The organism is Pseudomonas sp., assembly GCF_030147005.1.
GTDB lineage: Bacteria > Pseudomonadota > Gammaproteobacteria > Pseudomonadales > Pseudomonadaceae > Aquipseudomonas.
Genome location: NZ_JASLAW010000001.1, coordinates 1 through 44,873, shown reverse-complemented (window position 1 = coordinate 44,873; position 44,873 = coordinate 1). Strand labels below are relative to the sequence as shown.

Here is a 44,873-nt window from a genome sequence, read left to right as displayed (position 1 = left end):
TTCTTTTATCGTTTTTTTGTTTTGGTGGGTGCGGGTTGGCGGGGTTTTGTCATTTTTCTTTATATTTTTTTTGTGGATGTTCTCCCGGTTTCGCGCGCACCCCCGCTCCCACATTTTTTTGTGCCGGGTTAATTTCAAGGTCAAATTTCAGGCATAAAAAAACCCCGCTTTTAAGGGCGGGGTCTTTTCGACTAAGTCAGTACAAGTTAGATAACTTGAACTTCTTCAGCTTGCATGCCTTTCTGACCGCGGGTAGCGACGAAAGAAACCTGTTGGCCTTCTTTCAGGCTTTTGAAGCCGTCGGATTGGATAGCTTTGAAGTGAACGAACAGGTCGTCACCGGATTGTGGAGTGATGAAGCCGAAGCCTTTTTCATCGTTGAACCACTTAACGGTACCAGTTTGGCGATTAGACATGGTGTAACTCCTTGAACAAAGTTAACTGCGACTCAGGAAAAGCCCTGGCCGAGACTGAGTGCAAAGAGCAGGAAAAATTCTTGGAGATGGTTGGATCGAAATTCAACATATCGTGTAGAGATTCTCAGTGACACAAGCAACACAGTGACGCCACCTTAACCCTTTTTCCGGAACGTGCCAATGGTATTTCCGAAGGTTTCTCTATTTTCGTGACTGGCGGTGGTATTTATTGTCCCGAAGAACCGCGATAACAGCCCCGGCCCCGCTGGCTGCGGGTTACAGACAACAGTGTATTCGTCATTTAAAGCCCGGCGCCCTTTGAACCCCACCGCCGGCCCCGGTAAGATGCCCCTCAGAATTTTTCCACCTCGCTATTCAGGACACCGCCATGAGCATCAAATCGGACAAGTGGATTCGCCGCATGGCGCAGGAACACGGCATGATCGAACCGTTCGTTGAGCGTCAGATCCGTGGCGAAGGCAACGATCGTGTGATTTCGTACGGAGTTTCCAGCTATGGCTACGACGTGCGTTGCGCCGATGAATTCAAGGTGTTCACCAATATCAATTCGGCGATCGTCGACCCGAAGAACTTCGACGAAAAAAGCTTCGTCGACGTCAAGAGCGATGTGTGCATCATCCCGCCGAACTCCTTCGCCCTGGCCCGCACCGTGGAATTCTTCCGTATTCCACGTGACGTACTGACCATCTGCCTGGGTAAAAGCACTTATGCCCGTTGCGGCATCATCGTCAACGTGACCCCGCTGGAACCCGAGTGGGAAGGGCACGTGACCCTGGAGTTTTCCAACACCACCACCTTGCCGGCGAAAATCTACGCCAACGAAGGCGTGGCACAGATGCTGTTCCTGCAGTCCGACGAAGCGTGTGAAGTGTCCTATAAGGACCGTGCGGGCAAGTATCAAGGCCAGCGTGGCGTTACTCTCCCACGCGCTTGATCGAAAGCTCCTACGAGTTAAGGGAATTAGTCTGCAGAAAGTGACTCTATCTAGGTGTACTGCCTCGGCGCGTGTGAAGCGCGTCGAGCCACGCTTGAGGAGTGCCCTATGAAGATCAACCCGCGAATCAGCGCAGAACTTGCCCGGCTTGAACCCAACCAGATTGGTGTTCTGGCCTGGTCCCTGATGGCCGATCCTGCTTATGCGGGCGGCATCCCCGGCCAACCTGAGCCGGATTATCCGCAGCCTACCGAACCGGGTGAGCCGACCCTGCCGGATGAGCCGCCTCCCTCACCTGTCGCCTGACGCTGGGCCTTACTGAACCGGCCAGACCTCCTGATCGCCGATCACAAAGATTCGGTGCTCATCGTCCAGTTCCACGGCATAACCGCCGGTAAATGCGCCAAACGCCGGCAGCAGGCTGACGCGCTTGCCAATCTGGAAGCACGGCAGGCGTAAGCTCTGTCGGCCTTTGCCGCGCAAGCGGTAGACCGGGTGTACGTGCCCTGCCAGCACATGATGGCTGGGGTGGGCGTGCGGTTCGTGCTGCAAGGCAAAAGGCCCCACCAGTAAAGGCTCCGGCACGACCTCGATGTTCAGGTCTGCGGGCGGGTCGCCGGCGCGTTGATCGTGATTGCCGCGAATCAACGTGATCGGCAACTCGGCATGGCGCGCTCGCCAGCCCCTGAGCGCGCCAAGGGTGCCGCTGGCGTGGGAGCCGGGGCCGTGGAGGAAGTCTCCGAGAAAGATCACCTGAGCGCAGGGGAACGCCGACAGCAGCCGATCCAGGCGGCGCAGGTTTTCGCTCGTGGTGCCTTGGGGTACGGGTTGCCCGAGGCTGCGATAGGCTGATGCCTTGCCAAAGTGGGCGTCGGCGATCAACAGGCTTTGCCGCGCCGGCCAGTACACCGCTTTGTCCGCCAGCAACCACAATTGCTCCCCCTCAAGCGTTACCGAACACGCCATTAATCTTTCCCTCTATCCGCGACTTTTTCCAAATCTTTGACCATCCGCGCAATGCGCTCCGAGAGTTTTTCCGAACTCAGGCTTTCGCGCATCCGCTCTACCAGTAGCGGGAAGGCCAGTGGGGTAGGCCGTTGGATCACATGCAGGTCCAATTGCAGCGCCGAGAGGCGAAGCAACGTCTCTTCCAGCCGCTGAATGTCCAGCTCGTTGCGCAGGACTTCTTCCCCTGCCTGGGCCAGCAGCAGGTTCTGCGGGTCATATTGTTTGAATACTTCAAAGAACAGGCCACTGGAGGCCTGCACCTGGCGCGTGCTTTTCGGCGCACCGGGGTAACCGGCGAACACCAGCCCGGCAATGCGCGCGATTTCGCGAAAGCGGCGCAACGCCAGCTCCCCGGCGTTGAGGCTGGCCGCCACGTCTGTGAGCAGATCCTGCGGGCTGAGCAGGGCTTCGTTCAATATGTCGGGCCAGGACAGTTCGGTGGCACTCAGCAGCTCCAGCCCATAATCATTGACCGCAATGGAAAAGGTCACGGGTTGCTGCCGGCTGACCCGCCACGCCAGCAAACTCGCCAGGCCCAAATGCACCTGGCGCCCGGCGAAGGGGTAGAGAAACAGGTGCCAGCCTTCGCGCGACTTGAGAAACTCCGCCAGCAAGTGATTGCGAGTCGGCAGGCCGGACCAGCGCAATTGTGTGAGCAGCAACGGCTGCACCGCCTGCATCTCCGGGCCCTCGAACCGACCCTGTGCCGCCGCGTCGAAGCGCTCGATCACCGCCTGCGCCAGCTCATTGGAAAGCGGCATGCGCCCGCCATTCCAACGCGGCACGGCGGCTTTTTTCGCGGTACTGCGGCGTACATAGGCCGTCATGTTTTCCACGCGCACCAATTCAAGCAGGCGCCCGGCGAACAGAAAGCCATCCCCCGGCTTCAGCCGCGCAATGAAGCCTTCCTCGACACTGCCCAGGTTTTTGCCGCCACCGCCCTTGGTCCAGTACTTCAGATGAATACTCGCATCACTGACGATGGTGCCCACGCTCATGCGATGGCGGCGCGCCAATCGAGCATCGGGAACGCGCCAGATGCCGTGTTCGTCGGGTTCTACGCGGCGGTAATCCGGATAAGCGGTGAGCGACAGCCCGCCATGGCGCACAAAGGCCAGCGCCCAGGCCCAATCGGCTTCGGTCAGCTCGCGGTAGGCCCAGGCGCCGCGTACTTCGGCCAGCAGGGCATCGGGAGTGAACCCACCGCCCAGGGCCATGCTGACCAAATGTTGCACCAATACATCCAAGGGTTTGTGCGGGGATTCGCGGGCTTCGATGCGTCGCTGGGCAATCGCATCCTTTGCGGCGGCGGCTTCCACCAGCTCCAGGCTGTGGGTCGGCACCAATGTCACCCGCGATGGCCGCCCTGGTGCATGCCCTGAGCGGCCGGCGCGCTGCATCAGGCGCGCCACGCCTTTGGCCGAGCCAATCTGGAGCACCCGCTCCACCGGCAGGAAATCCACGCCCAGATCCAGGCTGGAGGTGCACACCACTGCCTTGAGTTGGCCGTCTTTGAGCGCACGTTCCACCCAGTCACGGGTTTCGCGCGACAGCGAACCGTGATGCAGCGCAATCAGGCCGGCCCAGTCGGGCCTGGCCTCCAGCAGCGCCTGGTACCAGATTTCCGACTGCGCCCGGGTATTGGTGAACACCAGGCAGCTGCTGCTGGCGTCCACTTGCGCCACGACTTGCGGCAGCATTTTCAAACCGATATGCCCGGCCCAGGGAAAGCGTTCGGCGGTGGGCGGCAACAGGGTGTCGACCTGTAGCTGCTTGGCCGTTTGCCCCTGCACATTCACCCCGCCACCCTGTGGGACTAATACATCCAGCGCGTGAGTCTGATTACCCAGGGTCGCGGAAATACCCCACACCAGCAATTCGGGATGCCAGCGCCGCAGCCGCGCCAGCGCCAATTGCAGTTGCACGCCGCGCTTATTGCCGATCAGTTCGTGCCATTCATCCACCACCACCATGCGCAGGTGCCCCAGGCTGACCTCACTGTCGGCGCGCGCCAGCATCAGCGTCAGGCTTTCCGGCGTGGTGATCAGCGTGGTGGGCTGGCGGCGGGTCTGGCGGGCGCGTTCGTTGCTGCTGGTGTCGCCCGTGCGCAGGCCAACGCTCCAGGGAATCTGCAATGCCGCCAGCGGCGCTTCAAGCGCACGCGCGGTGTCGGCGGCCAAAGCGCGCATCGGTGTGATCCACAACACGGTCAGGGGTTCGGCCGGCGCCTTGCGCTTGCCGGTGGCAGGTGGGCGGGTGATAGCGAAACGATTGAGGGCAGCGAACCACAGCGCGTAGGTTTTGCCCGCGCCGGTACTCGCATGCAGTAAGCCTGACTGGCCATCTTTGACGGCCTTCCACACCTCTTTCTGGAAGGCGAACGGGCGCCAGCCTCGGGTGGCAAACCATTGTTTTGCGAAGTCGACGGGTTTTGCCATGCGGCAGCGGACGCTCTGGAGGCTCTATTGCACAGACCCTCCAGGCGCCACAAAGGTTTACTTCAAGTTGCCGCTCAAAAACTGCTGCAGGCGTTCGCTCTTCGGATTGCCCAGCACGTCCGCCGGCGCACCTTGCTCTTCCACCCGGCCCTGGTGCAGGAACAGCACCTGGCTTGAAACCTTGCGCGCGAAGCTCATTTCATGGGTCACCATAATCATGGTGCGGCCTTCCTCGGCCAGGCCCTGGATCACTTTCAACACTTCGCCCACCAACTCAGGGTCCAATGCAGAAGTGGGTTCGTCGAACAGCATCACCTCGGGCTCCATCGCCAGCGCGCGGGCAATCGCGACGCGTTGCTGCTGGCCACCGGACAGGAACGCCGGGTATTGATCGGCCACCCGCGCCGGCAGGCCGACTTTATCCAGGTAGCGACGGGCGCGGTCTTCGGCGTCTTTCTTACTGCACCCCAGCACTCGGTGCGGGGCCATGGTGATGTTTTCCAGCACGCTCATGTGGCTCCACAGGTTGAAGTGCTGAAATACCATGGCCAGCCGCGTGCGCAAGCGTTGCAACTCGGCATCGTCGGCCACGCGCATGCCGTGGCGGTCGCTGACCATGCGGATCGCATGACCATCCAGGGTCATGGCACCGTCATCGGGCGTTTCCAGAAAGTTGATGCAGCGCAGGAAGGTGCTTTTGCCCGAGCCGCTGGCGCCGATCAGGCTGATCACATCACCGGTCCCGGCCTTGAGCGAGACACCTTTGAGCACTTCATTGTCGCCATAGCGTTTATGCAGGCCTTCAACGGTCAATTTGTACATGGGGGCGTGCATCCTCAAGGCGAAAGTAAGTAGCCGCTGCGGTAGGCCTCTGCGCCCGCGACATGGCTGATCACCATCCCGGCAGTGGCCATGCGTCGCAGTGAGCGGGCGTAAAGCAGGCCGGCATTCCGGCAGTGCACGGGCGTTACGCGGTCGGTGATGGGGTCGATGATTTCGGCGACCCGTTGCCCGGCTTCCAGGTACTCGCCCGGTAAGGCGCTGAATACCAGCAAGCCGCCCACGGGCGTGGTCACGGGTTCCACGCCCGCCAGTGGCGTGGCCGGGTAGGGCAGCGCGGGCAGTGGCGCGGCGTCGCCTTCAATGGCACCGAAGTGGATCAGGTAATCAATGATCGCCTGGCAGTCCAGGGCCGCCAGGCCGTGGTTGACGTCGCCTTGACCGCGCAACTCGACGGTTACGGAAAAACTGCCCAGGGGGATCGGGAAGCGCTCGCCGAAGCGTTGGTGCAACTGCCACCACACCAGGGTGAAACACTCATCAAAGGATTGCCCGCCGGAATCGGTCGCCAGCAGGTTGGCCTCCGAGCCCAGGTAACGCGCCAACGGCTCCACCTGTGGCCAGGCCTCAGGCGTGGTGTAGAGATGGGCCACGGCTTCGAAATCGCAATGCAGGTCCAGCACCATGTCGGCATCGCACGCCAGGCGTTGCAACACCAGGCGCTGGGATTGCAATTGAGTCGACGCGGTTTGCGCGGCCAGGGCCTCGGACAACGCCGTGCGGATCAACCGGGCGTTGCGTTGGGGGTCATTGCCCAGGAAGGCCTCAACCTGATCCCCGACCGCTTCGCTGAGGTCGACGAACAGGCGATTGAAATTCTGCCCGCTTTCCAGCTCGAAGCGGCCCAGGGGGATGTCCATCAACACCTGTTCCAGCCCCACGGGATTGGCGACCGGCACCAGTACGACCTCGCTGCGCAAGCGCCCGGCGGCCGCCAGCTGTGCCAGGCGCGCCTTCAAGTGCCAGGCCACCAGCATGCCCGGCAATTCATCGGCATGCAGTGACGATTGGATGTAGACCTTGCGTTCGGCCTGTTCCGGGCCGAAGTGGAAACTGTGAATCTGCCGCGCCGTGCCGGGCACCGGCGCTATCAGGTCATGTCGTTGATGACGCATGTAAGCTCCTTAGTGGCTTGGCCCGAGAAAGGCCAGCCAGCGGCGTTCGGCCAACCGAAACAGCCCGACCAGGGCGAAGGTCACCACCAGGTAGATCAAGGCTGCGATGCCGAATGATTGAAAGGTCATGAAGGTGGCCGAATTGGCATCCCTGGCGACTTTGAGGATGTCCGGGATAGTGGCGGTAAACGCCACGGTGGTCGAATGCAGCATCAGGATCACTTCGTTGCTGTAGTAGGGCAACGAGCGGCGCAGCGCCGACGGCATGATCACGTAGGCGTACAGCTTCCAACCGCTGAGGCCGTAGGCCTTGGCCGCTTCGACTTCGCCGTGGGCCATGCTGCGGATCGCCCCGGCGAAAATTTCCGTGGTGTAGGCGCAGGTGTTGAGGGCGAAGGCCAGGACCGTGCAGTTCATCGCATCGCGAAAGAACGCATCGAGCACCGGTTGCGCGCGCACGGCGGCGATGCTGTAGATACCGGTGTAGCAGATCAGCAGCTGGATATAGAGCGGCGTGCCTCGAAACAGGTAGGTGTAAAACTGCACCGGCCAGCGCACCAGGCGCCTGCGCGAGACACGCGCGATGGACAGCGGAATCGATACCAGAAAGCCAATGACCAATGCCGCGCTGAGCAGCCACAAGGTCATGGCCAGGCCGGTGATGTGCTGGCCGTCGCTGTAGAGGAACGGGCGCCAGTATTCCTGCAAAAGTTCGATCATCGCACCGCCTCCCGTGAGCCTGCGGCGTAGCGACGTTCAAGACGACGCAAGACAAAATTGGAAGCGCTGGTGATCAACAGGTAGATCAGCGCGGCGAGTACCAGGAAGTAGAACAGTTGATAGGTGCTCTTGCCGGCGTCCTGGGCCGCTTTCACCAGATCGGCCAGGCCGATGATCGACACCAGCGCGGTGGCCTTGAGCATCACCATCCAGTTATTGCCGATGCCCGGCAGGGCAAAGCGCATCATCTGCGGGAAGGTCACGTAGCGAAACCGTTGCCCGCGCTTGAGCCCGTAGGCGGTGGCGGCTTCCAGTTGACCACGGGGCACGGAGAGAATCGCGCCACGAAAGGTTTCGGTGAAATAAGCACCGTAGATAAAGCCCAGGGTGATGACCCCGGCGCTGAATGGGTCGATCTCGATGTATTCCCATTCCATAAAATCGGTCAGGCCGGTCAGCCAGGTTTGCAGGCTGTAGAAAATCAGCAGCATCAATACCAGGTCGGGCACGCCTCGGATCAAGGTGGTGTAGAGCTGGGCTGGGATACGCAGAAAGGGCAGGCTGGAGAGTTTTGCGCTGGCGCCGAGCAGGCCCAGCAACACGCTGACGGCCAGGGACAGCACCGACAATTTAACGGTCATCCAGGTGCCTTGCAGCAACAGCGGGCCGAAACCCTTCAAGCTGAACGCGCTCAGCCCGAGGGTTTGCAACAGATCTTCAAACATAAATCAGGACCTATGGCGATAAAAAAGCGCCCCTTCAAAAAAGGGGCGCCCCGGGCATTATTTGCCGCTGTACAGGTTCAGATCGCCAAAGTGTTTTTTCTGAATAGTGGCGTAGGTGCCATCATCGTGTAACGCTTTGATACCTTTATCCAAAAGGGCCTTCAGCTCAGTGTTACCTTTTTTGATACCGATCGCGGTTTTCGATGGCAGCAATGGATCGTCGATTGCAGCGCCGACTTCATAGCCAGCGCCAGCCGGGGACTTCAAAAAGCCCAGTTCAGCCTGCAGCATGTCCTGCACGGAGGCATCGAGACGGCCGGACGTCAGGTCCGCATACACCTGGTCCTGGTTGGCGTAGGCCTTGGTGGTCACGCCGGCCTTGTCCAGCACAGCCTTGGCGTAGGCTTCCTGGATAGTGCCCTGCTCATAGCCAACGGATTTGCCCTTGAGCGACTCAGGCGTCGAATACCCCGCGCCTTTCTTGAACACCAGCGAGGTTGGGCCCGAGAACAGCTCGTTGGAGAAGTCGATAGCCTTCTCGCGCGCTGGCGTCACGGTCATGGATGAAATCACACCGTCGAACTTGTTGGCTTTAAGGCCTGGAATCATGCCGTCGAAGTCGCTTTCAACCCACTTGCACTTGACCTTCAGCTCCGCACAGATGGCGTTGCCCAGGTCGATGTCGAAGCCCACCAGGCTGCCATCGGCGGCTTTGGATTCGAACGGGGCATAGGACGGATCGACACCGAAACGCAATTCCTTGTATTCCTTGGCGGTTGCAACACCTGCAGCCATGCACAGAGCGAGTGCAGAAAGGGTCAGCAATGCTTTTTTCATTATGTGTTCCCTGGAAACCAAGATAAGCGCTTGTGGCGCGTTTAGGACTGTTACTGAACGGTGTCAGACGAATCCCAGGTAGCAATTTCTGCACCATAGTTCCGAATGATCGTTTTAAAAGGTGGGATGAAGGAGTCTTGGGTGTAGTGGGTGCTCAAAAACGGGCATGGAAAATTCAATGCACCGTTTTGGGCGCCCACCGGAAGCTGGATCAGGCCAGTAGGTCTTGCAAGGTGGCCAAGCTGTCTGCTTCCTCTACGGACTTGTCCTGGCGCCAGCGCAACATCCGGGGGAATCGCACCGCAATTCCGCTCTTGTGGCGCTTGGACAGGGCGATGCCTTCGAACCCCAACTCAAACACCATGCTCGGCGTGACGCTGCTGACCGGGCCGAATTTTTCCACGGTGGTCTTGCGCACGATCGCGTCGACCTTGCGCATTTCTTCGTCGGTCAGCCCGGAATACGCCTTGGCGAACGGCACCAGGGTGCGCTCGCTGCCCGGCGGGCCGTCCCACACCGCGAAGGTGTAATCGCTGTACAGGCTGGCGCGCCGGCCGTGGCCGCGCTGGGCGTAAATCAGCACGGCGTCGATGCTGAACGGGTCGACCTTCCACTTCCACCACAGGCCCATATCTTTGGTGCGGCCCACGCCGTAGAGGCCTTCGCGGTCCTTGATCATCATGCCTTCGACACCGAGGCTGCGGGAGGCTTCGCGTTGCACGGCCAACGCTTCCCAGGTATGCCCCTCCAGCAGTGGCGAGGGCAATAACACGGGTTGGCTGCACTGCGCGATCACGCGTTCCAGCTGCGCACGGCGTTCAGCCAGGGGGCGGTTGCGCCAGTCGTCGCCCTGGTACTCCAGCAGGTCGTAGGCGAGCACCGCCACCGGCGCATCTTCAAGCACTTTTTTACTCAAGGTCTTGCGACCGATCCGCTGTTGCAGCAGGGCGAAGGGTTGTACGGCGTCCTTCCAGACCACGATTTCACCGTCGATCACCGTGCCGTCCGGCAAGCCACTGACCAGGCTGTGAAGCTCGGGGAAACGCTCGGTCACCAGTTCTTCACCGCGGGACCAGACCCACAGGCGGCCCTCGCGCTTGACCAGCTGCGCGCGAATGCCATCGAATTTCCATTCCACCTGCCAGTCGGCGGGGGCGCCGAGCAGGGCGTCAAACTGCTCCACCGGTTGCGCCAAGCCATGGGCAAGAAAAAACGGATACGGCTGACCGCCGCGTTGCGCATGTTCGTCGGACGATTCGGCGGCGATCAGCTTGAGGTAGCCCGCGGCCGTAGGGCGATTGGACAAGTCGGTGTAGCCCACCAGCCGTTGGGCCACGCGTTTGCTGTCAAGCCCGGCCATGGCGGCAAGCGCGCGAGTCACCAGCAGCTTGGACACGCCCACGCGAAAACTGCCGGTGATCAACTTGATGCACACCATCAGGCTCGGTTGGTCCAACTGCACCCACAACGCAGGCAGGCGTTCAGCCAGTTCAAGCGGCGCAAGGCCACGCAGCGGTAACAGCTTTTCTTCCAGCCACACCGCCAGGCCGTCTTCGGAGGTGTAGGTCGATTCGGGCAGCAGCAGGGAAATCGTCTCGGCCAGGTCGCCGACGGACTGGTAGCTTTCTTCGAACAACCACGGCTCGATGTTCGCCGCTTGCGTGGCCATATCCCTCAGCAGGCGGGTCGGTACCAATTGTCGAGGCCGCCCACCGGACAGGAAGTACACCGCCCATGCCGCATCCTCCGGCGGTGCCTGCTGAAAATAGTTTTGCAGTGCCGCGAGCTTGGCGTTGCTGGAAGTTGTTGCATCGAGGTTGGCGTACAGCTCGGCGAAGGCTTTCATGCGCTGGCCTCTTCTTCGTCATCGCCGTATTCGGTGCTGAAACCCTGGGCATCCAGGCCTTTCTCGCGCAGATGGCGCACCAGCACACCGACCGAGCCGTGGGTGACCATCACCCGTTCGGCGCCGGTCTGTTCGATGGCCCACAACAGTCCGGGCCAATCGGCGTGGTCCGACAGCACAAACCCACGGTCGACCCCGCGCCGCCGTCGAGTGCCGCGCAGGCGCATCCAGCCGCTGGCGAAAGCGTCGCTGTAGTCGCCGAAACGGCGTATCCAGGTGCTGCCACCGGTGGAGGGCGGGGCAATGATCAGGGCCTGGCGTAGCAGCGGGTCGTTTTTTTTGAAGTCGCCGGCGTATAGCGTTTCGGGAATGTAGATACCGGCTTCGCGGTACACCCGGTTCAACGGCTCAACGGCACCGTGGCTGAGGATCGGACCGATGCTCGCATCGATGCCATGGAGAATGCGCTGGGCTTTGCCGAAGGAATAACAGAACAGCACGCTGGCTTTGCCGACGGCGATATTGGCCTGCCACCAGTCATTAATCCCGGCAAAAATCTGTGCCTGCGGCTGCCAGCGGTAGATCGGCAGGCCAAACGTGGATTCGGTAATAAAGGTGTGGCAGCGCACCGGCTCGAACGGCTCGCAAGTGCCATCGGGCTCGACCTTGTAGTCGCCGGACGCGACCCAGACTTCGCCCTGGTATTCCAGGCGCACCTGGGCTGAGCCCAACACGTGCCCGGCCGGATGAAAGCTCAAGGTCACACCGTGATGCACCAACGGCTCGCCGTAGGCCAGGGTTTGCAGGTTGATGTCCTGGCCCAGGCGCGAACGCAGGATGCCTTCGCCGGGAGCGGCGGCCAGGTAATGTTGATTGCCGGTGCGGGCGTGGTCGCCGTGGGCGTGGGTGATGACGGAACGTTCCACCGGACGCCAGGGGTCGATGTAGAAATCCCCGGCTGGGCAATAGAGGCCTTCGGGTCGGGCGATGACAAGGTCCATGGGGTGACCGGGGAGGTGGGCTTGTTACTTATGAGGCGGGGCGTTGTGCAGAAGTTCTATCTGAATGCATGCGGGCAAATGTGGGAGCGGGCGTGCTCGCTCCCACATTGAGATCCGGTTATTTACCCGGTGTCAGGGTCAACCGCGCTTTCCCATACACCTTTTCAAAGTTCTGCGGTTGCATCGGGAAGCTCAGGTATTGCGCCTTGAGCGATGGGTCGATGCCGCTGGCATAGTGGGGGCTGGCCGGGTTGCCCGACTGGCCGGTGCCACCCTGGCCCATCATCGGTTCCGGCTGGCCGAAGTCGACAATCATGCGCAGCGCCGACGCCTGGGTCACGTTGAAATCCTGCCCCCAGTTGTACGCTGCCGGATTCAGTGTGTTGTGGTCGCCACCGCTGGCCAGGGGACCACGGATAACCTGACCGCTGGTGTTTTTCCAGGTGGTGGTGTGCAGCTTGCCCCATTGCCAGGCTTTGTGATCAGCGCCCAGCAGGCTGTCGCCGGTACTGATCGTGGCGGCCAGAGTGCGTGCGAGGATTGCCGGCTTGTCTTCTTTGCGTGGCGTGCGCGTGTCATCCCAGAACGGGCTGTCTTCACGGCCCAGCAAATGGTCTGCGGTGGCTGAGTAGGACAGGCTGGCATTGCTGACAAAAGCCTTCCAGCTGGCGCTGCCTTGCGGACCGAGTTTGTCGAGAAAGATCTCTTTGGCGCTTTCCTGCAGGAACAGCTCGTAGACCGCCGCGTCGGCGGAAGTTGATGCAAGTCGACCGTCAAAGGCCATCAAGCGGCTCAACGCTTCGCGCGCCTTGGCCTGTTCGGCGGCGGGCAGCGCATCGATTGCCTGTTTCAGCGGCTGGGCCATGCCCGGCGCCTGGAACATGCCCTTGAGTTTGGCGGCGAAGAGGGTGGTCTGGTCGTATTGCATGGCGATCAGGCTGCGGCTGTCATGCTTGCCGGCGTTGGCCAGTTGCGCCAGGCGCTCGCTGCGCTCCGGCGCATCCCAGGAGTTGGACAGCTGCATGCCGTAGCCACGCGGGGCGGTGCGCTGGTTGGCGGTGCCGACCCAGCCTTGGGCCGGGTCCTGGTCATAGGGGTGCAGCATGGCGTCGGCGTAACCGTCCCAGTCAAAGCGTGTATCCCAGCCCGGCGAAGGCAGCAGGCCTTCGCCTTCGCGGCGGTTGGGAAAGCGGCCGGTGACTTGCCAGCCGATGTTGCTGGCATCGGCGAAGATCATGTTCAACGCAATGGCGCGAATTTCGCGGGTGGCGTCCGAGGCCTTGCCGGCGTTTTGCGCGCGGGACAGGTCGAAGAACGCGTCCAGGCTCTTGTCTTCCTTCAAATCGGCGGTTTGCAGGGCCAGGCCGAACCCGCTGGTGAGGGCCTGGCTGCTGTTGAGCAAGGCGCCGTGGCGCGTTTCGTACACCACTTCGCGAATCGAGCGTTGGCCTTTGATGAAGAAGGTTTCGTTACGCACGCCGGCCGGTAGCCATTTGCCGTTGTTCTCGTAGTACAACGCGCTGCCCTGGCGTTTGACCTTCTCCAGGAACAGGTCCTGGGTGTCGCCCTTGACTGCGCTCATGCTCCACGCCACTTTGCCGTTGAAACCCGACAGCAGGGTCGGCAGGCCGGCGATCGACGCGCCGACCGCCTGATATTTCGGGGCGCGGATCTGCACATAGCTCCAGGGTGACGGTGCTTGCGGCTGGGCGGCGATATCGTTGGCCAGCAGGCTCTTGCCGCTGCGGCTGCGTTGCGGCCCGATGGCCCAGTTGCTGGACGTGGTAACGCCCAGGGCATTGAGGCTGTTGAGTTGCTGGCTGACCGTGTCCAACCCGGCGAGGCCGGTGATCTGGCTCAGGTTCACGCCCTTGAGTTTGTCGGCTTCGGCCAGCGGGATCGCTTCGTCCGGCGCGCTTGGGATAAGCCAGGCGAGCTTGTCGGCTCCGACTTTTTGCGCCAGTACCAGCGACGAAATCTCTTCCTGCAGGTTGCTCGACTCGCTGAAATTCAGCAGGCAGAACAACAGCGCCGAATCTTCCGGTTTCCAGTACTCGGGGGTGTAGCCGGTCTGGGCCAGGTCGCTCGGCAGCTTGTCGCGGTAGCGGAACAGGTAGGCATTGACGCCCCGCGCATAGACTTCAAAGAAGCGCTTGAGCCGTGGCGACGAGGCGTTGTACAGCTCGCCGGCGCTCTTTTTAAGGTTGACCGCGCGCATGAACCGGTCGACGTCGAGTAACTCGGGGCCGGACATTTCCGCCAGACGGCCCTGGGCCAGCAGGCGCAAGGTGACCATCTGGGTGATCCGGTCGCTGGCGTGCACATAGCCGAGGCTGAACAGCGCGTCGTGGAAAGTGTTGCTTTCAATCAGCGGCATGCCTTGGGCATTGCGGCGTATCGACACGTTTTGCGCGAGGCCTTTGAGCGGCTGTACGCCGGCTGCGGGGGGCAGGGTGTCCTGGGTGTTCTGGAGCTGGCAACCGGACAGGCTCAACGCACTGACCACTGCCGCGGCAACGCCGAACCGGGGAAGAAAATGTGTAAGGGCTGGCGAGGCCATGGCAAAGCTCCTGCGGGGGTAGCGTCATTAAAGGCGCTACGTTAGTGAGCGCGGCGAAACGACGCAAGCGGGAGTTGTGTGATTCATGACTACTAATGTTGAAGGAGCAAGCCCTCATGCCGGTCATTCACGCACTAGAGCGGACAACCTGTGACCTGTGACCTGTGAGCTGTGGCCTGTGACCTGTGGCCTGTGGCGAGGGAGCTTGCTCCCGCTGGGTCGCGAAGCGGCCCCTGAAACGGGACTGCTACGCAGTCCAACGGGAGCGAGCTCCCTCGCCACCATACGGCGCTCCCTCTTAACTGACTGGCGTCAGGGTGGGCCTTCTCCCACATTCGGATCTTGAGTGAGGCTTAAGCGCCGTGGCACTTCTTGAATTTTTTATCGCTGCCGCACGGGCAGGGATCGTTGCGACCAACGTCTTTCAACGCGTTGCGCACCGGCTCCTGGTGAGCATGGCCGCAGTTCGGGCCGTGGACATGGCCGTGGTCGTGATCGTGGTGATCGTGATCGTGGTTGCAGTCGGGACCATGGACATGGGGTTGCTGAGTCATCGATGTCGCTCCGGAATAAAATCGCCGGGGATTATCTCGCCATTGTGGGCCACCTGCACGTCATTACCGATGAATAATCCGGTTTTCAGCTCGCCTTCGAGACGATAAGGCACGGGGCGCTCGGGATCTTTCAGCATTTGCACCACATCGCGTATTCGCGGCCACAGGTTGGTGCGTACCGACACCCTGAAGTATTTATGGCTGCGCGGCGGCACGGTCAGCCATTCGTTGGACTCACCTTCGGTCAGCACCAGGTCGCCGAGGGTGACCTTGTAAATCAGGCCGCGCACGGTGAGGTCGGCGTCGTCGCGGTTGTCCACGCGAAAGTAGAGCTTGAACTTCTGCTCCAACAGCTTGGCCCGCACCACTTCGACGTTCACCAGTGATACGTGGGGCGGCGGCGAATCGTCCTCGAACCAGGAAGCGCAGCCGGTCAGGCCCAGGGTTAACGCCAGCATCAAGCTGAAGGTGCGAAGCATTGGCGTCATCCCTGTCAGGTAATTAAAAGTAGCTCGAACAGCACTTCTTGAATTTTTGTCCGCTGCCACACAAACATACATCATTACGCCCGGCCTTCACCTGAACCGTCGGATCGATGAAGTACCAGCGCCCTTCGTTCTGTACGAAAGAAGACCGTTCACGGTGGCTATGTTCACCAGTGCTGTCATGCCAGCGCGCCGTGAAGGTCACGAAGGCGTGTTCCGGCTGGCCACCGAACACCTCTGAGCTCTCCACCTCAAGGCCGAGCCACGTGCTTTGTGCGCTCCAGGCGGCAATGGCGTCACGGTCGAGACCATCTCGCTGCGCCGGCAGGGTGGTGCTCACCAGATAGTCCACCAGGCCCAGCACGTAGGCGCTGTAACGCGAACGCATCAACGCCGTGGCGCAGGGCGCCGGGTGGCCGGCGTGATAATGGCCGCAGCAGGCGTCCAGCAGATTGCCACTGCCGCAGGGGCAAATGGTTGTACTCATCGTGTTACCACCAATACTTTCCAAAATTTTCCGGGTTGGCCCAGAAACGCGCGTTGAGCCAGTCAGGGACTTGTTTATAGTCAAGCAGATCATAGGTAAAAAGCGTCAGCACCTGCTCATCACGCTGGAAACGCTCGCCGGCTTGCAGGGCCAGGGAGAAAAAGTCGGTGTCCTTCCAGTCGCAGGCGCCCAGGTCTACCAGCACCGCGATGCGGCTGGCATTGAGGTTTCGAATACCCCCCAACAACGTCAGACCCTGGGCTTTGGGCAGGTGTTCCAGGCAATCGACCACCAGTGCCAGGTCAAAACGCTGCGCCGCCAGTTCGGCAGGCAGCGGGCCAGGTTGGGCGACGCTGACGCGCACATCGGGATGCGCCGTTTTAAACGCATCCAGCGCGGGGAACTGGCTGGCGCCCAATAACAGCAGGCGTTTGGGAGCGTGCAGGTCCAGCAGCGCAGCCAACGCTTGCTGGGGAGTACGGGAAGAAATTCCAGCGGTCATCGCAGATCCTCACATCAGGACGGTAGAGACTAGCGCGGCTGGGCGTGCGGGCCTAGAGCATTACGGTCAATACCGCTGGCGCTTGAGCCATGGCTTCTGAAGTTTTTTGATCCTTCACTGGCAAATCGCCTGTAGAAGTCGTTACTGTGCGTCCAAAGAAAAATTTGAAAACACTCGGGAGCCCCATGATGCGTAAGGTTTTTCTGCTGGCCCTGTTGGTCAGCCCCGTTGTCCTGGCCCAGAGCGTCAGTGTCGAAACCCACTCGCTGATGCGCCTGCCCAGCAGCACCAGCGTGCTGCAACTCGAGCGCCTGGATGTGGCGGACTACGGCACCCTGCTGATTCCGGCCACCATCAGCCAGATCTCGGTGGATGAACTGCATCTGGGGCGTGAAGCACGCATTGCCATTGTCCCCGGCACTACCTCGCTGCAGTTGCAGGTGCGCCAGGCGCAACTGGAGCAGGGCAGCCAGATCACCTCCCGCGGTGCGCCCGGCACCCATGAAAAGCCCGCCAAAGCCGGGCGTGACTTGACCTTGCGCATTAATTCACTGACTGCTGAAGAATTGTCGGTGGATGCCCGTGGTGGCGCCGGAGCCCAAGGGTATGCGGGCCTGGATGGAGCCAATGGCGTCGACCCAGGTTGCACTTGGGGTTCGGCCGGGCGCGGTTTCAATGGCGATAACGGCGGCGATGGGTTGCCGGGTGCGTCGGGTGCGCAAGTACGTGTCGAGTTGCCCCAGGATTTTGCGGCTGAACAGATTAAAGTCTGGGTGGATGGCGGGCCTGGCGGCTTGGCGGGGGTTGCGGGTAAACCGGGCAAAGGCGGGCAGTCCAAGGGATGCCTGGTGTACCGCGCCGATGGCGGCGAAAAAGGCCGGCCAGGGCTGGAAGGGCAACCGGGGCCGGCCGGGCCTGCGGGTTCTGTGACCATTCAAAGGCTTTGAGTTGTTTGGTTGACGCCGTCGCGGGCTGACCGGTATGACCCACCTATATGGGTTACCAATCCGTTCACGCGCACAGGTAACAGGTATTTGCGTACCTATGCCGCGACAGCGTCAGGGGGATAACTCAGAACATCGGCCGCGCCGAAGCAATCGCCACCACCACCAACCCCACAATCAAGTTAATGCCGACCAATTTGCGGATCTGCCCCAGTGCCGCAGCACCCGCGGGCCAGTCCTCAGCTGCCACCGCCGCCTTCAGCGCCGGAAATTTCAACGCCTGGATGCGGATGAACAGCGCCGTCATTACCAGATACAAGCCCATCATCACCTGCACATAGCGCGGTGCGGTCTCAAAACCGTTGAAGCGAAGGTGCAGCAAGCCGACGCCGCTGATCGGCAAAATCAGCACCGCCACCCACACCCATACAAAAAAACGTTGAAACACATTTGCCCACAGCTTTAGCCGGGCAGGGCCCTCAAGGGCCGCCACGGCGGCGGGACGCAGGATCATCCAGGCGAAAAACATGCCGCCGACCCAGATCAAGGCGGCCAATACATGCAGGGTGTAAGCGAGGCTAAACGCGGTCATTGTGGTACTCCGTTCTGCGCGGGATTAATTAGCGGGGTATGATAGCGGCCGATCCGAACCACTGAAAATTTATCCAGCGTTTTTTGCGCCCGACTATTCATGATCAGCACTGAACTCAAAACCACGATCCAGGGCGCCTATTCGCGTTTTCTCGAAGCCAAGAGCTTGAAACCGCGCTACGGCCAACGCCTGATGATCGCCGAAGTGGCCAAGGTCCTCGGGGATATCGACACCGATGACGAAGGGCGGCGCAGCGGTGACCCTGCAATCGTGGCCGTCGAAGCCGGCACCGGTACCGGCAAGACCGTGGCCTACAGCCTGGCCGCGATCCCGACCGCCAAGGCTGCCGGCAAACGCCTGGTGATCGCCACGGCTACCGTCGCCCTGCAGGAGCAGATTGTCTACAAAGACTTGCCTGACCTGATGCGCAACAGCGGGCTGAACTTCACGTTCGCCTTGGCCAAGGGCCGTGGCCGTTACATGTGCCTGTCCAAGCTCGACGTGCTGCTGCAGGAAGGCCACGCGCAGACCGCCACGGCCTCGCTGTTCGAGGAGGAAGGCTTCAAGATCGAAGTCGACGAAGTCAGCCAGAAACTGTTTACCAGCATGATCGAAAAGCTCGCCGGCAATAAATGGGACGGCGATCGCGACAGCTGGCCCACTGCCCTGGAAGATTCCGACTGGGCGCGCCTGACCACCGACCACAGTCAATGCACCAACCGCCATTGCCCCAACTTCGGTCAGTGCGCCTTCTACAAGGCCCGCGAAGGCATGGGCAAGGTCGACGTGATCGTCACCAACCACGACATGGTGCTGGCCGACCTGGCCCTGGGCGGCGGCGCCGTATTGCCGGACCCGCGCGACACCCTGTATGTGTTCGACGAAGGCCATCACCTGCCGGACAAAGCCATCGGCCACTTCGCCCATTACACGCGCCTGCGCTCCACCGCCGACTGGCTGGAAACCACCGCCAAGAACCTCACCAAGCTGCTGGCCCAGCATCCGCTGCCCGGTGACCTGGGCAAGCTGATCGAACAGGTGCCTGAGCTGGCGCGGGAGATCAAGACCCAGCAGCAGTTCATGTTCAGTGCCTGCGAGCAGGTGGCCGACTTCAAACCCGGTGAAGACGTGGAAGGCCGTGAGCGGCCGCGTCACCGTTTTGTGGGCGGAATGATCCCCGAGCATATGCGCGAAATGGGCATTGAACTGAAGAAGGGCTTTTCACGCCTGACCGACCTGTTCACCCGACTCACGGACTTGCTCAAGGAAGGCATGGATGGCGAGGTCAATATCGGCATCGCCAGTAACCAGGCCGAAGAATGGTATCCGCTATTCGGTAGCCTGCTCTCCCGCTCCCAAGGCAACTGGGAGTTGTGGACGGCCTTCACCGTCGAAGACCCTGAAGACAACCCGCCCATGGCGCGTTGGCTGACCTTGGCGGAAAGCGGTGCGCTGTTCGATATCGAGGTCAATGCCAGCCCGATCCTCGCCGCCGAGATGCTGCGCCGCAACCTGTGGAACGTAGCCTATGGCTGCCTGGTGACCTCGGCCACGCTGACCGCCCTTGGCACTTTCGACCGTTTCCGCATGCGCGCCGGCCTGCCGAAGAAGGCCGTCACTGCGGTGGTGCCCAGCCCCTTCCATCACGCCGATGCCGGCGTATTGCGGGTGCCCGACCTCAAGGCCGACCCACGGGACGCGGCGGCGCACACCGCAGCGATCATCCGTGACTTGCCCGAGTTGGTGGAAGGTTCGCGGGGCACCCTGGTGCTGTTTTCGTCGCGCAAACAGATGCAGGACGTGTTTGACGGCCTTGACCGCGACTGGCGTAAACAGGTGTTTATCCAGGGCAACCTGTCCAAGCAGGAAACCTTGAACAAACACAAGGCGCGCGTCGATGGCGGTGATTCCAGCGTGTTGTTCGGCCTGGCGAGCTTCGCCGAGGGCGTGGACTTGCCCGGCGCCTACTGCGAGCACGTGGTGATCGCCAAGATCCCGTTCTCGGTGCCGGATGATCCGGTCGAAGCGGCGCTGGCCGAATGGATCGAAGCCCGCGGCGGCAACCCGTTCATGGAAATCTCGGTGCCCGATGCTTCGCTGAAGCTGGTGCAGGCCTGCGGGCGTTTGCTGCGCACCGAGGAAGACCGGGGCACCATCACTTTGCTCGATCGCCGCCTGGTCACCCAGCGCTACGGCAAGGCGATCCTGAACGCTTTGCCGCCGTTCAGGCGCGAAATTTCTTAAGCCACTGTGGGCGAGCTCGCCCACTTCGTGGTCTATCTCATGTATGTCACCAGGCCATTCACCGGCCGTCTGGGAGAACCTTGTTCGTATGATTCGCACGCTGCCCGCTCTTTTTGCACTGCTGGTCGCCGCGCCGTTGATGGCCGCGCCTGCCGGGCAACAAACGCTGTTCAACTTCGTCCGTCCGGCCGATGTGGTCAAGGTGGCGACCCAGGACGCCAGCCTGCCGCAATACAACGCCGAACAAACCCCCGAAGGCGAGGTGCTGCGTCGCATCACCTTCAACCCGGCGGCCGAGCCGAGCCTGGTGCTCAGCCCGCAAACCGGCGTATGGGACTGGTCGCAATCGGGCGCCATGAGCCTGCGAATCCAGAGCGCCATGAATTGGGCGTTGACCCTCTACGTAAAAGTACAAAGCGCCGACGGCAAGACCCTGGTCAGCCGCATCGACCTGCCGGCCGGCCCGGCCCAGACCTTGCTGGTGCCACTGCAAGCCAACTCGCCGCTGAGCCAGGGCATGAAGGCCGGCCCGCCGATGCCGATGACCGTGGACGGCCAACGTGTCTTGTTGGCCGCCAGTGCCGGCGAAATCGACCGCAGCCAAGTGGTGTCGGTGACGCTGTCGATGATCAAGCCGAATGCCGCCCAAAGCATTTTGCTGGAGCGCTTTGGCGTGCAGGACAGCGAGCCGGTGATGAAGGCCGCTTACAGCGAACTGGTGGACGCTTACGGCCAGTCCACCCGCGCGCGCTGGCCGGAAAAAGTCAGCAGCGACGAGCAGCTCAAGGCTGCGGCGACCAAGGAGCAACGACAGTTGAAGGTGTGGCTTGCCGAGCGTGATAAATCCTCCCTGGATCAGTTCGGCGGCTGGAACAAAGGCCCGGCGTTCGACGCCAGCGGCTTCTTCCGCACTGAAAAGCGTGACGGTCGCTGGTATCTGGTCACCCCGCAAGGCCATCCGTTCTACTCGCTGGGCGTCAATACCGTGACCCCGGACAACAGCCAAACCTACGTGGCAGGGCGTGAGTGGATGTTTGCGGCGCTGCCCAAGGCCGGTGAGCCTTTCGACAAGTATTACGGCAGCGGCGATAACCGTACCGGCAACGGCGCGGGCGAAGGGCGCGGTTTTGGCTCGGGGCGTTGGTATGATTTCTACCGCGCCAACCTGCAGCGCACCTATGACAGTGAAGGCTTCGATCAGAAGCGTTGGGTGGCCCACACCCTCGACCGCTTGCAAGCCTGGGGCTTCAACACCGTGGGTAACTGGAGCGATCCGGACCTGGCCACGGCCGACCGCGTGCCTTACACCTTGCCGCTGTCGATTGTGGGTGACTACGCCAGCATCAGCACCGGCACCGACTGGTGGGGCGGCATGCCCGATCCGTTCGACCCACGCTTCGCCATGGCCACTGAACGCGCCGTGGCCATCGCCGCTCGCGATCATCGCGACGACCCATGGCTGATCGGTTTTTTTGCCGACAACGAACTGGCCTGGGCCGGGCCTGGCGACGATGCAAAATCCCGTTACGCCCTGGCCTACGGCACCCTGCGCATGACCACCGACGTACCGGCCAAGCGCGCCTTCCTCAAGCAACTGCGTGACAAGTACCGTAATGAAGAAGGGTTGTCGAAAGCCTGGGGCATCCACCTGGCCGGCTGGGAACTGATGGAAGACCCCGGCTTCGAGCCGCCGGTGCCCAACCCGGAACATCCTGAAATCGAGGCCGACTTCAAGTATTTCCAACAGACCTTCGCCGACGCCTACTTCAAGACCATCTCCGACTCGCTGAAATGGCACGCGCCCAATCAGTTGCTGCTGGGCGGGCGTTATGCGGTGAGCACCCCTGAAGCCGTGGCGTCCTGTGCACAGTATTGCGATGTACTGAGCTTCAACATGTACACCCTCAAACCCCAGGACGGTTATGACTTCGCCGCCCTGCGCGCACTCAACAAACCGGTACTGATCACCGAATTCAATTTTGGCTCGACCGACCGTGGCCCTTTCTGGGGCGGTGTGACACAGTTGGCCGGGGAGCAAGAGCGCGGCGCGGCGTACGCGGCCTTCCTCAAGCAAGCCATGGCGGAGCCGTCGATTGTCGGCGTGCACTGGTTCCAGTACCTGGACCAGCCGGTGACCGGACGCTTGCTGGACGGTGAAAACGGCCACTTCGGTCTCGTCGGCATTACTGATGTGCCATTTCAGGGCTTCGTCGACAATGTGCGCAAGAGCAATCTCGCGGCGGTCGACCAGTTGGGCAAGGAGGCCGAAAAAGCCAGGGCCGCCGGTGCGGCGCGTGAGAGCGAAGGCGGCCGGTCAGGCGAGGCAGGCAAAGGCGCGGGCCAGGGCACCGGGCACGCCGGCGGGCACTCCGCAAATGGTCATTGATTCATCGTTGACGGGTTCACAAACCCAATAATGACTGGAACAATATCGACCACTTTTTCATGATGTTTTCTTGAGGTCGCTCCCGGTGCAGATTCAGGGTCATTACGAACTTCAGTTCGAAGCGGTACGTGAAGCATTTGCCGCGTTGTTCGATGACCCTCAGGAGCGAGGTGCCGGGCTTTGCATCCAGATCGGCGGCGAGACGGTTGTCGACCTGTGGGCCGGCACCGCCGATAAAGACGGCACCGAAGCCTGGCACAGCGACACGATCGTCAATCTGTTCTCCTGCACCAAGACCTTCACTGCGGTCACCGCCCTGCAATTGGTGGCCGAAGGTAAGCTGAAGCTGGACGCGCCCGTGGCCGATTACTGGCCGCAATTCGCGGCGGCGGGTAAAGAGTCCATTACCCTGCGCCAGGTGCTTTGCCATCAGGCCGGGTTGCCGGCAATCCGCGAGATGCTGCCCACCGAAGCCTTGTACGACTGGCAATTGATGGTCGATACCCTGGCGGCCGAGGCGCCGTGGTGGACACCCGGCCAGGGCCATGGCTATGAGGCGATCACCTATGGCTGGCTGGTCGGTGAACTGTTGCGCCGTGCCGACGGGCGCGGGCCTGGGGAATCCATTGTGGCGCGGGTGGCGCGGCCATTGGGGTTGGATTTCCATGTGGGCCTGGCGGATGAAGAGTTTTATCGGGTCGCCCATATAGCCCGCAGCAAAGGCAATATGGGCGATGCAGCGGCACAACGGTTACTCCAAGTAATGATGCGCGAACCCACGGCGATGACTACGCGCGCATTTGCCAACCCGCCGTCTATTCTGACCAGCACTAATAAACCCGAATGGCGGCGTATGCAGCAGCCGGCGGCAAATGGTCACGGTAACGCGCGGAGCCTGGCTGGATTTTATAGCGGTTTATTGGATGGTAGTTTGCTGGAAAGCGACATGCTCGAACAATTGACCCGTGAACACAGTAAAGGGCCGGATAAAACCTTATTGACCCAAACGCGTTTCGGCCTGGGTTGCATGTTGGATCAACCTGAGTTGCCCAACGCGACCTTCGGCCTTGGCCCACGCGCATTTGGGCATCCCGGGGCAGGGGGCTCGGTAGGGTTTGCCGACCCTGAGCACGATGTAGCCTTCGGTTTTGTGACTAATACCTTGGGGCCCTATGTACTTATGGACCCACGTGCGCAGAAGTTGGTCGGAATATTGGCCGGTTGTCTATAAACCCCTTGCTGTTTCACAATTTTTTGTTACAAAGACACGTATAAGAGACGCTGAACGCAATGATGTAACTTCAATGTTCTTTAAGCGTCGGTTTAACGGGGCATTCGGCCCCTCTGGTTTTTTTCTCATTTTGTGGATATCTCATGTTATCGAACAAGTCCTTGGCACTGGCGCTGTGCCTCACTATTACCGGCTGTGCACAAACTCCACAGAATGATGCCGAAGGTGGGCATTGGTGGTCATTTGGGTCCGATAAGGCTGCTACCAAGGACGCAGTGACCCAAACCGACGCTAAACCGGATGCCAAGCCCGCTGCCGACGCCAAGCCTGCTGCGCCTGCCGACGCCAAGCCTGCCGCGCCTGTCGCCGCCGCGCCTGCGCCTGCTCCGGCAGCCAAGGCCGACACGGGCTTCAACTGGTGGCCATTCTCCACCAAGAGCGCCGACCAAAAAGCCGCCGACGCCAAGGCCGACCTGAACGCCGACCTCAAGGCCGCAACTCCGGCTCCTGTCTCGGCCAAGACCGACACCGAAGCCCGCTGGTGGTGGCCGTTCGATACTAAGCCAAAGCCACTGGCCAAGGTCGATGTGAGCAACGTGCAGATGCCTGATCCGAAAGTCACCCAGGCCTGGCTGGACGATTACGAGCCGCGCCTGCGTGCCGCCATCAAGGACAGCAACCTGCAACTGGAACGTCGTGACAATGTACTGGTGGTGATCGCCCCGGTGGACGGCTCCTACAACCCGAAACGCCCAGCGATGCTGCTGCCGGTGACCCTGGGCCCTTTCACTCGCGTTGCCAAAGCCGTTGAAGCAGATCCAAAGACTGCGGTACTGGTGCTGGGCCATGTGGACGCCACCGGTAGTGCGCCAGCCAGCCAGGCGCTGAGCAAGGAACGCGCGCAGTCGATTGCCTCGATTTTCAGCCTCAGCGGTTTGAAGCAGGATCGCCTGATGTTGCGTGGCATGGGCGACCTGATGCCGCGTGCCGCCAACGACAGCACCCAGGGCCGTGCGCTGAATCGTCGCATGGAAATCATGTTCACTCAGCGTACAACTATGTTGGCGCTGCTGAACAACTACAACTCGGGCAAGACCCCGCCTGTGGCTGAAATGGTTGCCGTGCAGAATGTGCCCGCACCTGCCCCGGCGGCAAAAGCCGCTGCGAAGAGCGCTCCAGCCAAGAAAGCCCCGGCCAAGAAAGCCGCCGCCAAGCCAGCCGCTAAAAAGGCCCCGGCCAAACCGGCTGCAAAGAAACCGGCTCCGGCCAAAGCCAAGGCTGCTACACCGGCGAGTCCCGACCAGGCGAAAAACTGATCCGTTGAACCAGAAGGATAAAGCCGCATGACCCAGGCACTGGCCGATATGCGCCGTGACTACACACGGGACGGTTTGAGCGAGGCCCAGGCCCCGGACGAGCCGTTTGCCTTGTTCCACCAATGGTTCGCCGATGCGGTGAAAACCGAGCAGGCACCGGTGGAGGCCAATGCCATGACCCTGGCCACGGTCGACCAGGACGGTCGGCCGCACTGTCGCATCCTGTTGCTCAAGGGCCTGGATGCACAGGGTTTTACCTTCTTTACCAACTATCAGAGCGCCAAAGGTGAACAACTGGCGGCGCGGCCGTTCGCGGCAATGACTTTTTTCTGGCCGACCCTTGAGCGCCAGGTGCGCATTGAAGGGCGCGTGGTCAAGGTCACGCCTGAAGAGTCGGATGCTTACTATCAGGTGCGTCCTCTGGGCAGTCGCCTGGGTGCCTGGGCATCGCCGCAGAGCAAGGTCATTCGTGATCGCGAAGAACTGCAGGCGCTGCTTGTGGCGACTGAACAGCGTTTCAGTGACACCCAGCCCGATTGCCCCGAGCATTGGGGGGGCTATCGTTTGTTGCCCGAGCGCATCGAGTTCTGGCAAGGCCGCGCCAGCCGCCTGCATGATCGTCTCAATTATCGGCTGCAAGCAGGCCAATGGACGCGCGAGCGCCTCGCGCCCTGAGCGTTCCCTTTCGTCATCTCATCTGAGTCATGCCCTTCGCGCCGGAGTCTTTATGCAAGAGACTTCGGCGTTTTCGGCTGTATGGCTACACTGATTAATCACGCTATGGCATGTTTCGATTTGCCTACCGTTCGTCGAGTGTTGTGGTGCCGATAGCCTGTACTCAGGCTGAATGAATGCACTTTTCTGCCTGGCGTGCCGTGACAGCCGCCACGCTGCGGCGTTTAATGAATACCTGTCCTTTGGAGTTGATGCTATGCGTAAGTCCGTTTTACTAGTTGCCTGCTTTACCACCCTGTCATTGCTGTTGGGTGGCTGCGCCTCGAGTCTGACCGGCGACTCGTACTCCCGTGACGAGGCGCGTCGTGTACAGACCGTTCGCATGGGCACCATCGAATCCCTGCGTCCGGTAAAAATCGAAGGCACCAAGACGCCAATCGGTGGTGCTGCGGGTGCAGTCATCGGCGGCGTGGGTGGCAGCGCCATCGGCGGCGGCCGTGGCAGCATCGTCACCGCTGTGATCGGCGCAGTGGCCGGTGGCCTGCTGGGCTCGGCTACCGAAGAAGGTCTGACCCGCACCCAGGGCGTGGAAATCACCGTTCGCGAAGACGACGGCAGCATGCGCGCCTACGTACAAGCCGTGCAGGAAAATGAAATCTTCCGCATTGGCGACCGTGTACGCATCATGACGGTTGACGGCACCAGTCGCGTTACCCGCTAAGCGGTAAGCAACCGGCAAAGAAAAACCCCAACCGGGTGACCGGTTGGGGTTTTTTTGTGCGATTTTTTCAGGGGTCAGGCTTTCTTGCGACTCGCCATCGCCGTCACTGCATAACCGATACACGCCGCCAATATCGACCCGGTCAGAATCCCCATGCGGTCCTCGCCTGCGAACTCACTCACGCCCGGCACAAATGCCAGGGAGCCGACAAACAGGCTCATGGTGAAGCCGATACCACACAGGATCGCCACGCCCAGCACCTGGCCCCAGTTCGCGCCACCGGGCAGCGAGGCGATGCCGGTCTTGATGGCCAGCCAGGTAAAGCCGAACACACCGATGGTCTTGCCGATCAACAGGCCGGCGGCAATGCCCATGGGCACGTGATGGGTAAAACTCTCGAGGCTGACGCCGGTGAGGGACACCCCGGCGTTGGCAAACGCGAACAGTGGCAGGATGGCATAAGCCACCCACGGATGCAGGGCATGCTCCAGGGTCAGCAGGGGCGAGGTTTCGGCATTTTTGGTGCGCAATGGAATGCAGAACGCCAGGGTCACCCCGGCCAGGGTGGCGTGGACGCCGCTCTTGAGCACGCACACCCACAGGATCAGGCCGATGATCATGTAGGGCCCGAGCTTGACCACACCCAGGCGGTTCATCGCTATCAAGGCGATCAAGCACGCCGCTGCACCCGCCAGGGAGGCGCCGGACAGGTCGGCGGAATAGAACAGCGCAATGACGATGATGGCGCCCAGGTCGTCAATGATTGCCAAGGTCATCAGGAACAGCTTCAGCGACACCGGCACGCGCTTGCCCAGCAGCGCCAGTACGCCCAGCGCAAAGGCGATATCCGTGGCCATCGGGATCGCCCAACCGGCGAGGGCGGCCGGGTTATCCTTGTTCAACGCCCAGTAGATGAGCGCGGGCACGACCATGCCGCCGATAGCCGCTGCGCCGGGGAGGACCACCTGCGACGGTTTGGACAGGTGGCCATCGAGCAGCTCGCGTTTGACTTCAAGACCGATCAGCAGGAAGAACAAGGCCATCAGGCCGTCGTTGATCCACAGCAAGGCGGGCTTGGCGATTTGTAGCGCGCCAACCTGTGCCACCACGGGCGTGTCCAGAAAGGCGCCGTACAGGTGCGACAAAGGTGAGTTGTTGATAATCAGCGCCAAGGCGGCAGCGGCAATCAATAACAGGCCGCTGGCAGCTTCCAGCTGGAAGAAACGGGTGAAAGTGCTACGCAGAGGCAAGGGATGCTCTCCATTCAGGTTCAATAGGTGGGTACCCTAACCCGTACCGTTAGTTGTTAAAACAAAAGTTATATTCTTATTTGTTATATGCGTTACGCAGTGCTGGCGTTGCGTTTGAGCCTAGCAATTGTGTGTCCAATTGAGTCGTTACTGTATCTGTGTGCAGTGTAGGAAAGTCCCTAAAATCAGGCTGGAATTCTTAGAGAAGCCTCCTCATGAGCGACCACCGTCCCTGGGCCCGCGAAGCCATTCGTATCATTGAAGCGGATTTCCAGCGCAGCGCCGACACCCATCTGATCCCTTTGCCACTGCCCGGTTTTCCGGGTATCGAGTTGTACTTCAAGGATGAATCCAGCCACCCGACCGGCAGCCTGAAACATCGGCTGGCGCGCTCCCTGTTCCTGTACGCGTTGTGCAATGGCTGGCTGAAGCCGGACGCACCGGTGATCGAAGCCTCCAGCGGTTCGACGGCGATCTCCGAAGCCTACTTCGCGCGCATGCTTGGCCTGCCGTTTATTGCCGTGATGCCCGCCACCACTTCCCAGGAGAAAATCGCCCAAATTGCCTTTTACGGCGGCAAGAGCCATCTGGTGCAGGATCCCACGCAGATCTACGCCGAATCCGAACGTTTGGCACAGGAAAGCGGCGGTCACTTCATGGACCAGTTCACTTACGCCGAGCGCGCCACCGATTGGCGCTCGAACAACAACATCGCCGAGTCGATCTTCCAGCAGTTGCGCTTCGAACAACACCCGGAGCCGAGCTGGCTGATTTCCAGCCCCGGAACCGGCGGTACTACCGCGACCCTGGGGCGCTACGTGCGCTATCGCCAGCATTGCACCCGCGTGTTGTGTGCCGATGCCGAACGTTCGGTGTTTTTCGATTATTACCTGAGCGGCGATGCCAGCCTGCGGCTGGACTGTGGCTCACGGATTGAAGGGATTGGCCGGCCACGGGTCGAAGCATCTTTTTTGCCAGCTGTGATCGATGCGATGGCCAAGGTGCCGGATGCGCTGTCCCTGGCGGCCATGCATTATCTGGCCGAGCGATTGGGGCGGCGAGTGGGCGGTTCCAGCGGGACGAACCTGGTCGGTGCCTTGGTGGCAGCGCAACAGATGAAAGCGGCGGGGGAGTCGGGGTCGATCGTGGCGATTTTGTGTGATGGGGGCGAGCGCTATGCCACCACTTACTATGATCAGGCATGGCTGGCGGGGCAAGGCTATGAGTTGAAAGCGTTGATCGCGGCAGTGGCCGCGACTGTCGAGCGCGGTGAGGCGCTGCCCGACACTGTCCTGCGTGCCAATATCTGAGAAGCAGCGGCAAGTTGTAAGCTTCAAGCGACAAAAAAAGCAGATTACACATCTTATTTTTTGCGTGTGGCTTGAAGCTTACAATTCGAAACTTCAGCCTTGGCTGCCCAGCATATCCCGCGCCAACGCCTCGGCAATTCGAATTCCGTCAACGCCTGCCGACAGAATGCCCCCGGCATAACCCGCGCCTTCACCGGCCGGGAACAAGCCTTTCACGTTCAAGCTCTGCATCGAATCATTGCGGGTAATCCGCAGCGGCGAAGAGGTGCGCGTCTCGATACCGGTCAAGACCGCATCGTGCAGCGAGTAGCCTTTGATCTGCTTTTCGAACGCCGGCAAGGCTTCGCGAATGGCTTCGATAGCGAAGTCGGGCAGGGCCAGGGCCAAGTCACCCAGGGATACGCCCGGCTTATAGGACGGTTCCACGCTGCCGATGGCCGTGGATGGTTTGCCTGCGATGAAATCGCCGACCAACTGGGCCGGGGCCTCGTAGTTACTGCCTCCGAGCACGTAGGCGTGAGACTCCAGGCGCTCCTGCAGTTCGATACCGGCGAGCGGGCCGCCCGGGTAATCCACCTCGGGCGTGATGCCCACCACGATGCCTGAGTTGGCGTTGCGCTCATTACGCGAATATTGGCTCATGCCGTTGGTCACGACACGATTGAGCTCGGAAGTGGCTGCCACCACGGTGCCGCCAGGGCACATGCAGAAGCTGTACACCGAGCGACCGTTCTTGGCGTGGTGCACCAACTTGTAATCGGCCGCGCCGAGTTTCGGGTGTCCGGCGTATTTGCCCAGGCGCGCGGCGTCGATCAGCGACTGTGGGTGCTCGATACGAAAGCCCACCGAGAACGGCTTGGCTTCCATGTACACACCACGGCCGTGAAGCATGCGGAAGGTGTCGCGGGCGCTGTGGCCCAGGGCGAGGATCACGTGCCTGGAGAGGATTTGCTCGCCGCCGTCGATGACCACGCCATGCAGCTGGCCATCTTCGATCAGTACGTCGGTAACCCGCTGTTCGAAGCGCACTTCACCGCCCAGGGCAATGATCTGCTGGCGCATGTTTTCCACCACGCCGGTCAGACGGAACGTACCGATATGCGGCTTGCTGACGTAGAGGATCTCTTCCGGCGCGCCGGCCTTGACGAACTCATGCAGTACCTTGCGCCCGTGGAATTTCGGGTCTTTGATCTGGCTGTACAGCTTGCCGTCGGAGAAGGTCCCGGCGCCGCCTTCGCCAAACTGCACGTTGGACTCGGGGTTGAGCACGCTTTTGCGCCACAGGCCCCAGGTGTCCTTGGTGCGTTGGCGTACTTCCTTGCCACGTTCGAGGATGATCGGCTTGAAGCCCATCTGTGCCAGCAGCAGCCCGGCGAAGATTCCGCAGGGGCCAAAACCGACCACGACCGGCCGTTCGACCAAGCCTTCGGGGGCCTTGCCCACTACGTGGTAGCTGACATCCGGTGCCGGATTGACGTTGCGATCATCGGCAAATTTGAGCAGCAGGGCAGCTTCGTCCGTCACATTCAGGTCGACGGTGTAGATGAAGCACAGCTCCGAAGACTTCTTGCGGGCATCGTAGCTGCGCTTGAACAGGGTGAAATCGAGCAGGTCATCACTGGCGATGCCCAGGCGCTGCACGATGGCAGGCCGCAGGTCTTCTTCGGGATGGTCAATGGGCAGCTTGAGTTCGGTGATTCGTAACATGACAGGATCCGGTAGGCGGCGGGCGAGGAGGCCGGCTGTTTTGCAAACCGGCGATTATAAGCCCCAATGGCGCTTTTCCGTCAGGTTAAAACGCACACGGCGCAATCAGTCGTCCCGCGAGCCACCAAATGCTGCGCAACCACGCTGTACCTGGCCGTTAACACGCAATTCGGCGGTCATGTGTTGCAGGCTGCCGCTCACGCTGTCGACGCATCGCTGCGGGGCGACCCACAATTCGACGTGCAGGTTATTGGCGTCGGTCATCAGGTTGAAGCGCCCATCACCCAGCTGTTCTTCCACATAAGGCACCGCCAGGGGCGGTTGGCCTTCGCGTTCCAGCACCATGCCCTTGGCCGTTACGCTCATCGCCCAGGCTGGCTTATGGCCGTTTGCCCGCAGGATCATGCGCTTGAAATCCGGGTCGCCACAGGCCGAGGTCGAGCGCTCGACGCGGTAAAGCTGTTGCAGGTCCACCGAACCTTGGGTGCCGCTGGCGACACCGGAAAACTTGCCACGCAAGTCTGCAAACAATGCGCCTTGCTGGCCGGCCAGGGAGGCGGCTTCCTGCAGGATGCTGGTGCCACCGGTGTCGTTGACCACGTAGTTACGCTCGTCGTTGCAAGGCTTGAACAGCAGCTTGCCGTCAACCGCCGTCAATTCACCCTGCATGCGGGTCAGTCCGACGGTAGACACCTTGGCAGGCTCGCTGTCGAACATCTGGCAAGCGGCGAACAGGGGGAACAGGGCTAGCAATGTAAGGGTCGAGGCGGCACGCATTTTCGGTCTCCAGACAAGTGCCGTCACGTTACGCAGGCTCGCGCCGCATCACAAGCCCGCAGCCCAGCTTCAGGCGATTCTTACAACCCTGGCACTCAGCCTACGATAAAGGTTTGGCCGGTCTGCAAGCCTTCGACGCTTTTTGCGTAGGCCAAAGCCACTTCGGCGCCCGCAACCGGTTTAAACCCACGGAAATACGGTGCGTAACCGCCCATGGCTTCCAACAGCACCGTAGGGCTCACGGAGTTGATGCGCAGGCCCCGTGGCAGTTCGATCGCCGCTGCCTTGACGAATGCATCCAGTGCGCCGTTGACCAGTGCCGCCGAGGCACCGGTGCGAATAGGATCACGGTTCACAATCCCGCTGGTGAAGGTAAACGACGCGCCGTCATTGGCGAACTCACGGCCGATCAACAGCAGGTTGACCTGGCCCATCAGCTTGTCACGCAAGCCCAGTTCGAAGTCGGTTTCGCTCATGTCGCCCAGCGCCACGAAGTTCACGCTGCCTGCCGCGCAGATCAGCGCGTCGAACGTGCCGGTCTGTTCGAACAGCTTGCGTATCGAGGCGCTGTTGCTGATATCGACCTGAAAGTCGCCGCTGTTGCGGCCGATGGCAATCACGTCGTGACGCTGCGCCAGTTCCGCCTTTACCGCTGAACCGATCGTGCCGTTGGCGCCAATCAAAAGGATTTTCATTGTGCTGTTCCTCCAAGTCAGGTGTAGGTTAAGTCTAGTGTGGCTTTTACGCTGGATAAACGCGCTAATAGGCAACCTTTGGTTTTCAATTGGAAACAATCGATGAGCGAAATGGATGACCTGGCGGCCTTCGCCGTGTTGATCGAAGCGGGCAGTTTCACCTTGGCGTCGGAGCAACTGGGTTGCAGCAAGGGGCAATTGTCCAAGCGGATCAGCCAACTGGAAGCGCAGTTCGCCGTGGTGCTGCTGCATCGCACCACGCGCAAGCTGAGCCTGACCGCCGCAGGTGCGGCGTTACTGCCACAGGCACAAGCGCTGGTGATGCAAGTGGAACGTGCGCGTCAGGCCTTGGCGCGGCTCAAAGATGATGTGGCCGGGCCGGTGCGTATGACGGTTCCGGTTTCATTAGGAGAAACCTTCTTCGATGGCCTGTTGCTGGAGTTTTCCAGGCAGCACCCACAGGTGCAGATCGAACTGGAGCTCAACAACAACTATCGGGATCTGGCGCGGGACGGGTTCGACCTGGGCGTACGCTCGGGGGCCATCGAGCATGAGCGGCTGGTGGTCAAGCCATTGCTGGCCTGGCACGAGATGACCTGCGCCAGCCCGGCCTATCTGGAACAGCACGGTGAACCGCTGCGCCCGGCGGATCTGGCCAGCCATAGCTGTTTGCTCAACAGTCACTACAGCGGCCGCGAGGAGTGGCTGTATCACCAGCAGCACGAGCTGTTGCGTGTGCGGGTGAGCGGCACCTTCGCTTCCAACCACTACAACCTTTTGAAAAAAGCCGCATTGGTGGGCGCCGGTATCGCTCGCCTGCCGTCCTACCTGCTGCCGGCGGAATTGGCTGATGGTCGATTACGCTGGCTGCTGCGCGACTATCAAACGCGAAGCCTGCCGATGTACCTGGTTCACCCCTATCAAGCTGGTCTGCCGCGTCGCACCCAGGTACTGGCCGATTACCTGGTGGATTGGTTCAAGCGCAGCGGCGCGACGCTGGACCGTCTTCAGCGGCAGTGACGGGCGACCCAATGGTCGATAGATAAGCGACCCGGACCCTTGGCCACCAGCAGCAATAACAGCGCAATCCAGGTGCCATGAGTCGGGTAGGCGTCCGGATAGACAAACAGCTGAATGGTCAGGCTCATGCCGATCAACGCAAGTGCCGAGAACCGCGTGGCCAATCCCAGCAGGATCAACACCGGGAAAAAGTGCTCGGCAAACGTTGCCAGGTGCGCGGCCACTTCGGGTGACAACAGCGGAACGTGGTATTCGCTGCGAAACAACGGCAAGGTCGAGGCGGCAAGTTTGGGCTCGCCAAGCTGGAAGGTGCCGCTGATCAGATCGATGGCAAAACCTTCGACCTTGGTTTGGCCGGACTTCCAGAACACCGCCGCGATAGAAAAGCGCGCCATAAAGGCGACCAGGCTGTACGGGATTTTTTCGAAAAGTGCGATGGCCTGGTTCAGCAGGTTGGCTGCGGGATTATTCATGGCGATACCTTTTGTGTCATGTGTACGTGAGTAATGGCGTCGTGGCTGATCAACAGCGTCAGGCACCGATGCAGGTTGAACTCGGGCGAGGCCTGCAAGGCATGCTCCACAGCCATTTCCAGGCCCCTGCCTTGGTTCAGGCAGTTGATAAAGGCCGCCGAGCCGCTGTCGATGGCGAAGACCTTGACCGCCAACCCTTGGCGCAAGACCAACGCGCTTTGGGCAGGCCATGGGTTCAGGTCAGCGAGGCCGCCGTCAGTCTGGTGCGCTGCCCAGACCGCCACGACCGCGTACGCAGAGCTCAGCGTGGCGAGTGATGGATGCAGTTGCAGGCTTAACTGCCCTACGTCCGCTTGACCTTGCACGTGTTGAAGAATGTGTTGCTGGCACAGCGCCGGGGTATCGGCCGCGTGATAAGCGCGCACCCGCAGGCGCTCGAGCCGTGCGACATCCGCAAGGTAGGGCACGCTGGCTGCCGGTTCGAATGCCTGGATAAAGTCGGCCAACCCGATGCCGTACTCGTTGATCAGCGGGCTGGTGGGCGGGTTGGCCTGGACGAAAAGGCTGGCCATGGCGCGGAAGAATTCATCGCCCACCAGCTGTAGCGTCACGGGATAACTGGCCGCCAAGGCGTTGATCAACGAGCTGTGGACGTTATTGCGATACACCGCAAAGCGGCTGGCGGGGTCGGCACCGTTGCTGCTGAACAGGCCATCCGGGCAGGTGTCGTCCACCGCGAGCAGGGCGTTGGCAAATGCGTTCTGAAGGCTCATGGCTTCACCCGCGACAGATGCCATTCGGCCTGCCGGGCCTCGGCCTGCAACACGCTGAAGGCCGGCACCCGGTTATCGCGCTCGATCAGCGTGGCGACCGGCCCCGTGCGTGTGAGCAGCTGTTGGTAGAGCTGCCACACCGCATCGTCGATCGGCGCACCATGATCATCGATGAGCAATCTGTCGCCCAGGCTGTCGGTGTCTTCGGCAAAGCCGGCCAGATGTATCTCGCCGACTGCATGCAAAGGTAATGCGTCGATGTAGGCCAGCGGATCACGCTGGTGATTGATGCAAGAGACGTAGACGTTGTTCACGTCCAGCAGCAAACCGCAGCCGGTGCGCCGCACGATTTCGCTGATGAAGTCCGTTTCGTCCAGGGTGGAGCGTCGGAACTGCACATAGGTCGACGGGTTTTCCAGCAGCATCGGCCGCTTGAGCGTGCTTTGCAGCTGATCTATGTGCTCGCATACCCGAGCCAGGGTGTGCGCATCGTAGGCCAGGGGCAGCAGGTCATTGAGAAAAAACGGGCCGTGGCTGGACCACGCCAGGTGTTCGGAAAATGAGTGGGGTTGGTAGCGTTCGATCAGCCTGGCCAACCGCGCCAGATGCTCGGGGTTGAGTGGACTTTCGCCGCCAATGGAGAGCCCCACGCCGTGCAACGACAGTGGGTACCGTTCGCGGATCAATTCCAGGTGATGGAGAAAAGGGCCGCCGGCCACCATGTAGTTTTCGGCATGCACTTCAAAAAAACCGATGTCGGGGTAGGTCTCAAGCACTTCGTTGATGTGCTCGGTCTTCAGTCCCAGCCCGGCCCTGTGAGGAAGGCCGGGCACCTGAGCTGGCGAGACGGTGGTCTGGGGTGAAGGCGTCATCATCAGGCCTCAGGTTTGCAGGGGGTCAGGATTTGGCGGTGAAGGCTGCTTCCTGACCGAAACCGGTCGGCGAGGTGGTGCTTGGCGTTTTAGTGCAAGTGCCGGCGGGTACCAGTTTCCAGGCGTTGGCCTGGTCTTTGGTTTTGGACGACCCGGCGCAGGACGTGCCGGCGCCGGCGGCGCAGTCGTTCTTGCCGGCTTCGGCGACGCCGAAGCATTTCTGCATGTCGTCGGCAGCATGGGCGGTGGTGGTCAGGGCAGACAGGCTCAGGGCCGAGCCGAGGGCCAGGGCGAGGGTGGCGGCGGACAGTTTGGTCGTCATGGTGTATCTCCAGCAGTGGGTTGAGTTGGCAGGCTCGATTGCCTGCTTGCACCACTAGAGAAAGGGGAAGTGACTTCGTTACAAAGGAATCGAAAATAATTTGAGATTTTTCAATTCACAAAAAAAGTGGGAGAGGGCACGCCCACTCCCACATTTAGAGCCGGGTTTAGCCGCCCAGGTACGCCTCCCGCACCTTCGGATCCGTCAGCAACTGCTCGCCGGTGCCCTGCATCACCACGCGGCCGTTTTCCAGCACATAGGCCCGGTCGGCGATTTTCAGTGCCTGGTTGGCGTTCTGTTCCACCAGAAACACCGTCACGCCGTCCTTGCGCAGCTGTTCGATGATGTCAAAGATCTGCTGGATGATGATAGGTGCCAGGCCCAGGGACGGTTCGTCGAGCAGCAACAGCTTGGGCTTGCTCATCAGCGCGCGGCCGATGGCGAGCATTTGCTGCTCACCGCCGGACATGGTGCCGCCGCGCTGGCTGAAGCGTTCCTTGAGCCGAGGGAACAGGTGCAGCACCTTGTCCATCTGTTCCTGATAGTCGCCCTTGTCGGTAAAGAACCCACCCATGGCCAGGTTCTCTTCCACGGTCAGGCGTGAAAACACGCGACGGCCTTCCGGCACCACCGCAATGCTCTTACGCATGATTTCGGCGGAGTGCTTGCCCACCAGTTCTTCACCCATGTAGCGGATGCTGCCGGTGTGTGCCTGGGGCGAACCGCACAGGGTCATCAGCAACGTCGATTTACCGGCGCCGTTGGCGCCGATCAGGGTCACGATTTCACCCTGGCGCACTTCCACATTCACGCTGTGCAGGGCCTGGATCTTGCCGTAGAAAGTGGAAACGTTTTCGAATTGCAGCATTTTACGCTTCCCCCAGATAGGCTTTGATCACTTCGGGATTGTCGCGGATCTGCTCCGGCGTCCCGTCGGCCAGCGGCGTGCCCTGGTTGATCACCACGATATGGTCAGAGATGCTCATGACCAGTTTCATGTCGTGTTCGATCAACAGCACGGTGGCGTTGTTTTCCTCACGCAACACGCCGATCAGCGCCTTGAGGTCTTCGGTTTCCTTGGGGTTCAGGCCGGCGGCCGGTTCGTCGAGCATCAGGATCCGCGGGCGGGTCATCATGCAGCGGGCGATTTCCAGGCGGCGTTGCTGACCATAGGCCAGGGTGCCGGCCGGACGGTTGGCAAACTCGGTGAGGTTGACCTTGTCCAGCCAGTACTCGGCGTACTCCATGGCCTCGCGCTCGCTTTTGCGGAACGCCGGGGTCTTGAACAGGCCGGCAAAGAAGTTGGTGTTCAGGTGACGGTGCTGGGCGATCAACAGGTTTTCGACCGCCGTCATGTCCTTGAACAACCGCACGTTCTGGAAGGTGCGCACCACGCCCTTGCGGGCGATCTCGTGACCGGCCAGGCCCTGGATCGGCTGGCCATCGAGCAGGATGTTGCCGCCGCTCGGCTTGTAGAAGCCGGTGAGGCAGTTGAACACCGTGGTCTTGCCGGCGCCGTTGGGGCCGATCAGCGCCACCACTTGTTTTTCTTTGACGGTCAGGGCTACGCCGTTGACCGCCAGCAGGCCGCCGAAGCGCATGCTCAGATTTTCGACTTTCAGGATCTCGCGGCTCATTTGCGCAGCTCCATGTGTGGACGTTGCATGGGCAGCAGGCCCTGAGGGCGCCAGATCATCATCAGCACCATCATGGCGCCGAACATCAACATGCGGTATTCGCTGAACTCACGCATCATTTCCGGCAGCAGTATCATCACGATCGCAGCCAGGATCACGCCCAACTGAGAGCCCATGCCACCGAGTACCACGATGGCGAGGATGATCGCCGACTCGATAAAGGTGAACGACTCCGGGGTCACCAGGCCTTGGCGAGCGGCGAAGAAGCTGCCGGCGAACCCGGCGAACGCGGCACCCAGGGTAAACGCGGAGAGCTTGATGATGGTCGGGTTCAGGCCCAGCGCGCGGCAGGCGATCTCATCTTCGCGCAGCGCTTCCCACGCACGCCCGATCGGCATGCGCAACAAGCGGTTGATCACGAACAGCGCGGCCAGCGCCAGCAGCAGTGCCACCAGGTACAGGAACACCACCTTGCTCACCGGGTTGTAGGCAATCCCGAAGTACTCGTGGAAGGTCTGCATGCCTTCGGCGGCGCTGCGGTCGAACGACAGCCCGAAGAAGGTAGGCTTGGGAATGCTGCTGATACCGTTGGGGCCACCGGTAATGTCGGTGAGGTTACGCAGGAACAGGCGGATGATTTCCCCGAAACCCAGGGTCACGATCGCCAGGTAGTCACCGCGCAGGCGCAATACCGGGAAGCCCAGCAGAAAGCCGAACGTGGCCGCCGCCATCCCCGCCAGCGGCAGGCAGATCCAAAAGCTCCAACCCAGGTAATGCGAGAGAAGCGCGTAGGTGTAGGCGCCCACGGCGTAGAAACCCACATAGCCCAGGTCGAGCAGGCCGGCCAGGCCCACCACGATGTTCAGGCCCAGGCCCAGCAACACGTAGATGAGGATCAGGGTGGCGATGTCGACGGCGCCGCGTGAGCCGAAGAACGGCCAGATCAGCGCGGCGATGATCAGAGCGATGATGATGTAGCGCTGAGTGCGCGGCAGGGTCAGGAATTGGCTGACCTTGGGCGACACCAACGGGCCACGGTTGCCCTTGAACAAGGCACCGACCTGCTGGGTGAACAGCACGCGCAGGAACATCAGTACCGAGCACAGGGCAATGATGGTCAGGGTCACGGGCCCGGTGCCATGCACTTCCAGGTTGATGCCGACAATGCTCAGCTTGAGGCCGAGTACCGGAAAGGCCACGGCCCATACCAGCAATGCGCTGAAAAACGCCGATTTAAGATATCTGCTCATACTTTCTCAACCTCCGGACGGCCCAGGATGCCGGTCGGACGGAACAACAACACCAGAACCAACAAGCCGAACGCGACCACGTCCTTGTACTGGTCACCGAAAATATCGGCGCCAAACGCTTCGGCCACACCCAGCACCAGCCCGCCGAGCATGGCGCCCGGAATGCTGCCGATGCCGCCCAGCACCGCCGCGGTAAAGGCCTTGAGGCCTACCAGGAAACCGGCGTTGGGGTTGATCACGCCGTACTGCATGCTCAGCAACACGGCAGCGACCGCCGCCAGTGCGGCACCGATCACGAAGGTCAGGGCAATGATGTTGTTGGTGTTGATGCCCAGCAGGTTGGCCATCTTGATGTCTTCGGCGCAGGCCCGGCAGGCGCGCCCCAGACGAGAGCGGGAAATGAACAGCGTGAGGCCGAGCATCGCCACCAGGGTGACGATGAAGACCAAAATCTGCATGTAGGAAATCAGCACTTCTTCCGCGCCACCGGGGCCGAAGGAGATGCTTCCCGGAATCAGGTTGGGAATGGACTTGTCCTTGGAGTCCTGGGACAGCAATACGGTGTTCTGCAGGAAAATCGACATGCCGATGGCGGAAATCAGCGGGATCAACCGGTTGCTGCCGCGCAAGGGCCGGTAGGCAACACGCTCGATACTGTAGCCGTAGGCACTGGTCACGATGATCGATGCAAGGAACGCAGCGGTCATCAACAGCGGCAGGGAGTGGATTCCCATCATGGCCAGCCCGGCAAGGGCGATGAAGGCCACGTAGGAACCAATCATGTACACCTCGCCATGGGCGAAGTTAATCATTCCAATGATGCCGTAAACCATGGTGTAGCCAATGGCTATCAAGGCATAGGTGCTGCCAATGGTCAGGCCATTAACCAGCTGTTGGAAAAAATGATAGATCTCAGGCATTACAGCGCTCCTAAAAACCCGATACGCATTTCACTGGTGGAGTCATGTTCCGGCCCTGCGCTGTGTTCTTCGAGCACATTTGCACAAAGCGTTTGCCAGCGAACCGCTGGTGACGGTTTTAAGATTTTCAGGTGAACCAGCGCCCGGATCGCGGATGCATGGCCCATAAACCTCGTAAAACAAAGCCCACTGCTCTCACAGTGGGCTTGTTGACCAGTAACGCCTGGCTTACTGAGGGGAAACTTCGGTTTTTGGTTTGCCGAAGTGCCATTCGTAGACCACGAACTTGAAGTCCTTCAGGTCGCCCTTGGCGTCGAAGCTGAGGTCGCCGGTAGGAGTCTTGAAGGTACCCGCGTGGATGGCCTCGGCCACCTTGGCGGTGTCTTCGCTCTTGGCAGCCTTGATGCCGCCGGCGATGACTTCAATGGCCGAGTAAGCCGGGAACACGAACGGACCGGTTGGGTCCTGCTTGTTCTTGGCGAACTCTTCAACGATGGCTTTGTTGGCAGGGTCGGTGTCGAAGGATTTCGGCAGGGTTACCAGCAGGCCTTCGGAAGCGCCCTGGGCGATTTGCGAGATGGAGTCGTTGCCGACGCCCTCTGGGCCCATGAACTTGGCGTTCAGGCCTTTTTCCTTGGCCTGGCGCAGGATCAGGCCCAGCTCAGGGTGGTAGCCGCCGTAGTAGACGAAGTCGACGTTGGCTTGCTTGAGTTTCTGGATGATCGAGGAGAAGTCTTTGTCGCCGGCGTTCAAACCTTCGAAGACGGCAACTTTGACGCCTTTTTCTTCAAGGGTTTTCTTCACGGCGCTGGCGATGCCTTCACCGTATTGCTGCTTGTCGTGCAGCACGGCAACGATCTTCGGTTTTACGTGGTCGGCGATGTAGTTACCGGCCGCCGGGCCTTGAGCGCTGTCCAGGCCGATGGTGCGGAAGATCAGCTTGTAGCCGCGGGAAGTGATTTCAGGGCTGGTGGCGGCGGGGGTAATCATGATGACGCCTTCGTCTTCATAAATATCCGACGCTGGCTGAGTGGAGCTGGAGCACAGGTGACCGACCACGAACTTGACGCCGTCATTGACCACTTTGTTGGCCACGGCAACGGCTTGTTTCGGATCGCAAGCGTCGTCGTATTCCTTGGCCTCAAGCATCTTGCCATCCACGCCGCCCTTGGCGTTGATGTCGGCGATGGCCTGCTTGGCGCCCATGAACTGCATGTCGCCGTATTGCGTTACAGGCCCGGTCTTGGGACCGGCGATGCCGATCTTGATGGTGTCAGCTGCGAACGAATGGCCGGCAACCCCAGCCAGGACCATAGCGGCAAACAGTTTGGAAATCTGCTTAGTAGCCTTATTCATAGTGCTCCACTCTTACTGTTGTATTTTTTATAGTTCTAGCGGCCTTGTGAGCTGCAGAACCGGATCAGATATCTCGGATATCCCCCGGCGATGCCCTGGCAACTGTACCGGTACAGTGTAGAGCGCCGGTTGATCGCTTGAAAAGCTGGCTGCTGGGGGCAAAACCGGGTCGTGTCGCTTAAATGAAAGAAAAAGACAGAATTGCGGCGGGGTAATGCCAGCCCATCAAGCATTCCTTGGCCCTTCCGACACATTCAATCGCTACTTCATTTGCTACTGGGTTTTTCTGGCTGAGCTGCGACGCTATGATTGCGCCGATTTTTTACTCAGGTGAACTCCCATGACGCAAGAACCTAGCACCCTCTATGCCAAGCTGCTCGGTGAAACTGCCGAAATTTCCTGGAAGGAGCTTGAACCGTTCTTTGCCAAGGGTGCCCTATTGTGGGTCGAGGCTGGCCTGGATTTGATCGAAGCGGCCGAGGCAATGGCGCAGGACAATCGCGATAAAGTCGCTGCCTGGCTGGCTGCGGGCAGCCTTGGCGAGGTGTCTGCGACGCGGGCGCTGGACCTGGTCGAGCGTGATCCAGGCTTGTGGGCGGTAGTGGTCTCGCCTTGGATTTTGATCCAGGAAAGGGCGTCGGAATAACCCGCTGATCCAAAATGGTGCGCCGTTCAGGCCTCGATGAGTGTGTAGCGGAGTAACCGCTTTGCCCGTGATGGCATCTTGCCGTAGAGAAAGGTCACAGGTGACGGTGACGTTAACGTCACGGGAACAGTTAGAGCGCTGGCGTGAATGCCGGGCAATTGTTTCAAGGTGTTAAACCGGGGCCACATCAGCGAATGGGCCTGACGGTAGACGGCGGGCTGATGCGCGCCGGGGCAGGTTCCTTCGGTGTCGGTGCGTCCTTATTGCCGCCTGTGCTGAGTGCGTGGAGCGGGTTGCGTATCTGCATGCCCTGCATCACGCCGATGACCTCGCTGAACGCCACCGCCGGGCTCAGCAGATAGCCCTGAATGAAATCGCAGCCATGCTTGAGCAACAGCTCGAATTGCGCTTGGGTTTCCACCCCTTCGGTCACCACTTCCAAGTGCAGGGTATGCGCCATGCCAATCACAGCCTGGACGATTTCGCTGTCGGCGGTGGACCTGGGAATGTCCTGAATAAACGAACGGTCGATCTTCAAAGTATTGAGCGGCAAGCGCTTGAGGTAGGCCAGCGATGAATAGCCGGTGCCGAAGTCGTCGATCGCCAGGGATACACCCAAGGCGCGGATCTGCCTTAACAAGGCCAGGGTGCTGCTGATATTGCCCATCAACGCGTTTTCGGTGACTTCCAGCTCAAGGCGATTGGCGCTAATGCCGGCAAAACGCAGGGCGGCTTCGATTTCATCCGCCAGTTCATCACGGGCCAGGTTCAGGGCCGAGCAGTTCACAGCCATGGTCAGCTCGGTGTAGCCGCGATCAGACAGCTGGCTCAGATCGTGACAGGCCTGGCGCAATACCCAGTGGTCCAGTTCGGCAATCAGGCCGTTAGTCTCGGCAATCCCGATAAACCGGTCCGGAGCCAGTAACCCGTGTTGCGGGTGCTGCCAGCGCACCAGGGCCTCCAGACGCGTGACCTTGCCGAGCTTCATGTCGAAGATCGGCTGATAGAACAGCACCAGTTCGTTGCGCGTGCGGAGGGCGGCGCGCAGTTCTTCTTCCAGTTGCAGCTCAAGGAAGGCGCGGGTTTTCAGGTTGGAACTGAAGAAATGCAGGCTGTTGCGCCCAGCGTCCTTGGATTGGTAAAGCGCCAGGTCGGCGGTTTTCAGCAGTTCTTCACAGGTTTGCCCATCGTCGGGAAACAGGCTGATACCGATGCTGGTGGTCATAACCATGCGCCGGCCCGCCAGCTCGATGGGGTCTTGCATTTTTTGCATGATGCGCTGGGCCATGTGCCGGGCTTCGTCGCGATGATGAATATTGATCAGAATGCAGAACTCATCCCCGCCAAAGCGCGCGACCACGTCGGCATGGCTACGCACCGAGCTTTTGATATGGCCTGCCAGCACGGTGAGCAATTGATCGCCGGCATCGTGCCCGAGGCTGTCGTTGATACGCTTGAAATGGTCAATGTCGAGGAATATCACCGCCATCATGCCGTTGGTTGCACTTTTCTCCGCGATTTTTTCGGCAAAGATCTGATTGAAGCCCCGCCGATTGAGCAAGCTGGTCAGCGCGTCGTAATGGGCCACCTGTTGCAGTGAGGCACGGGCCTGGTCCAGTTCGCTGAGCAGCGCGTTGACCCGGCGTAAATCGCGTTCCTTGTGTTGCAACTTTTTGTCCGCCAGGGCCGCGCTGACACTGCTGCCTATAACCAGCAAGGTAATCACCGCCACCGACAAGCCCAGTTGAAGCGGATTGTTACCGGTTGGCGGGGACATATCTGCACCGTTTGGCACCAGCATTTGCATGGCGGCCATGCCGGTGAAGTGCATGCTCAGGATGCCGGCGCCCAGCACCAGGCTGGCGGCATATTTAAGCAATTGATGAAACACGCCGGCACCGTTGCGCAGGTAGCTCGACAGCAATAACGCCGCCAGGCTTGCGCCGATGGCAATCGCGACCGAGCCTATGAACAGCCCGGAGTCGAAATACACCTGGGCCTGGGAACGCATGGCCGACATGCCGACGTAGTGCATCAGCGCGATACCGAGTCCCATCCACACCGAGGCGACCAGGTACTGGTGCAACCGCAGGTGCGCATGACTGAGGGTTTGCATGGCGAACAGCGAAGCGATCAGGGCAATGACCAGCGAGGCGAAGGTCACGGGCAATTCGAAATGAATGGCGATGGGAGCCTGGAATGCCAGCATGCTGATGAAATGGGTCGACCAGATACCGCCCGCCAGGCACCCTGCGCCCAACCAGCGCCAGCGGCGGCGGGCGGTGGCGTCTTCGACATGGCCGACGCGTTCGGCCATGTCCAGCGTGCCGAAGCCCGCCGCGCAGGCGACCAGGTAGGCCAGCAGCACCAGAAAAGGGTTATGACTGCAATTGAGTAATAAGTGCCCGTTGTCTGGAAGGTCGGTGAAAAAATGCAGCCCCAGCCATTCCATAGCGTGTCCCATCATAGAGTCGCGTCACCGTCTGAGGCGATGACCTATGAGGTCGAGTATAGAAGTCTCGCGGAATTTGCCATGAATAATGGCACTTTGATTTTGATTATTTTTGCATGCCGCCCATAGCGTTTGCTGCTAAGCGCTGATGGGCAAATCCAGCTCAAAAGGCGGTTCATCGAGAGGCGCCAGGCCGAAGGCGGCACGGGCGGCGTCGCAATCGACGTTTTGCACGCCCTGGCTCCACGATGCGTCGAACTCGCGGCAGGGGCTTGAGCGCTGTTCATAAATTGTACAGCGTGTGCCTTTGCCCACTTCGCCCACAAGGCTGCAGCAGCGTGCGGGCTTCTGGTCGGTTCCGATCATCGCCACGCGGGTGGGGTTGATCTGCACCACCAAGTCATCGGGCACGGTACCGCCCGATGAGGCGCACTCGCCCCAGAAGAAAGACACACGAAAGTATGAACAGCAGGCACCGCAATTCAGACACGGACTGGCTTCGGACATGGGCGTCATCGATTAAGGATAGGTAAGGGGGGACTGCGGGAAGGCTCGCCATTCTATCTGGGTCATGGCCGTTGGGAAGGGGGCCGCCCACATATATTTTCGTAGGGAAAGTCTAGTAATTGCGGGTGAAATCACGCCCTATCAGCTTCACGAATCATTACAGACAAGCGTTGCCGGTCTGACTATGTTGCAGGTACCCGAGCAGGATGCAGTGGGCATCGCAGCTCTCATAACAATAAAAGAGACGGACCCATGCAGAACTCGACCCAAGCGGCGAATGCCTGGCGCATTCTGTTCCTGCTGTTCCT

43 protein-coding genes are annotated in these 44,873 nt (G+C 60.6%); 12 read left to right on the top strand and 31 right to left on the bottom strand.

Annotated features, from left to right (window positions below; translation table 11 throughout):
- Positions 1-206: 206 nt before the first annotated feature.
- Positions 207-416 (bottom strand): cold-shock protein, encoded by a 210-nt coding sequence (locus Q1V60_RS00215; protein ID WP_014336857.1) that lies wholly within the window; start codon positions 414-416, stop codon positions 207-209.
- Positions 417-804: 388 nt separating this feature from the next.
- Here Q1V60_RS00215 and dcd point away from each other — a divergent pair, with 388 nt between their 5' ends.
- A complete protein-coding gene (gene dcd, locus Q1V60_RS00210; RefSeq protein ID WP_300626646.1) occupies positions 805-1,371 on the top strand; it encodes a dCTP deaminase in 567 nt (188 codons plus the stop codon).
- Between the two features lie 108 nt (positions 1,372-1,479).
- Positions 1,480-1,677 carry a hypothetical protein gene (locus Q1V60_RS00205; protein ID WP_057723177.1) on the top strand — a complete coding sequence of 66 codons (198 nt, stop codon included), beginning with the start codon at positions 1,480-1,482 and terminating at the stop codon, positions 1,675-1,677.
- A 9-nt stretch (positions 1,678-1,686) separates the two neighbouring features.
- On the opposite strand, the gene pdeM is transcribed toward Q1V60_RS00205, so the two are convergent.
- The 14 genes from pdeM to Q1V60_RS00135 form a co-directional block, all read right to left on the bottom strand.
- On the bottom strand, positions 1,687-2,337 hold the full coding sequence (gene pdeM / locus Q1V60_RS00200) for a ligase-associated DNA damage response endonuclease PdeM (protein WP_300626642.1): 651 nt from the start codon (positions 2,335-2,337) through the stop codon (positions 1,687-1,689).
- Positions 2,337-4,817 (bottom strand): ligase-associated DNA damage response DEXH box helicase, encoded by a 2,481-nt coding sequence (locus Q1V60_RS00195; RefSeq protein WP_300626640.1) that lies wholly within the window; start codon positions 4,815-4,817, stop codon positions 2,337-2,339. The genes pdeM and Q1V60_RS00195 overlap by 1 nt, the downstream gene beginning before the upstream one ends.
- Positions 4,818-4,874: 57 nt before the next feature.
- The gene (locus Q1V60_RS00190) at positions 4,875-5,639 is read right to left on the bottom strand and encodes an ATP-binding cassette domain-containing protein (protein WP_300626638.1); all 765 of its coding nucleotides are present in this window, start codon (positions 5,637-5,639) and stop codon (positions 4,875-4,877) included.
- Positions 5,640-5,653: 14 nt separating this feature from the next.
- Positions 5,654-6,772 (bottom strand): succinylglutamate desuccinylase/aspartoacylase family protein, encoded by a 1,119-nt coding sequence (locus Q1V60_RS00185; RefSeq protein WP_300626637.1) that lies wholly within the window; start codon positions 6,770-6,772, stop codon positions 5,654-5,656.
- A 9-nt stretch (positions 6,773-6,781) separates the two neighbouring features.
- Positions 6,782-7,492 carry an ABC transporter permease gene (locus Q1V60_RS00180; RefSeq protein ID WP_300626636.1) on the bottom strand — a complete coding sequence of 237 codons (711 nt, stop codon included), beginning with the start codon at positions 7,490-7,492 and terminating at the stop codon, positions 6,782-6,784.
- Positions 7,489-8,217, bottom strand: coding sequence for an ABC transporter permease (locus tag Q1V60_RS00175; protein ID WP_300626634.1), 729 nt, complete (start codon positions 8,215-8,217; stop codon positions 7,489-7,491). The genes Q1V60_RS00180 and Q1V60_RS00175 overlap by 4 nt, the downstream gene beginning before the upstream one ends.
- A gap of 57 nt (positions 8,218-8,274) precedes the next feature.
- A complete protein-coding gene (locus Q1V60_RS00170) occupies positions 8,275-9,054 on the bottom strand; it encodes a transporter substrate-binding domain-containing protein (RefSeq protein WP_300626633.1) in 780 nt (259 codons plus the stop codon).
- 211 nt (positions 9,055-9,265) lie between these two features.
- Complete coding sequence (locus Q1V60_RS00165; protein ID WP_300626632.1) at positions 9,266-10,900, bottom strand: ATP-dependent DNA ligase; 1,635 nt, start codon at positions 10,898-10,900, stop codon at positions 9,266-9,268.
- Positions 10,897-11,901: a ligase-associated DNA damage response exonuclease gene (locus Q1V60_RS00160; RefSeq protein ID WP_300626631.1), complete on the bottom strand. Its 1,005-nt coding sequence runs from the start codon at positions 11,899-11,901 to the stop codon at positions 10,897-10,899. Before Q1V60_RS00160 ends, Q1V60_RS00165 begins: the two co-directional genes overlap by 4 nt.
- Positions 11,902-12,019: 118 nt before the next feature.
- Positions 12,020-14,461, bottom strand: a complete 2,442-nt coding sequence (locus Q1V60_RS00155) for a penicillin acylase family protein (protein ID WP_300626629.1) — start codon at positions 14,459-14,461, stop codon at positions 12,020-12,022.
- Between the two features lie 353 nt (positions 14,462-14,814).
- Entirely contained in the window at positions 14,815-15,015 is a 201-nt protein-coding gene (locus Q1V60_RS00150; RefSeq protein ID WP_300626627.1) for an SEC-C metal-binding domain-containing protein, read from the bottom strand.
- Positions 15,012-15,494, bottom strand: a complete 483-nt coding sequence (locus tag Q1V60_RS00145) for an LEA type 2 family protein (RefSeq protein WP_300626625.1) — start codon at positions 15,492-15,494, stop codon at positions 15,012-15,014. Before Q1V60_RS00145 ends, Q1V60_RS00150 begins: the two co-directional genes overlap by 4 nt.
- A 22-nt stretch (positions 15,495-15,516) precedes the next feature.
- A complete protein-coding gene (locus Q1V60_RS00140; RefSeq protein WP_300626623.1) occupies positions 15,517-15,987 on the bottom strand; it encodes a YchJ family protein in 471 nt (156 codons plus the stop codon).
- Positions 15,988-15,991: 4 nt separating this feature from the next.
- A complete protein-coding gene (locus tag Q1V60_RS00135; RefSeq protein WP_300626621.1) occupies positions 15,992-16,489 on the bottom strand; it encodes a DUF6231 family protein in 498 nt (165 codons plus the stop codon).
- A 188-nt stretch (positions 16,490-16,677) separates the two neighbouring features.
- Between Q1V60_RS00135 and Q1V60_RS00130 the strand changes: the two genes are divergently transcribed.
- Entirely contained in the window at positions 16,678-17,436 is a 759-nt protein-coding gene (locus Q1V60_RS00130; RefSeq protein WP_300626619.1) for a collagen-like protein, read from the top strand.
- Between the two features lie 124 nt (positions 17,437-17,560).
- Here Q1V60_RS00130 and Q1V60_RS00125 read toward each other — a convergent pair whose 3' ends face one another.
- Positions 17,561-18,025: a CopD family protein gene (locus Q1V60_RS00125; protein WP_300626617.1), complete on the bottom strand. Its 465-nt coding sequence runs from the start codon at positions 18,023-18,025 to the stop codon at positions 17,561-17,563.
- Between the two features lie 99 nt (positions 18,026-18,124).
- On the opposite strand from Q1V60_RS00125, the gene dinG reads away from it, so the two are divergent.
- The 6 genes from dinG (at position 18,125) to Q1V60_RS00095 (ending at position 26,598) form a co-directional block, all read left to right on the top strand.
- Positions 18,125-20,269, top strand: a complete 2,145-nt coding sequence (gene dinG / locus Q1V60_RS00120) for an ATP-dependent DNA helicase DinG (RefSeq protein ID WP_300626614.1) — start codon at positions 18,125-18,127, stop codon at positions 20,267-20,269.
- An 88-nt stretch (positions 20,270-20,357) separates the two neighbouring features.
- Positions 20,358-22,655, top strand: a complete 2,298-nt coding sequence (locus Q1V60_RS00115; protein ID WP_300626612.1) for a beta-galactosidase — start codon at positions 20,358-20,360, stop codon at positions 22,653-22,655.
- 85 nt (positions 22,656-22,740) lie between these two features.
- Positions 22,741-23,886 (top strand): serine hydrolase domain-containing protein, encoded by a 1,146-nt coding sequence (locus Q1V60_RS00110; RefSeq protein ID WP_300626650.1) that lies wholly within the window; start codon positions 22,741-22,743, stop codon positions 23,884-23,886.
- A gap of 143 nt (positions 23,887-24,029) precedes the next feature.
- A complete protein-coding gene (locus Q1V60_RS00105) occupies positions 24,030-25,202 on the top strand; it encodes an OmpA family protein (RefSeq protein ID WP_300626610.1) in 1,173 nt (390 codons plus the stop codon).
- Between the two features lie 27 nt (positions 25,203-25,229).
- Entirely contained in the window at positions 25,230-25,877 is a 648-nt protein-coding gene (gene pdxH / locus Q1V60_RS00100; protein ID WP_300626608.1) for a pyridoxamine 5'-phosphate oxidase, read from the top strand.
- A gap of 256 nt (positions 25,878-26,133) precedes the next feature.
- Positions 26,134-26,598: a glycine zipper 2TM domain-containing protein gene (locus Q1V60_RS00095; RefSeq protein WP_003189251.1), complete on the top strand. Its 465-nt coding sequence runs from the start codon at positions 26,134-26,136 to the stop codon at positions 26,596-26,598.
- A 74-nt stretch (positions 26,599-26,672) separates the two neighbouring features.
- On the opposite strand, the gene nhaA is transcribed toward Q1V60_RS00095, so the two are convergent.
- On the bottom strand, positions 26,673-27,848 hold the full coding sequence (nhaA, locus tag Q1V60_RS00090) for a Na+/H+ antiporter NhaA (RefSeq protein ID WP_300626606.1): 1,176 nt from the start codon (positions 27,846-27,848) through the stop codon (positions 26,673-26,675).
- A 215-nt stretch (positions 27,849-28,063) separates the two neighbouring features.
- On the opposite strand from nhaA, the gene Q1V60_RS00085 reads away from it, so the two are divergent.
- Positions 28,064-29,158 carry a PLP-dependent cysteine synthase family protein gene (locus Q1V60_RS00085; protein WP_300626604.1) on the top strand — a complete coding sequence of 365 codons (1,095 nt, stop codon included), beginning with the start codon at positions 28,064-28,066 and terminating at the stop codon, positions 29,156-29,158.
- 93 nt (positions 29,159-29,251) lie between these two features.
- Here Q1V60_RS00085 and Q1V60_RS00080 read toward each other — a convergent pair whose 3' ends face one another.
- From Q1V60_RS00080 to Q1V60_RS00070, 3 genes are all read right to left on the bottom strand, one after another.
- Positions 29,252-30,865, bottom strand: coding sequence for an NAD(P)/FAD-dependent oxidoreductase (locus tag Q1V60_RS00080; RefSeq protein WP_300626602.1), 1,614 nt, complete (start codon positions 30,863-30,865; stop codon positions 29,252-29,254).
- A gap of 105 nt (positions 30,866-30,970) precedes the next feature.
- On the bottom strand, positions 30,971-31,642 hold the full coding sequence (locus tag Q1V60_RS00075) for a hypothetical protein (protein WP_300626600.1): 672 nt from the start codon (positions 31,640-31,642) through the stop codon (positions 30,971-30,973).
- Between the two features lie 95 nt (positions 31,643-31,737).
- Positions 31,738-32,337 (bottom strand): short chain dehydrogenase, encoded by a 600-nt coding sequence (locus Q1V60_RS00070; protein ID WP_300626599.1) that lies wholly within the window; start codon positions 32,335-32,337, stop codon positions 31,738-31,740.
- Between the two features lie 102 nt (positions 32,338-32,439).
- Here Q1V60_RS00070 and Q1V60_RS00065 point away from each other — a divergent pair, with 102 nt between their 5' ends.
- Entirely contained in the window at positions 32,440-33,357 is a 918-nt protein-coding gene (locus Q1V60_RS00065; protein WP_300626597.1) for a LysR family transcriptional regulator, read from the top strand.
- Here Q1V60_RS00065 and Q1V60_RS00060 read toward each other — a convergent pair.
- The 9 genes from Q1V60_RS00060 to Q1V60_RS00020 form a co-directional block, all read right to left on the bottom strand.
- Positions 33,345-33,830 (bottom strand): DoxX family protein, encoded by a 486-nt coding sequence (locus Q1V60_RS00060; RefSeq protein WP_300626595.1) that lies wholly within the window; start codon positions 33,828-33,830, stop codon positions 33,345-33,347. The two genes, Q1V60_RS00065 and Q1V60_RS00060, sit on opposite strands and share 13 nt — an antisense overlap.
- Positions 33,827-34,603 (bottom strand): DNA-binding domain-containing protein, encoded by a 777-nt coding sequence (locus tag Q1V60_RS00055; protein ID WP_300626593.1) that lies wholly within the window; start codon positions 34,601-34,603, stop codon positions 33,827-33,829. The genes Q1V60_RS00060 and Q1V60_RS00055 overlap by 4 nt, the downstream gene beginning before the upstream one ends.
- Positions 34,600-35,478, bottom strand: coding sequence for a DUF692 domain-containing protein (locus Q1V60_RS00050; RefSeq protein ID WP_300626589.1), 879 nt, complete (start codon positions 35,476-35,478; stop codon positions 34,600-34,602). Before Q1V60_RS00050 ends, Q1V60_RS00055 begins: the two co-directional genes overlap by 4 nt.
- Before the next feature lie 22 nt (positions 35,479-35,500).
- A complete protein-coding gene (locus tag Q1V60_RS00045; protein WP_300626583.1) occupies positions 35,501-35,797 on the bottom strand; it encodes a DUF2282 domain-containing protein in 297 nt (98 codons plus the stop codon).
- Between the two features lie 166 nt (positions 35,798-35,963).
- Positions 35,964-36,665, bottom strand: a complete 702-nt coding sequence (locus tag Q1V60_RS00040) for an ABC transporter ATP-binding protein (protein ID WP_300626575.1) — start codon at positions 36,663-36,665, stop codon at positions 35,964-35,966.
- A gap of 1 nt (position 36,666) precedes the next feature.
- On the bottom strand, positions 36,667-37,434 hold the full coding sequence (gene livG, locus Q1V60_RS00035) for a high-affinity branched-chain amino acid ABC transporter ATP-binding protein LivG (RefSeq protein ID WP_065893410.1): 768 nt from the start codon (positions 37,432-37,434) through the stop codon (positions 36,667-36,669).
- A complete protein-coding gene (locus tag Q1V60_RS00030; protein WP_300626564.1) occupies positions 37,431-38,684 on the bottom strand; it encodes a high-affinity branched-chain amino acid ABC transporter permease LivM in 1,254 nt (417 codons plus the stop codon). Before Q1V60_RS00030 ends, livG begins: the two co-directional genes overlap by 4 nt.
- Positions 38,681-39,604: a high-affinity branched-chain amino acid ABC transporter permease LivH gene (livH, locus tag Q1V60_RS00025; RefSeq protein WP_122483359.1), complete on the bottom strand. Its 924-nt coding sequence runs from the start codon at positions 39,602-39,604 to the stop codon at positions 38,681-38,683. Before livH ends, Q1V60_RS00030 begins: the two co-directional genes overlap by 4 nt.
- 228 nt (positions 39,605-39,832) lie before the next feature.
- On the bottom strand, positions 39,833-40,960 hold the full coding sequence (locus Q1V60_RS00020; protein WP_300626559.1) for a branched-chain amino acid ABC transporter substrate-binding protein: 1,128 nt from the start codon (positions 40,958-40,960) through the stop codon (positions 39,833-39,835).
- Positions 40,961-41,300: 340 nt separating this feature from the next.
- Between Q1V60_RS00020 and Q1V60_RS00015 the strand changes: the two genes are divergently transcribed.
- Positions 41,301-41,606, top strand: a complete 306-nt coding sequence (locus tag Q1V60_RS00015; protein WP_300626556.1) for a DUF2288 domain-containing protein — start codon at positions 41,301-41,303, stop codon at positions 41,604-41,606.
- Positions 41,607-41,793: 187 nt separating this feature from the next.
- Here the strand turns inward: Q1V60_RS00015 and Q1V60_RS00010 are convergent, their stop codons facing one another.
- On the bottom strand, positions 41,794-44,058 hold the full coding sequence (locus Q1V60_RS00010; RefSeq protein WP_300626649.1) for a bifunctional diguanylate cyclase/phosphodiesterase: 2,265 nt from the start codon (positions 44,056-44,058) through the stop codon (positions 41,794-41,796).
- Between the two features lie 138 nt (positions 44,059-44,196).
- Positions 44,197-44,565 carry a YkgJ family cysteine cluster protein gene (locus Q1V60_RS00005; RefSeq protein WP_300626553.1) on the bottom strand — a complete coding sequence of 123 codons (369 nt, stop codon included), beginning with the start codon at positions 44,563-44,565 and terminating at the stop codon, positions 44,197-44,199.
- Positions 44,566-44,873 lie beyond the last annotated feature (308 nt).

Excerpts from the sequence above, each read along its gene's own strand:
- Q1V60_RS00175 (WP_300626634.1), bottom strand. The coding sequence starts at position 8,217 with ATGTTTGAAGATCTGTTGCAAACCCTCGGGCTGAGCGCGTTCAGCTTG.
- Q1V60_RS00160 (WP_300626631.1), bottom strand. The coding sequence starts at position 11,901 with ATGGACCTTGTCATCGCCCGACCCGAAGGCCTCTATTGCCCAGCCGGG.
- Q1V60_RS00075 (WP_300626600.1), bottom strand. The coding sequence starts at position 31,642 with ATGCGTGCCGCCTCGACCCTTACATTGCTAGCCCTGTTCCCCCTGTTC.
- Q1V60_RS00085 (WP_300626604.1), top strand. The coding sequence starts at position 28,064 with ATGAGCGACCACCGTCCCTGGGCCCGCGAAGCCATTCGTATCATTGAA.
- Q1V60_RS00135 (WP_300626621.1), bottom strand. The coding sequence starts at position 16,489 with ATGACCGCTGGAATTTCTTCCCGTACTCCCCAGCAAGCGTTGGCTGCG.
- Q1V60_RS00215 (WP_014336857.1), bottom strand. The coding sequence starts at position 416 with ATGTCTAATCGCCAAACTGGTACCGTTAAGTGGTTCAACGATGAAAAA.
- Q1V60_RS00205 (WP_057723177.1), top strand. The coding sequence starts at position 1,480 with ATGAAGATCAACCCGCGAATCAGCGCAGAACTTGCCCGGCTTGAACCC.
- Q1V60_RS00080 (WP_300626602.1), bottom strand. The coding sequence starts at position 30,865 with ATGTTACGAATCACCGAACTCAAGCTGCCCATTGACCATCCCGAAGAA.
- Q1V60_RS00070 (WP_300626599.1), bottom strand. The coding sequence starts at position 32,337 with ATGAAAATCCTTTTGATTGGCGCCAACGGCACGATCGGTTCAGCGGTA.
- Q1V60_RS00190 (WP_300626638.1), bottom strand. The coding sequence starts at position 5,639 with ATGTACAAATTGACCGTTGAAGGCCTGCATAAACGCTATGGCGACAAT.
- pdxH (WP_300626608.1), top strand. The coding sequence starts at position 25,230 with ATGACCCAGGCACTGGCCGATATGCGCCGTGACTACACACGGGACGGT.
- Q1V60_RS00005 (WP_300626553.1), bottom strand. The coding sequence starts at position 44,565 with ATGTCCGAAGCCAGTCCGTGTCTGAATTGCGGTGCCTGCTGTTCATAC.
- Q1V60_RS00105 (WP_300626610.1), top strand. The coding sequence starts at position 24,030 with ATGTTATCGAACAAGTCCTTGGCACTGGCGCTGTGCCTCACTATTACC.
- dinG (WP_300626614.1), top strand. The coding sequence starts at position 18,125 with ATGATCAGCACTGAACTCAAAACCACGATCCAGGGCGCCTATTCGCGT.
- Q1V60_RS00195 (WP_300626640.1), bottom strand. The coding sequence starts at position 4,817 with ATGGCAAAACCCGTCGACTTCGCAAAACAATGGTTTGCCACCCGAGGC.
- Q1V60_RS00115 (WP_300626612.1), top strand. The coding sequence starts at position 20,358 with ATGATTCGCACGCTGCCCGCTCTTTTTGCACTGCTGGTCGCCGCGCCG.
- Q1V60_RS00045 (WP_300626583.1), bottom strand. The coding sequence starts at position 35,797 with ATGACGACCAAACTGTCCGCCGCCACCCTCGCCCTGGCCCTCGGCTCG.
- Q1V60_RS00125 (WP_300626617.1), bottom strand. The coding sequence starts at position 18,025 with ATGACCGCGTTTAGCCTCGCTTACACCCTGCATGTATTGGCCGCCTTG.
- Q1V60_RS00055 (WP_300626593.1), bottom strand. The coding sequence starts at position 34,603 with ATGAGCCTTCAGAACGCATTTGCCAACGCCCTGCTCGCGGTGGACGAC.
- pdeM (WP_300626642.1), bottom strand. The coding sequence starts at position 2,337 with ATGGCGTGTTCGGTAACGCTTGAGGGGGAGCAATTGTGGTTGCTGGCG.
- Q1V60_RS00185 (WP_300626637.1), bottom strand. The coding sequence starts at position 6,772 with ATGCGTCATCAACGACATGACCTGATAGCGCCGGTGCCCGGCACGGCG.
- Q1V60_RS00010 (WP_300626649.1), bottom strand. The coding sequence starts at position 44,058 with ATGGAATGGCTGGGGCTGCATTTTTTCACCGACCTTCCAGACAACGGG.
- Q1V60_RS00030 (WP_300626564.1), bottom strand. The coding sequence starts at position 38,684 with ATGAGCAGATATCTTAAATCGGCGTTTTTCAGCGCATTGCTGGTATGG.
- Q1V60_RS00065 (WP_300626597.1), top strand. The coding sequence starts at position 32,440 with ATGAGCGAAATGGATGACCTGGCGGCCTTCGCCGTGTTGATCGAAGCG.
- Q1V60_RS00180 (WP_300626636.1), bottom strand. The coding sequence starts at position 7,492 with ATGATCGAACTTTTGCAGGAATACTGGCGCCCGTTCCTCTACAGCGAC.
- Q1V60_RS00095 (WP_003189251.1), top strand. The coding sequence starts at position 26,134 with ATGCGTAAGTCCGTTTTACTAGTTGCCTGCTTTACCACCCTGTCATTG.
- Q1V60_RS00150 (WP_300626627.1), bottom strand. The coding sequence starts at position 15,015 with ATGACTCAGCAACCCCATGTCCATGGTCCCGACTGCAACCACGATCAC.
- livH (WP_122483359.1), bottom strand. The coding sequence starts at position 39,604 with ATGCCTGAGATCTATCATTTTTTCCAACAGCTGGTTAATGGCCTGACC.
- Q1V60_RS00050 (WP_300626589.1), bottom strand. The coding sequence starts at position 35,478 with ATGATGACGCCTTCACCCCAGACCACCGTCTCGCCAGCTCAGGTGCCC.
- Q1V60_RS00155 (WP_300626629.1), bottom strand. The coding sequence starts at position 14,461 with ATGGCCTCGCCAGCCCTTACACATTTTCTTCCCCGGTTCGGCGTTGCC.
- Q1V60_RS00015 (WP_300626556.1), top strand. The coding sequence starts at position 41,301 with ATGACGCAAGAACCTAGCACCCTCTATGCCAAGCTGCTCGGTGAAACT.
- Q1V60_RS00130 (WP_300626619.1), top strand. The coding sequence starts at position 16,678 with ATGCGTAAGGTTTTTCTGCTGGCCCTGTTGGTCAGCCCCGTTGTCCTG.
- Q1V60_RS00040 (WP_300626575.1), bottom strand. The coding sequence starts at position 36,665 with ATGCTGCAATTCGAAAACGTTTCCACTTTCTACGGCAAGATCCAGGCC.
- Q1V60_RS00170 (WP_300626633.1), bottom strand. The coding sequence starts at position 9,054 with ATGAAAAAAGCATTGCTGACCCTTTCTGCACTCGCTCTGTGCATGGCT.
- livG (WP_065893410.1), bottom strand. The coding sequence starts at position 37,434 with ATGAGCCGCGAGATCCTGAAAGTCGAAAATCTGAGCATGCGCTTCGGC.
- Q1V60_RS00060 (WP_300626595.1), bottom strand. The coding sequence starts at position 33,830 with ATGAATAATCCCGCAGCCAACCTGCTGAACCAGGCCATCGCACTTTTC.
- dcd (WP_300626646.1), top strand. The coding sequence starts at position 805 with ATGAGCATCAAATCGGACAAGTGGATTCGCCGCATGGCGCAGGAACAC.
- Q1V60_RS00165 (WP_300626632.1), bottom strand. The coding sequence starts at position 10,900 with ATGAAAGCCTTCGCCGAGCTGTACGCCAACCTCGATGCAACAACTTCC.
- Q1V60_RS00020 (WP_300626559.1), bottom strand. The coding sequence starts at position 40,960 with ATGAATAAGGCTACTAAGCAGATTTCCAAACTGTTTGCCGCTATGGTC.
- Q1V60_RS00145 (WP_300626625.1), bottom strand. The coding sequence starts at position 15,494 with ATGCTTCGCACCTTCAGCTTGATGCTGGCGTTAACCCTGGGCCTGACC.
- Q1V60_RS00140 (WP_300626623.1), bottom strand. The coding sequence starts at position 15,987 with ATGAGTACAACCATTTGCCCCTGCGGCAGTGGCAATCTGCTGGACGCC.